Annotated in this window: 47 protein-coding genes (1 of these 47 running past the window's edge); 28 read left to right on the top strand and 19 right to left on the bottom strand. The window is 69.4% G+C overall.

Annotated features, from left to right (window positions below):
- Both HC028_RS16390 and frdA read right to left on the bottom strand, forming a co-directional pair.
- Positions 1–418, bottom strand: partial view of a succinate dehydrogenase/fumarate reductase iron-sulfur subunit gene (locus tag HC028_RS16390; protein ID WP_168078205.1) — the 5' portion only. Its footprint begins 326 nt before the window's first position; only the first 418 of its 744 coding nucleotides appear in the window; it begins with the start codon at positions 416–418; its stop codon lies beyond the left edge, outside the window.
- A gap of 5 nt (positions 419–423) precedes the next feature.
- The gene (gene frdA, locus HC028_RS16385) at positions 424–2,163 is read right to left on the bottom strand and encodes a fumarate reductase (quinol) flavoprotein subunit (RefSeq protein ID WP_168078204.1); all 1,740 of its coding nucleotides are present in this window, start codon (positions 2,161–2,163) and stop codon (positions 424–426) included.
- Between the two features lie 429 nt (positions 2,164–2,592).
- Between frdA and HC028_RS16380 the strand changes: the two genes are divergently transcribed.
- From HC028_RS16380 to HC028_RS16350, 7 genes are all read left to right on the top strand, one after another.
- On the top strand, positions 2,593–3,150 hold the full coding sequence (locus HC028_RS16380; protein WP_168078203.1) for a helix-turn-helix domain-containing protein: 558 nt from the start codon (positions 2,593–2,595) through the stop codon (positions 3,148–3,150).
- Between the two features lie 27 nt (positions 3,151–3,177).
- Positions 3,178–4,284 (top strand): extracellular solute-binding protein, encoded by a 1,107-nt coding sequence (locus HC028_RS16375; protein WP_168078202.1) that lies wholly within the window; start codon positions 3,178–3,180, stop codon positions 4,282–4,284.
- A 133-nt stretch (positions 4,285–4,417) separates the two neighbouring features.
- Positions 4,418–5,224, top strand: a complete 807-nt coding sequence (locus HC028_RS16370) for an ABC transporter permease (protein WP_168078201.1) — start codon at positions 4,418–4,420, stop codon at positions 5,222–5,224.
- Positions 5,221–6,024, top strand: a complete 804-nt coding sequence (locus HC028_RS16365; protein ID WP_168078200.1) for an ABC transporter permease — start codon at positions 5,221–5,223, stop codon at positions 6,022–6,024. Before HC028_RS16370 ends, HC028_RS16365 begins: the two co-directional genes overlap by 4 nt.
- Positions 6,021–7,115 (top strand): ABC transporter ATP-binding protein, encoded by a 1,095-nt coding sequence (locus HC028_RS16360; protein WP_168078199.1) that lies wholly within the window; start codon positions 6,021–6,023, stop codon positions 7,113–7,115. Before HC028_RS16365 ends, HC028_RS16360 begins: the two co-directional genes overlap by 4 nt.
- A gap of 44 nt (positions 7,116–7,159) precedes the next feature.
- Positions 7,160–8,302, top strand: a complete 1,143-nt coding sequence (locus HC028_RS16355; protein WP_168078198.1) for an FAD-dependent oxidoreductase — start codon at positions 7,160–7,162, stop codon at positions 8,300–8,302.
- A complete protein-coding gene (locus HC028_RS16350) occupies positions 8,302–9,903 on the top strand; it encodes an amidohydrolase (protein ID WP_168078197.1) in 1,602 nt (533 codons plus the stop codon). The genes HC028_RS16355 and HC028_RS16350 overlap by 1 nt, the downstream gene beginning before the upstream one ends.
- 182 nt (positions 9,904–10,085) lie before the next feature.
- Here the strand turns inward: HC028_RS16350 and HC028_RS16345 are convergent, their stop codons facing one another.
- Positions 10,086–12,002 carry a CocE/NonD family hydrolase gene (locus HC028_RS16345; RefSeq protein ID WP_203981431.1) on the bottom strand — a complete coding sequence of 639 codons (1,917 nt, stop codon included), beginning with the start codon at positions 12,000–12,002 and terminating at the stop codon, positions 10,086–10,088.
- Positions 12,003–12,484: 482 nt separating this feature from the next.
- On the opposite strand from HC028_RS16345, the gene HC028_RS16340 reads away from it, so the two are divergent.
- Both HC028_RS16340 and HC028_RS16335 read left to right on the top strand, forming a co-directional pair.
- The gene (locus tag HC028_RS16340) at positions 12,485–17,704 is read left to right on the top strand and encodes a diguanylate cyclase (protein ID WP_239075581.1); all 5,220 of its coding nucleotides are present in this window, start codon (positions 12,485–12,487) and stop codon (positions 17,702–17,704) included.
- Between the two features lie 58 nt (positions 17,705–17,762).
- Positions 17,763–18,581 (top strand): GntR family transcriptional regulator, encoded by an 819-nt coding sequence (locus HC028_RS16335; RefSeq protein WP_168078196.1) that lies wholly within the window; start codon positions 17,763–17,765, stop codon positions 18,579–18,581.
- Positions 18,582–18,607: 26 nt separating this feature from the next.
- Here HC028_RS16335 and HC028_RS16330 read toward each other — a convergent pair whose 3' ends face one another.
- The 7 genes from HC028_RS16330 to HC028_RS16300 all read right to left on the bottom strand — a co-directional run bounded on the left by HC028_RS16330 (position 18,608) and on the right by HC028_RS16300 (position 25,486).
- On the bottom strand, positions 18,608–19,570 hold the full coding sequence (locus HC028_RS16330; protein WP_168078195.1) for an electron transfer flavoprotein subunit alpha/FixB family protein: 963 nt from the start codon (positions 19,568–19,570) through the stop codon (positions 18,608–18,610).
- Between the two features lie 36 nt (positions 19,571–19,606).
- Complete coding sequence (locus tag HC028_RS16325) at positions 19,607–20,389, bottom strand: electron transfer flavoprotein subunit beta/FixA family protein (protein WP_168078194.1); 783 nt, start codon at positions 20,387–20,389, stop codon at positions 19,607–19,609.
- 87 nt (positions 20,390–20,476) lie between these two features.
- A complete protein-coding gene (locus tag HC028_RS16320) occupies positions 20,477–21,217 on the bottom strand; it encodes an HAD family hydrolase (RefSeq protein ID WP_168078193.1) in 741 nt (246 codons plus the stop codon).
- Positions 21,218–21,252: 35 nt separating this feature from the next.
- Positions 21,253–22,020: a 3-oxoacyl-ACP reductase gene (locus HC028_RS16315; protein WP_168078192.1), complete on the bottom strand. Its 768-nt coding sequence runs from the start codon at positions 22,018–22,020 to the stop codon at positions 21,253–21,255.
- A gap of 8 nt (positions 22,021–22,028) precedes the next feature.
- Complete coding sequence (locus tag HC028_RS16310) at positions 22,029–23,387, bottom strand: aldehyde dehydrogenase family protein (protein ID WP_168078191.1); 1,359 nt, start codon at positions 23,385–23,387, stop codon at positions 22,029–22,031.
- Positions 23,388–23,403: 16 nt separating this feature from the next.
- The gene (locus HC028_RS16305) at positions 23,404–24,141 is read right to left on the bottom strand and encodes a gamma-glutamyl-gamma-aminobutyrate hydrolase family protein (protein ID WP_168078190.1); all 738 of its coding nucleotides are present in this window, start codon (positions 24,139–24,141) and stop codon (positions 23,404–23,406) included.
- Positions 24,122–25,486, bottom strand: coding sequence for a glutamine synthetase family protein (locus HC028_RS16300; RefSeq protein WP_239075580.1), 1,365 nt, complete (start codon positions 25,484–25,486; stop codon positions 24,122–24,124). Before HC028_RS16300 ends, HC028_RS16305 begins: the two co-directional genes overlap by 20 nt.
- A 229-nt stretch (positions 25,487–25,715) precedes the next feature.
- Between HC028_RS16300 and HC028_RS16295 the strand changes: the two genes are divergently transcribed.
- The 6 genes from HC028_RS16295 to purU all read left to right on the top strand — a co-directional run bounded on the left by HC028_RS16295 (position 25,716) and on the right by purU (position 35,642).
- Positions 25,716–28,130: a GcvT family protein gene (locus tag HC028_RS16295; RefSeq protein WP_168078189.1), complete on the top strand. Its 2,415-nt coding sequence runs from the start codon at positions 25,716–25,718 to the stop codon at positions 28,128–28,130.
- A gap of 54 nt (positions 28,131–28,184) precedes the next feature.
- A complete protein-coding gene (locus tag HC028_RS16290) occupies positions 28,185–29,129 on the top strand; it encodes a phosphotransferase (RefSeq protein ID WP_168078188.1) in 945 nt (314 codons plus the stop codon).
- Between the two features lie 165 nt (positions 29,130–29,294).
- Positions 29,295–30,881, top strand: a complete 1,587-nt coding sequence (locus HC028_RS16285) for an APC family permease (protein WP_168078187.1) — start codon at positions 29,295–29,297, stop codon at positions 30,879–30,881.
- A gap of 62 nt (positions 30,882–30,943) precedes the next feature.
- Positions 30,944–33,400 carry a GcvT family protein gene (locus tag HC028_RS16280; protein WP_168078186.1) on the top strand — a complete coding sequence of 819 codons (2,457 nt, stop codon included), beginning with the start codon at positions 30,944–30,946 and terminating at the stop codon, positions 33,398–33,400.
- Positions 33,401–33,403: 3 nt separating this feature from the next.
- On the top strand, positions 33,404–34,771 hold the full coding sequence (locus HC028_RS16275; protein WP_168078185.1) for an L-serine ammonia-lyase: 1,368 nt from the start codon (positions 33,404–33,406) through the stop codon (positions 34,769–34,771).
- A 16-nt stretch (positions 34,772–34,787) separates the two neighbouring features.
- Positions 34,788–35,642 (top strand): formyltetrahydrofolate deformylase, encoded by an 855-nt coding sequence (gene purU, locus HC028_RS16270; RefSeq protein ID WP_168078184.1) that lies wholly within the window; start codon positions 34,788–34,790, stop codon positions 35,640–35,642.
- Positions 35,643–35,683: 41 nt separating this feature from the next.
- On the opposite strand, the gene HC028_RS16265 is transcribed toward purU, so the two are convergent.
- The gene (locus HC028_RS16265) at positions 35,684–35,977 is read right to left on the bottom strand and encodes a ScyD/ScyE family protein (protein ID WP_168078312.1); all 294 of its coding nucleotides are present in this window, start codon (positions 35,975–35,977) and stop codon (positions 35,684–35,686) included.
- A 101-nt stretch (positions 35,978–36,078) separates the two neighbouring features.
- Here HC028_RS16265 and HC028_RS16260 point away from each other — a divergent pair, with 101 nt between their 5' ends.
- Entirely contained in the window at positions 36,079–36,315 is a 237-nt protein-coding gene (locus tag HC028_RS16260; protein ID WP_203981430.1) for a hypothetical protein, read from the top strand.
- Positions 36,316–36,509: 194 nt separating this feature from the next.
- On the opposite strand, the gene HC028_RS16255 is transcribed toward HC028_RS16260, so the two are convergent.
- Complete coding sequence (locus HC028_RS16255; protein ID WP_168078183.1) at positions 36,510–37,004, bottom strand: metal-dependent phosphohydrolase; 495 nt, start codon at positions 37,002–37,004, stop codon at positions 36,510–36,512.
- A gap of 123 nt (positions 37,005–37,127) precedes the next feature.
- Here HC028_RS16255 and HC028_RS16250 point away from each other — a divergent pair, with 123 nt between their 5' ends.
- On the top strand, positions 37,128–37,589 hold the full coding sequence (locus HC028_RS16250; protein ID WP_239075579.1) for a hypothetical protein: 462 nt from the start codon (positions 37,128–37,130) through the stop codon (positions 37,587–37,589).
- Here the strand turns inward: HC028_RS16250 and HC028_RS16245 are convergent.
- Positions 37,575–38,174 (bottom strand): hypothetical protein, encoded by a 600-nt coding sequence (locus tag HC028_RS16245; protein ID WP_168078182.1) that lies wholly within the window; start codon positions 38,172–38,174, stop codon positions 37,575–37,577. The genes HC028_RS16250 and HC028_RS16245 overlap by 15 nt on opposite strands.
- Before the next feature lie 106 nt (positions 38,175–38,280).
- A complete protein-coding gene (locus HC028_RS16240) occupies positions 38,281–38,532 on the bottom strand; it encodes a hypothetical protein (protein ID WP_168078181.1) in 252 nt (83 codons plus the stop codon).
- A gap of 441 nt (positions 38,533–38,973) precedes the next feature.
- Between HC028_RS16240 and HC028_RS16235 the strand changes: the two genes are divergently transcribed.
- Entirely contained in the window at positions 38,974–40,467 is a 1,494-nt protein-coding gene (locus tag HC028_RS16235; RefSeq protein WP_168078180.1) for a helix-turn-helix domain-containing protein, read from the top strand.
- 15 nt (positions 40,468–40,482) lie between these two features.
- The gene (locus HC028_RS16230) at positions 40,483–41,115 is read left to right on the top strand and encodes a 2'-5' RNA ligase family protein (protein ID WP_168078179.1); all 633 of its coding nucleotides are present in this window, start codon (positions 40,483–40,485) and stop codon (positions 41,113–41,115) included.
- Between the two features lie 79 nt (positions 41,116–41,194).
- Here the strand turns inward: HC028_RS16230 and HC028_RS16225 are convergent, their stop codons facing one another.
- Both HC028_RS16225 and HC028_RS16220 read right to left on the bottom strand, forming a co-directional pair.
- The gene (locus tag HC028_RS16225; RefSeq protein WP_168078178.1) at positions 41,195–42,565 is read right to left on the bottom strand and encodes an aspartate aminotransferase family protein; all 1,371 of its coding nucleotides are present in this window, start codon (positions 42,563–42,565) and stop codon (positions 41,195–41,197) included.
- Between the two features lie 12 nt (positions 42,566–42,577).
- Positions 42,578–44,068: a CoA-acylating methylmalonate-semialdehyde dehydrogenase gene (locus HC028_RS16220; RefSeq protein ID WP_168078177.1), complete on the bottom strand. Its 1,491-nt coding sequence runs from the start codon at positions 44,066–44,068 to the stop codon at positions 42,578–42,580.
- A 58-nt stretch (positions 44,069–44,126) separates the two neighbouring features.
- Here HC028_RS16220 and HC028_RS16215 point away from each other — a divergent pair, with 58 nt between their 5' ends.
- Positions 44,127–45,479: an aminotransferase-like domain-containing protein gene (locus HC028_RS16215; RefSeq protein ID WP_168078176.1), complete on the top strand. Its 1,353-nt coding sequence runs from the start codon at positions 44,127–44,129 to the stop codon at positions 45,477–45,479.
- A gap of 39 nt (positions 45,480–45,518) precedes the next feature.
- On the opposite strand, the gene HC028_RS16210 is transcribed toward HC028_RS16215, so the two are convergent.
- Positions 45,519–46,277 carry a FadR/GntR family transcriptional regulator gene (locus HC028_RS16210; RefSeq protein ID WP_239075578.1) on the bottom strand — a complete coding sequence of 253 codons (759 nt, stop codon included), beginning with the start codon at positions 46,275–46,277 and terminating at the stop codon, positions 45,519–45,521.
- A 211-nt stretch (positions 46,278–46,488) separates the two neighbouring features.
- On the opposite strand from HC028_RS16210, the gene HC028_RS16205 reads away from it, so the two are divergent.
- From HC028_RS16205 to HC028_RS16170, 8 genes are read left to right on the top strand one after another with little or no spacing between them, the layout of a single operon-like run.
- The gene (locus HC028_RS16205; RefSeq protein WP_168078175.1) at positions 46,489–48,021 is read left to right on the top strand and encodes an ABC transporter substrate-binding protein; all 1,533 of its coding nucleotides are present in this window, start codon (positions 46,489–46,491) and stop codon (positions 48,019–48,021) included.
- A gap of 8 nt (positions 48,022–48,029) precedes the next feature.
- The gene (locus HC028_RS16200; RefSeq protein ID WP_168078174.1) at positions 48,030–48,992 is read left to right on the top strand and encodes an ABC transporter permease; all 963 of its coding nucleotides are present in this window, start codon (positions 48,030–48,032) and stop codon (positions 48,990–48,992) included.
- Complete coding sequence (locus HC028_RS16195) at positions 48,989–49,837, top strand: ABC transporter permease (RefSeq protein WP_239075577.1); 849 nt, start codon at positions 48,989–48,991, stop codon at positions 49,835–49,837. Before HC028_RS16200 ends, HC028_RS16195 begins: the two co-directional genes overlap by 4 nt.
- Positions 49,834–50,811, top strand: a complete 978-nt coding sequence (locus tag HC028_RS16190; RefSeq protein WP_239075576.1) for an ABC transporter ATP-binding protein — start codon at positions 49,834–49,836, stop codon at positions 50,809–50,811. The genes HC028_RS16195 and HC028_RS16190 overlap by 4 nt, the downstream gene beginning before the upstream one ends.
- Positions 50,808–51,677 (top strand): ATP-binding cassette domain-containing protein, encoded by an 870-nt coding sequence (locus tag HC028_RS16185; protein ID WP_239075575.1) that lies wholly within the window; start codon positions 50,808–50,810, stop codon positions 51,675–51,677. Before HC028_RS16190 ends, HC028_RS16185 begins: the two co-directional genes overlap by 4 nt.
- Positions 51,674–52,897, top strand: a complete 1,224-nt coding sequence (locus HC028_RS16180) for a M20 family metallopeptidase (RefSeq protein ID WP_168078173.1) — start codon at positions 51,674–51,676, stop codon at positions 52,895–52,897. Before HC028_RS16185 ends, HC028_RS16180 begins: the two co-directional genes overlap by 4 nt.
- Positions 52,894–53,946 (top strand): P1 family peptidase, encoded by a 1,053-nt coding sequence (locus HC028_RS16175; RefSeq protein ID WP_168078172.1) that lies wholly within the window; start codon positions 52,894–52,896, stop codon positions 53,944–53,946. Before HC028_RS16180 ends, HC028_RS16175 begins: the two co-directional genes overlap by 4 nt.
- Positions 53,943–55,394 carry an aldehyde dehydrogenase family protein gene (locus HC028_RS16170; RefSeq protein WP_203981429.1) on the top strand — a complete coding sequence of 484 codons (1,452 nt, stop codon included), beginning with the start codon at positions 53,943–53,945 and terminating at the stop codon, positions 55,392–55,394. The genes HC028_RS16175 and HC028_RS16170 overlap by 4 nt, the downstream gene beginning before the upstream one ends.
- A gap of 23 nt (positions 55,395–55,417) precedes the next feature.
- On the opposite strand, the gene HC028_RS16165 is transcribed toward HC028_RS16170, so the two are convergent.
- Complete coding sequence (locus HC028_RS16165) at positions 55,418–56,185, bottom strand: SDR family NAD(P)-dependent oxidoreductase (RefSeq protein WP_168078171.1); 768 nt, start codon at positions 56,183–56,185, stop codon at positions 55,418–55,420.
- Between the two features lie 34 nt (positions 56,186–56,219).
- On the bottom strand, positions 56,220–57,446 hold the full coding sequence (locus tag HC028_RS16160) for a cytochrome P450 (protein ID WP_239075574.1): 1,227 nt from the start codon (positions 57,444–57,446) through the stop codon (positions 56,220–56,222).
- Between the last annotated feature and the right edge of the window lie 225 nt (positions 57,447–57,671).

Below are 57,671 nucleotides of genomic sequence, written 5' to 3'. Positions count from 1 at the left end.
TCTCGGCCGGGGTCTGCCGGTACTCGGCATCGGGCGGCGGCTTGTCGGAGTCGGTGACGAGCCACGGCTTGGCGCGCGGCAGCTTGGCCATGAAGTCGGTCAACTCGACGACGAGGTCCCGGATGACGGGGAAGTTGTGCAGCGGCTCCACCCGTACCGGGCCGGGCCGGTGGTCGGTCAGGAACGTCTCGCAGGCGAGCTTCGGGTCGCCGTCGATCGTCATGCCGCAGCTGCCGCAGATGCCCATCCGGCAGGACCAGCGGTAGGAGAGCGTGCCGTCGACGCGGTCCTTGACGTAGTTCAACCCGTCGAGAACGGTCCACTCCTTGCGCAGCGGGATCTCGTACCGCTGGGTGGTCGGCCGGTCGTCACGGTCCGGTCGATACCGGGTGACGTCCACTGCGATGGTGTCCGGCATGACTGCTACCTCCCGTACACCCGTTCGGCGGGCGGCCAACGGGTGATCGTGACCGGCCGGTACCTGACCTCCGGTTCCCCGTCCTCCGCGAGGTGGATCAGCGAGTGGGCGAGGTACCGCTCGTCGTCGCGGGTGGGGAAGTCGATGCGCTGGTGCGCGCCGCGGGACTCCTGGCGCAGCCAGGCGCAGCGCACGACGGACTGCGCCACGTCGAGCATGAACGACAGTTCGAGCGCGGCGGTCAGTTCGGTGTTGAACACGCGGCTGTGGTCGTCGATGGCGACCGAGCCGCACCGCTCCTGTAGCTCGTGCAGTTTGTCGGCGGCCTTGGTGAGCGAGTCACCGGAGCGGTAGATGCCCGCGCCCTGCTCCACCGTCTGCTGCATCTCCTCGCGGACGGCGGCGATGCGCTCCCGGCCCCGGTCGCGCTGGAGCAGGTCGCGCTCGAGGTGGCGGCGCTCGTCCTGCCCTTGAGCGAGGACCGCCGGACCGGGCGCGCGGCGGCCCTCGGCCGCCTCGGCGACGGCGGCGCCGGCGCGGGCGCCGAAGACCAGCAACTCCGGCAGCGAGTTGGAGCCGAGCCGGTTCGCGCCGTTGATGCTCACGCACGCCGTCTCGCCCGCGGCGTAGAGCCCGTCGAGGGGAGTGGCGCCATGCAGGTCGGTGTCGACGCCGCCCATCATGTAGTGCACGACCGGCCGTACCGGGATCAGCTCCCGTACCGGGTCGATGTGCTCGTAGTCCAGGCAGAGCTCCCGGACGAAGGGCAGCCTGGCCTCGATGACCTCTTCGCCGAGGTGGCGCAGGTCGAGGTGCACGACCGGCCCCCACGGGGTGTCGATCGCCCGGCCCTTCTCGACCTCCTTGACGAAGGCCTGCGACAGGCGGTCGCGGGGGCCGAGTTCCATGCTGCGCAGCACCGGGCCCGGGGCGGGCCGGCCGAGGTTGTAGTCCTGTAGGTAGCGGTAGCCGTCCCGGTTGACCAGCCAGCCACCTTCCGCCCTAGCCGCCTCGCTGATGAGGATTCCGGTGAACGGCAGGCCGGTCGGGTGGTACTGGACGAACTCCATGTCCTTCAGCGGTGCCCCGGCGCGGAAGGCCAGAGCCATCCCGTCGCCGGTGGAGGTGTTGGCGTTGGTCGTGAACGGGTAGACCCGCCCGCACCCGCCCGTACAGACGATGACCGCGCCGGCGGTGATGGTCTCGATCCGGCCGGACATCAGCTCGATCGCCACGACCCCACCGACCCGGCCGTCGTCGACGAGCACCCGGGTGATGAACCATTCGTCGTAGCGGACGATCGACGGGTACTTCAGCGAGGTCTGGAACAGCGTGTGCAGCAGGTGGAAGCCGGTCTTGTCCGCGGCGAACCAGGTCCGCCGCTGCCGCATTCCGCCGAACGCCCGGACGGCGACCTGGCCGTCGGGTTCGCGACTCCACGGGCAGCCCCAGTGTTCGAGCCGGAGCAACTCCTCGGGTGCCTCGGCGACGAACGCCTCGACGGCGTCCTGGTCGCACAGCCAGTCGCCGCCGGAGATGGTGTCGTGGGCGTGCTCGTCGAGGCTGTCGGCGGGCAGTTTGACCGCAGCGGCGCCGCCCTCGGCGGAGACCGTGTGGCTGCGCATGGGGTAGACCTTGGAGATCGTCGCGATGCTGAGGTCCGGGCGAGCCTCCGCGATGGCGATGGCGGCGCGCAGCCCAGCTCCACCTCCGCCCGCGATGACGACGTCGTGGCGAATGGTCATAAGGCCCTCGACAGGCGATAACCAACAATTTCCGTTGTATGCGCCGACACCTGGCTCGGGTGTAATGTCTTATATCTGCCTTATATGCCGAATATGTAGCCGCTGCTGACCGGCCGGTGCGGTTATCGCCGGCTTCGGCTGCCCGTCAGCTCGCGCTGGCTGTCCGGTATGGACGTCCATCGCGACCGTCGTCATCGGACGGCCGTCCGGGTCCGTGATCAGGTGTATGTCCACTGAAGTGAACTTCAGTGGCGCTGATGGTTCGTCTCTTCGGCTTGCCGAGGCAGCCGAGTGGCGGACGCCGTCCACCTTCTTGTAACCACGTTTTCTTGATTTTTGAAGAAGTTGTTGACCATGGGTCACTGCAGCCATACAGTCCTCTTCGTTGATCTGACTGAAGGGATCTTCAGTGACACTATGGAAGCTGGGATGAGCGCCGACCAGGACGAGTTGGGCGTAAACGTCCGGAAGTGGCGCGTGCGTCGACGGTGGACGCTACGGCAACTCTCCGAGGCCACCGGGCTGTCCGAGAGCTTCCTCAGTCAGTTCGAGCGCGGGCTCACCCAGGCGAGCATCGCGTCACTGCGCAGCATCACCGACGCCCTTGGCATCACCTTCGGCGAGCTCTTCGAGACGGACGCGGCGTCCGGGGCCCGGGTGCTCCGCCAGCAGGCGCGCCCGAGCCTGCCGTTCGGCGACGACGCGATGAAGTACCTGATCACGCCGAAGTCGCTCGACCACCTCGAGGTGTTCAGCGTCAAGTTCGAGAAGGGGGGATCGACCGGGCCGGAGCAGTACACCCACGGCGACTCGGAAGAACTTCTGGTCGTCCAGGAGGGCGCGGTCAAGTTGGAACTGCTGTCGGACGTCTTCCTGCTCGAACAGCAGGACACGATCGTGTTCCGCAGCAGCGTCCCGCACCGCGTCGTGAACGTGCACCCCGGTTCCAGCGAAGTCCTCTGGATCATCAGCCCACCTAGCCACTAAAGAACAGAGAGTTGGAGGTACGTCCGAGTGGGATCGAATCTCTTACGCCGAGGGACTCCTTGGCTGCGCACCACGGCCGTCGCCGCCGCAACGGCGATGCTCGTCGCGGCATGTGGCGGCGGCAGCAAGCAGAACTCGGCCGCTGAGGCTGAGGACAAGGGCCCGCTCGTCATCGCGAGCTGGGGCGCCTACTTCAGCGCCGCCACCAAGAAGAACCTGGTCGAGCCGTTCACCAAGGAGACCGGCATCCAGGTCCAGATCGTCGACGCCCCCGGCAAGTACGTTGCGAACCTGCAGTCGCAGCAGAAGGCCGGCAAGATGCAGTGGGACCTGCTCGACTCCACCTCTGGGCCGGACGCCTACATCCTCGCCGACCAGAAGCTGGTCGAGCCGCTGCCGGCCGACCTCAAGAAGCAGTTCGAGAGCGTGCTGAGCAAGGGCTCGGTCGTCGACTTCGGGTTCACGTTCTCCAACCTGGGCTACGTCATCGCCTGCCGTACCGACAAGGTCAAGGAGTGCCCGCCGGACGCCAAGTCGTTCTTCGACAAGAGCATCCCGGGCCGCCGGCAGTCCGTGGCGACCTCCCCGCTGATCAACCTGAGCATGGCGGAGATGGCGTCCGGCGTCTCGCCGAAGGACCTCAAGACCCACGAGATCAACCTTGACCGCGCGTTCGCGAAGCTCAAGGAGATCAAGCCGGAGATGAAGGTCTGGTGGCAGTCCGGCGACCAGATGGAGCAGGCCTACCGCAACGGAGAGGTCGAGATGGGCATCGCCTACAGCGGTCGCGCGTTCTCGCTCAACGACAAGGGTACGCCGATGAAGGTCGTCTGGACCGACGGCATCTACAACCCGGGCTTCTGGCAGGTCGTCAAGGGCTCGCAGCACACCAAGGCGGCCTTCAAGTTCCTGGAGTGGGTTGCCAACCACCCGGAGGCGCAGGCCGGCTGGGCCAAGGACACCGGCTACTCGGTGCCGAACCCGAAGGCGTTCGACTACATGGCGGACGACCTCAAGACCAAGCAGGTCGACTGGCCGGCGAACCGCGAGCAGCTCGCGTCGTTGAACTACGAGTGGTACGTGAAGAACCAGGCCGAGGTCAACAAGCGCTGGCAGGAATTCCTGCGCGGCTGACATCTGCCGGCTGAAGTTTTGCTGAGGACGAGAGAGAGCGGTTGTGGCAACGACAGAAAGCGCCGTACGCCCTGTTGCGCGGGGGAAGGCGAAGGCTTGGAGCGCAACACTGTCACGGCGAGTGGCGGTGCTGATGGCCGCTCCTCTCGTCCTCGCGATCCTGTTCCTGGTCATCTATCCACTGTTCAAGCTCGTGTACGACTCCCTGACGCAGGGGGACGGGCCGGGCAACTATGTCGAGGCGTTCAAGTCGAGCGCCATCCGTAAGGCGATCCTGATGACGCTGGCCCAGTCGGCCGCCGTCACCGTCCTGTCGGTCACGCTCGGTTCGAGTCTGGCGTGGACGCTGCGCCGCGCGACGCGCCGGTCCGTGACCGCGGTGCTATGGGCGGCGGTCCTGCTGCCCTTCTGGATGGGCCTGGTCGTCAAGAACTACGCGTTCGCCCTGTTGCTGGCGCGCGAGGGCGCGGTGAACCACTTCCTGCAGAAGCTCGGCCTCATCGACCAGCCGGTGCAGTTGCTGTACACGGCGTTCGCGGTCGTGCTCGGTATGACCTACACGATGATCCCGTACGCGGTCCTCGCGGCGTACCCGACCATGACGATGGTCGACGTCGAGTTGCTCAACGCGGCCCAGGGCATGGGCGCTTCGAAGCGCAAGACCTTCAGCACCGTACTGATGCCGCTCATCCGGCCCGGGATCGTCGCCTCCACCGCGATCGTCTTCGCTATCTCGATCGGCTTCTACGTGACGCCGGTCCTGCTCGGCGGCGCGCAGACCCCCTTCATCGCCACCGTGATCAGCGACGACATCTTCACGTTCTTCAACTACCCCCGGGCCGCGGCGTCGTCGGTGATCCTGCTGGTCATCGCGATCTCGGTGCTCGGGCTTGCGATGAAGGCCGTCGGACTGAAGGCCATTCGAGGAGGACTGGGATGACGACCCGTACCGACCGGATCCTCGACGGACTGTTCACCTGGGTGGGCCGGCTCATCGTCGGGATCGGCGCGCTGTTCATGGCCGTGCCCGCGCTGTTCATCGCGATGCTGTCGTTCTCCAACGACCAGCACATCGCATTCCCGCCCAAGACGTGGGGCGTCAACCGGTACGTCGATCTGTTCACCTCGGACACCTGGGCGGCGCCGATCGGCCTGTCGCTGCGGCTCGCCGCCGTCACCGCCGTGGTGGCCCTCCTGCTGGTGCTGCCGGCGATCATCGGCCTGAAGCGCAGTAACCTGCGCGGCGGCGGGTTCATCGAGGGGGCCTCGGTCGCGCCGATGCTCTTCCCGGTCGCCGCGTACGCCGTCGGCCTGTACGCAGTGTTCGCCGAGGTCGGCCTGCTCGCCTCGTTCCAGGGCATCGTCATCTCGCACGTGATCCACGCCGTGCCGATGGTCGTCATCATCCTGAGCACCGCGATGGACCAGATCCGCCCCGAACTCGAACTGGCCGCCATGACGATGGGCGCGTCGCGGGGCCGGGCCTGGCTCGGCGTGACCCTGCGCCTGCTGACGCCGGCCGTCGCCGGTGCTGCGATCTTCGCCTTCGTCAGCTCCTTCGACGAGGCCGTGTTCATCACGTTCCTGGGCGGCCCCGGACTGGTGACCCTGCCGAAGCTCATCTTCGACTCGGTGCAGTTCGGTGTCGACCCCGCGATCACCGCGGTGGCGACCGTCCTCATGATCGTCACCTCCGCTCTGCTGTTCTTCGCCACGCGGCTTCGAAAGGACGTCCGATGACCCAGGTAACTGCCACCTCGCACGGGGCTGACAAGACCGGCGGCGCGCAGGACTCTGTCACGCTGCGCGTCCGGGACCTTCGTAAGTCGTTCGGCGGGAACGAGGTTCTCCGCGGCATCGACCTGGACGTGCGGACCGGGGAGTTCCTGACCCTGCTCGGGCCGAGTGGTTCCGGCAAGACCACCCTCCTGCGGATCATCGCCGGTTTCGAGAGCCACACGAGCGGCGAGATGCTGCTGCGCGGCCGTGACATCGCCGGCCTCAGCCCGTCCGAGCGCGGCCTGGGCATGGTCTTCCAGCAGTACGCCCTGTTCCCGCACATGACCGTCGCCGACAACGTGGCCTACGGCCTTCGGATGCGCGGCTGGGACCGCGGAAAGATCGGCAAGCGGGTCTCGGAGATGCTGGAGATCGTCGGTCTGCCCCACCTGTCCGGCCGCAAGCCGCGCCAGCTCTCCGGCGGCCAGCAGCAGCGGGTGGCGTTCGCCCGGGCGCTGGCGTACGCGCCGCAGCTTCTCCTCATGGACGAGCCCCTCGGCGCGCTCGACCGCAGCCTGCGCCTGCAACTGGAGGAGGAGATCAAGCGGGTCCACCGGCAGATGGGCACGACGGTCATCTACGTGACGCACGACCAGGAGGAGGCGCTCGTCCTCTCCGACCGCATCGCCATCATGGAGGAGGGCCGCTTCGCCGGCCTGGACACGCCGACGGCGCTGTACCAGCGGCCCCCGTCGACGTTCGTGGCGAAGTTCTTCGCCAACGCGAACCTCATCCCGGCGACCGCGTCCGCGGACGGCTCGATCGAGTGCCGCGGGTCGGCGTTCTCCACCCAGACCGACCTGCGCGGGCCGGTGAGCCTCGCGGTGCGGCCGCGCAGCCTGCGCCTCGAACCGGTCACGAACGGGCTGCGCCTGTCGGGCGCCGTCGTCGAGACGCTGCTGCTGGGCGACGACCGCCAGGTGAAGTTCGACGTTCCCGGCGTCGGGCCGATGGTCGCCCTGGTCGACGCCCGCCAACAGTCCGAGCTGGAGCCGGGCGCGGCCGTGACGCTGCACGCCCCGGCCGAGGAGATCACGGTCCTCGAGGCCTGACCGAAGCTTTCGATACCCCGCTAGTCAATGGAGATGGGCAAACAATGAGCAGGAAGACGGTTGCCATAGCCGGTGCCGGTATCGCAGGCTTCGCGGCTGCGGCGGCGCTCACCCGGCACGGATTCGACGTCCGTATCTACGAAAGGTCCGAGGACCCGCGTGAGTTCGGGGCGGGCATCTACCTGAAGGAGAACAGCCTCCCCGTCTTCGACGCGCTGGGTCTGGGGGAGCGGATCGCGAACAGCGGCGTGCGGATCAAGTCGGCCCGGATCGTCGACGAGACGGGCAAGATCATCGTCGGCCGTCCGCTCGACAAGGAGCGGCTCATCGTCGTCCTCCGCGAAGAGGTGCACGGCTCGCTGCGCGACGCCGCCCTCGCCGGCGGCGCGGAGCTGATCACCGGGAAGAAGGTCATCGGGGCGTCCCGCGACGGTGCGCTGTTCCTGGAGGGCGGCGAGGCGGTCACCGCCGACCTCGTCATCGGTGCCGACGGTGTCCACTCCAAGGTCCGGGAGTCGCTGGGGCTCACCAAGACCAACCGGCTGCTCGGCGACGGCGCCACCCGCGTCGTGATCCCCCGCGAGGAGGAGCCCTACAGCACCGAGTACTGGTCGGGGCAGCACCGGATCGGCGTCGTGCCCTGCAGCAAGGACCTGACGTACTGCTTCATCATCGGCCCCGAGCGCGAGCCCCGCGTCAAGGCGCTGCCGCTGGACAAGGAGTACTGGACGCAGCAGTTCCCGCACCTCAAGCACGTCTTCGACCGGGTGACCGACGGCGTCCACCACGCCCACCCCGTCATCACCTGCAAGAGCTGGGTCGCCGGCCGGACCGCGATCATCGGCGACGCGGCGCACGCGCAGCCGCCGAACTTCGGCCAGGGCGCGGGTGTCGCCATCGTGTCGGCGTGGCAGATGGCTGAGGTCCTGTCCCAGACCAGCGACATCGCGCAGGGCCTGCAGGAGTGGGAGCGGATCGCCCGGCCGCGCATCAACATGGTGCAGCGGCTCACGACCGCCTACGACATCGCCGGGTACAAGTGGCCGACCGCGCTCGCGCCGGTCCGCTCGCGCCTGTTCAACAAGCTGTCGAAGGTCCCCCTCACCGCCCGCAAGTGGGAGTTCTACTGGCGGGGCGGCACCGAGGCGCCGCTGCCGGGCAACCTGATGGACAAGGCCGACGCCTGATGCCCGACGTTCGTACCCGCGGGGCGGACCTCGTCCTGACCGGCGGGCGGGTGATCACCATGTCCCCGTCCCGGGACACCGCGACGGCGCTCGCCGTCCGCGACGGGCGGGTGCTCCTGGTGGGCACCGACTCCGAGGTTCTCGCCGCCCGGCACGACGGCACGCAGGTCGTGGACCTGCGTGGCCGTACGGTCGTCCCGGGCTTCATCGACGGGCACACCCACGTCGAGCTGACCAGCTACTCGCGCCACATCTGGACCGACGTGCGTGGCCGGTCGGTCGAGGAGGTCCTGCAGACCATCAAGGAACTCGCGGCGCAGACGGCGCCGGGGGAGTGGATCGTCCTGCAGGGCACGTTCGGCCAGGTGCTGCCCGACCGGCAGGCGCTCGACGCGGCCACGTCCGCGCACCCGGTCGCGGTCCGCTGGTCGATGCACAAGTGCCAGCTCAACTCGCTCGCGTTGGCGGTCAGCGGTATCACCCGGAGCACCATCGCGCCGCCCGGATCCCGGATCCAGCGCGACTCGTCGGGCGAGCCGACCGGCCTCATCGAAGAGGGCTGGGACCTGCTCAACTGGCGGCCGGCGCTGCGCGACGCGGTGAAGCCGGCCATCGTCGAGACGCTCACCTCGCTGTTCCTCGCCAACGGCGTCACGACGGTCAACGAGATCGTTGCCAGCCCGACCGGCCTGAGCATCTACCAGGAACTGGCGGAGACCGGCACCATCCCGCGGATGGGGCTCGCCCTGACCGCGGCGCCGGGGCACCAGCCGCTGATCAACGCGACCGAGTTCGCGGCGCTGGGCTTTCAGAGCGGGTTCGGCGACGACCGGCTCCGGCTGGCGGCGATCAAGATCTTCGTCGACGGCGGCCGCGACGGCGCGCTGCGCTCGTCGCTGATGTCGTCGCCCGCGCTGGAGTGGGGCCTGCTCACCCGTACGCCCCAGCGGCTGGCCGAGGAGGTGTCCGAGGCGGCGGCCAACGGCCTGCAGATGTGGGTCCACGCGATCGGCGACCTCGCCCAGGAGGTCGCGGTGAGCGCCATCGAACAGGCCGCGCTCGCCAACCCGGGGGTCGACCACCGCTCGCGCATCGAGCACTTCGCCAACGAGATGTACGAGATGAGCCGGCTGCGACGGCTCGTCGACGCGGGCGGCATCGCGGCCCCGAACATCGGGTTCATCATGTCCGAGCCCGACGACCCGGCCAAGCGGCTCCCGCCCGGCGTCACCAAGTACGCCGCGCGGACCCTCAAGGAGGTGACCGGCCGCATCCCCGGCAACTCGGACACCGCCGGCGCCCAGCCCTTCACGTGCAACCCCTGGTTCGTGATGAAGTGCATGCTGGTCCGGGAGAACAAGAACGGTGTGCTCATCTCGCCGGAGGAAGCGGTCAGCCTCGACGACGCCCTCGCCTCGTTCACGATCGACTCCGCGTACGCGACGAAGCAGGAGCACGAGAAGGGGTCGCTGGAGGCCGGCAAGTTCGCCGACTTCGCGGTCCTGGCGGAAGACCCGTACGCGATGCCGGCCGAGCGGCTGGACGAGATGGTCACCGAGGCGACGGTCATCGGTGGGAAGGTCGTGTACGGCGCCTTCTGAGTTTGTGGGGCGGGCATCCTGAGTTTGTGGGGCGGGCATCGAGGCCCGCCCCACCGGCGTTCCGCGCCGGCCATCACCGGGGATGAGCTGCGGTGATGGCCGGCGCGATCGTTTATTCGCCGGTTTTGCCCGTCGACAGGTCGAGGTGGCCGCGGCAGGCCAGGCTACCTGAGTACGCGGGCTCAATCAGTCGACATGCGGTCCCACGTGATTGCCCCTGCCGGTAGGACCGGCAGCCGCAGCGCGGACGGGTGCTGCGGGTCGTGGTAGATGACCTGGTCGGCGACCTTGGTGTTCGCCGACGTGCCGAAAGCCTCGCCGGTGTTGGGGTTCCGGTCGTAGGCGGGGAAGCTGGAGGACGAGATTTCCAGCCGGATCTGGTGCCCTGCCTTGAACATGTTCGCCGTCGGCCAGACCTCGATGTCGTACTGGTAGATCTTGCCGGGGGTGATCGGAGACGGGTTGGTCAGCGAGTCGCGGTAGCTGGCTCGGACGATGCCGTCGTTGAGGATCATCGTACGGCCGTCGGGCTGGACGTCGACCAGTTTCGCGGTGAAGTCGGTATCCACTGCCGACGACGAGGCGAACAGTCGGACCGAGACCGGTCCAGCGACCACCAGGTCGCGCTGCAGTTTCTCGGTGGTGTAGACCAGCACGTCGTTACGTGCTTCGACGGCGCTCTGCTCAGCCGGCCCCATGGGGGTGGTCGGCGGCCCGCAGCAGGCGTGTCCGCCAGCGCTCGGTACGGGATTTTTGGGGTCGTAACGGTACGAGTCGGTGGCAGCGCCCTTCCCGCTGGAGGCGGCACGTTCGAGTCGACCGTTTCCGCTGGCGGAGTTCGCCTGGCCTTGGGAGGCGAGGTAGTAGTCGCGGTACTCGGTGCCGGGTACCGGCCAGTTGCCGGCCCGTAGCCACCGGTTGGCGCCCATCACGAACAGCCGCACGGCGGGGTCCTGGCTGACCTGGTTGCGCTTGCCCTTGAGCCAGTGGTCGAACCAGCCGAGCTGGAGCTCGTCGACGGGGTTGTCGGCCGCCGGTCCGTAATCCATCAGCGGGTTGATGACGTTCGGCTGGTACCGGGTCCAGTTGGAGTGGATCCAGGGCCCGATCACCAGTTGCTGGTTGGCGCGAGCCAGCTGGGAACCGCCGCGCGCCTTCATCCCGGTGAAGTTCTCGATCCCGCCGGTGAGGAACGAGTCGTACCAGCCGGCGATGTTCAGCACCGGCACCTTGACCTTGTCGTACCGCTCCTTCGGCGCCCACTGCTGCCAGTACGCGTCGTAGGTGGGGTGGTTGAGCCAGTCGAAGAAGTACGGCGCGACCTCCGGGTCGCCCGGGTGCAGCGGTGGGAAGGTCTTCAACGGCAGGTGGCTGTACCACGTGTCGTTCAGCTGGCCGAGGTTGCGCTCCATCTCCGCCGACAACTGCCAGTCGCCGCGCTGTTCGGCGTACGACTTGCCGATCGAACTCAACGGCCAGGATTCGGCGAACGCGAGGGAGAGCGCACCATTCTGGTAGGTCCAGCCGTCGTAGTAGTCGGATCCGGTGTGTGTGGGGATGATCGTGACCAGGTGCGGCGGTGTCTGGGTGGCAGCCAGCCACTGGGTCGCGCCGACGTAGGAGTACCCGTACATGCCGACCTTGCCGTTCGAGCCGGGCAGGGCGGCCGCCCATTCGACGCTGTCGTAGCCGTCCGTCATCTCGTGCTTGAACGGATACCACTCACCGGGCGACTTGTACTGGCCGCGGACATCCTGAATCACCACCAGATAGCAGTGTTGAGCGTAGAACTCCGGGCGTTCGTAGGTCTCCGCCCGTTGCTCGGCGCCGTCCTTGTCGTAGGGCAGCCGCATCAGGATGACCGGCACTTTGGCGTCGGTCAGTGGCCTGTACACGTCGGCCCGCAGCGTCGTACCGTCCCGCATCGGCGCCGCGCTGCTCTGCCGGGTGTAGCGACATTTCTCGGACTGTGACTGGCGTCCGCCCGCATCCGTGGCGGCCGCGGGATCGGCGCTCGACGCGAGCGCGTAACCCCCGCCCAGAACGCACAGGACCGCAACGGTCGCGGCCCGAAGCCGGTGCCAATTTCGCTGTCTCATTCCGCATCCCTCCTGTGGGAATGCTCTACGGCCATCGATCAGTGGATGGGCTGCGCGGATCCGCGCTCCTGCCTCCGGCCGGCCGCCTGTAACGACTCGCTGCCGCGGGATCACTGTCAGTTTGTGATCTGGCACATTGCTAACAGTTCACCTGCCGGGCAATCAATTGCCGATCATCGAACTGGCGGCGTGCGGACCGTGCCGAGCGGTGAACGGTCGATGCACTTCGATCAGCGGTTCAGGGCGCCGGCTGTCCGCCAGCCCCAGCCGCCATCCAGCAGCGCGCGCCGGCGAGAGTGGCGGTAGCCGCAGCGCGGCCGGCGGTTCCGGCGTCTTCCAGGGCGCTGGTACCGATGCCGGCGTGGAGCCTGGTCATGGCGTCCGCATCGGCGGGTCCGCATCCAAGCTGAGCGAAGCCCTCAAAAGCTTGCACGAAGTGTCGATATATCAGATGTACCAGTTCTAGACGACGGGTGGTCGAGGTGGACAGAGGCACGCACCCGCTGGGCCGTGGCTCGGACCCGGCGGAGTTGACCGACTTCGCGGTTGAGGCGGAGATCGGGCGTAGCGTCTATACGACGGTGCACCGGGCCCGCCGCGGTGACCGTACCTACGCGCTCAAGCGGCTGCGTACCGTAACAGCCAATGACACGGACGTTTTGACGTCCTTCTGCCGCGAGGCCGGCCTGCTCGCCTGCGTCGACCACCCGGGAGTGGTGCGCGCCCACGCCGCCGGACGCTACGAGGACGGTCCCGCCCTGGTCACCGAGCTGATCGACGGCGGTTCGCTCGCCGCTGAGCTGGTCAAGGGCGGGCTGCCGCTCGACCGGGTGAAGACGCTCGCCGGTGAGCTGGCCGAGGCCCTCGTAGCCGCGCACCGTACCGGACTGGTGCACCGGGACATCAAGCCCCAGAACATCATGGTGCCGCCCGGTCGGCCGGCGGTGCTCATCGACTTCGGTCTGGCGGCCATCGGGCGGAGCCCGGTCGCCGAAGACACCGCGGTCGGCACCTTCGCGTACGGCGCGCCCGAGCAGACCGGCATGCTCAAGCGCCCGGTCGACGCCCGGTCGGACCTGTACTCGCTGGGCGCCGTCCTGTTCGAGTGCCTCACCGGAAACCCACCGTACGTCGCCGAGGACGTGGGCGAGCTGCTGCGGATGCACGCCGTGGCCCCGGTGCCGGATCCGCGGGCGTCACGGCCCGACGTCGACCCGGCCTTCGCCGCCGTGGTCATGCGGCTGCTCGCCAAGGACCCGGACGACCGGTACCCGAGCGCGACGGCGCTGCTGGCGGCGCTGGGACGGGCCGACGGTGCGGGCAGCGAGTGGCCACTGTGCGGGCGGCCCGCTGAGCGGGAGGCGCTGCTGGCTCGCTGGGAACGGGCGCGGAACGGCCACGGTGGCGTCGCGGTGGTTCGTGGCCCGGCCGGCGGTGGCCGCAGCCGGCTCGCCGCCGAGGTCGCGGTCGCCGCAGCCACCGACGAAACCAGCCTCGTCCTGCGTACCCGAGCGGTGAAGGACGAGGAACTGCCGCTGGCCGCGGTACGCGCGGCGGTTGACGCGCACCTCGCGCGGGTAGCCGACCTGCCCGACGAGCGGCGCACCGAGGCGTACGCGCGATTACGCCGCGCCGCGGACGTCGCCGGCACCGGCCTGATCGGCAATCTCTCGCCGGCGGTGGCGGCGATCCTCGCCGACCGGCCCGGTCCGCCGGCCGACGGCCGGGACGACCGGCTCTTCACCGCCGTGGCCGTGTTCCTGGCGGAGTTGGCCGGCCAGTACGGCAGCGGGGTGCTGGAGGTCGACGACGCCCAGTGGCTCGACGCGTCGTCCCGCCGGGTGCTCGAACTGCTGGCGCCGGAGCTGTCCGACGCGCCGCTGCTGGTCGTAGTGACCTATCTGGACGGAGCCGAGGAGACCCACCTGGGCGACGCGGTCGATACCGAGATTGTCGCCGGGCCGCTGGACCAGGCCGGTACGAGCGCCCTGGTTGCGTCCCGGCTGCCGGGCGCCACCGTGCCGCCGGATCTCGTGTCACACGTGGCCGCCCGTACGGGTGGACTGCCGCTGGCGAGCGTCGAGTACCTGCGACAGTTGGTCGACGCCGGGCTGCTGGTTCCGGTGTGGGGTACCTGGCGCCTCGACGAGGCCGGGCTCGACGGCCTGCATCTTTCGCGGGACCTCGGCGAACTGGTCGTCTCGCGGCTCGACGGCCTGCCGGCCCCCGCCCGCGACCTGCTCGTGACCGCAGCCGTGGTCGGTAACCGTTTCCGGCTGGAGGTCGCCACCGCTGCCTGCGATCTGACCACCGACGAGTTCGCCGCCGCTCTCGACGTGGCGGTCACCCGCCGGCTGGTCGAGCCCCGGGAGGACGGCCGGTACGGCTTCATCCACCCGAGCATCCGGGACGCGCTGCTGGACGGCGTGCCCGAGACGGCGCTGCGGCGGTTGCACGCGGCCGTCGCCGCCGGCCTCGACGACCTGCCGGCGGACGGGCGCGACGCCGGCCACGTCTACGCGGTCGCCCGCCACTACGCCCAGGCCGGTGCCGACGCCGACCCGGCGGCGGGCTGCGCCAGCGCGCTGGCCGCCGGTCGGCAGGCGCTCGTCGACGACGTGCCCGAGGACGCGGTGGCGTTCCTGGAGCAGGCGCGGACCGCGGCCGAAGCCAGTGGTCACGCCGTCACCGCCGAGTTGTTGCACCCGCTCGCCACGGCGTACCTTCGCGCCGGCCGGTGGGGCGAGGCCCTGTCCGCATTGGAGGCGGCGCTGGCGGGGGAGCGGGATCCGCACCGGCGCGCCGAGCTCTACCGAACGATGGTCGAACTGCACCACACCACCTGGTCGGACGATCGGGCGGTCGCTGCTGCGCGACAGGGGCTCGCGGAGCTGGGCCACGGGCTGCCGCGCAACAAGCTTGCCCTCATCGTGACGACCCTCGCCCTCGCGCTGGCGGGCACGCTGGTCGCCCGGTTGCGCATCGGCTTCGGTACCGCCCGTGGCCGTCGGCGCGAAGACCTTGCCAACACCGCTGCCCTGCTCGGCTCGGCCGCCTACGCCGCCGCGGTCGGCCTGCGCGTGAAGGAGATGGCGATCTTCGCGCTGCGGGGCCTGTACGGGGTGAACCGGCTCGGCCCCTGCCCGCAGTACGTCCAGGTGCACGCCCTGCTCGGCTACCTCGCGGCCCTGTTGAAGCAGCGCCGCCGCGCCGAGCGCGCGTTCGCGCGTGCCGACCGGGCGGCGCAGGCGATCGGCGACCCGGCGATGGTCGCGTACGCCGAATGGCTGCGGAGTATCGCGATGCTGTTCGGCGGCTTCGACGACGGGATCGGCTGGGACAAGGCGATCTCCCAGCACACCCGGTGGCTGGAGCCGGCCCAGTTCATCACCGGGTTGGCCGTCGCCGGCCTCCGGCTGGTGCTGCGCGGCTACACCCGCGAGGCGCAGACGGCGTACGAGCAGGGACTACGCCACCTGCCGGAGCCGACCCAGGCCAGCGGCACCACGTTCGCGATGCTCGGCGTCATGGTCCCCGCCCAGCAGGGTCGGCATGCCGCGGCCGCGGCCGCGCTCGCATCGCTGCGCGCGGCGTTCCCGGACGGGGCGGGCACGCCGGCGCAGTGGGCCAACATCCTGACGGCGGCCGCGTCGGCAGCCGTCGAGCAGGGCGAGTTCGGTACGCCGTTCGACGATCTCGTCGCCGAGTTCGAAGGGCTGGGACTGCGCCGTTCGGACCTCATGCCGCAGCACGAATGGTTCTACGTCTACCGGGCACACGGCCGTCTGGCGCAGCTACGGGTGGCGCCGGACGGCGAGCGGGCGGCCCGGCTCGCGGTCGCCGAGCGCGCGGTACGCGATCTCGGCCGCGTCACCACCACCCCGCTGCTCAAAGTGGCCCACCAGCTCGCCGCTGCCGCGCTGGAGCAGCAGCGCGGCAACGCGGAGAAGGCGATCGACCTGATCGACCGGGTCGACCGGGCGGCGCGGACGCTGGACGCCCCGCTGGTGTCGTTCGAGGTGGCCCGGATCCGGGCCCGCGCCTTCCGGCAGTTCGGGCTCGCCGCGGAGGCCGAGCGGCAGGCGCGCAACGCGTACGTGCTGGCCGTCAGGTACGGCTGGGAGCACCGCCGCCGCCAGGTACGGGTGGAGTTCGGCGTGGACGACGCCCCGTCGGTCGCGCGCTTCACGCAGGTGGCCGACCGGAGTTCCAGTAGTGACCGCAACCGCCGGCTGGAGGCGCTGCAGGAGGTCAGCGTGGCCGCCGCGAGCGTGCTCGATCCGCAGCTGCTGGCCGAGGTGGCACTGGACGAGACGCTACGGATCCTCGGCGCTGAGCGGGCGCTGATGTTCCTCGTCGACGACGAGGGCGACCCGGTGCCGTTCGCGGGGCGCACGGCGGCCGGCAACGACGTCGACGCGGCGAGCGGGTACGGCTCGACCCTGGTCCGCCGGGTGCTCGAGACCCGCGAGGCGCTGGTCGTGACCGGCACCGACGAGGGCGCCGCGCTGGGTTCGCAGAGCGTGGTGGCGCACGGGCTGCGCAGCATCATGGTGGCCCCGGTCCAGCTCAAGGGCGTTCTGCACGGCGTGGTGTACCTCGACAGCCGGGTGGCGCGGGGCGTGTTCACCGAGGACGACGTGGAGGTGCTGAGCGCGATCACCCACCACGTCGCCGTGTCGCTGGAGACGGCCCGGGCGGCGCAGCTCGATGTCGAGGTCCGTACCACGCGCCGGCAGCAGGAGCTCGCCGAGACGCTGCGCGCGAGCCTGGCCGAACTCAGTGCGATTCTCGACCCGGCGCAGCTGCTCAACCAGCTTTTCACCACCCTGTACGGCCAGGCCGGGGCGTGGGCCGGCTGCCTGCTGCACGGCAGCGGGCAGAAGCTGACCAGCGTCGCGGTCGCCGGAACGGTCGACGCGACGGCGCTCGGCCCGGAGGTCGACGCAGCCGCCGATGCCGCGTTCGCGGCGCTGTGCACCGCGGACACCCCGACCGTCATCGCCGGCGACGACGTGCCGACGGCGGTACGCGCGCTGTTGGGGGAGCACCCGGCGGCGCTCGTCGTGCCGCTGATCGCCCGCGACGGGCCGGTCGGCGTGGTCATCCTCGGCGGGGAGACGTTCGACGACAGCGCCCCGGTGATCTGCGCCGGCCTCGCCGGCCAGGGCATGAGCGCGTACGACAACGCGGTGCTGTTCAGCCGGGTGCAGGAACTGGCCACCACCGACGAGCTGACCGGCGTCCCCAACCGTCGCCACTTCTACGCCCTCGCCGGCACCCTGGTCGCCGCGGCGCGGCGCAGCGGGCGGGCGCTGGGCGCGGTGATGCTCGACATCGACAAGTTCAAGGGCATCAACGACACGTACGGGCACGCGACCGGTGACGACGTCATCCGTGAGGTCGCGAACCGGGTCGCCGCCAGTGTCCGGGACTCCGACGTCCTCGGCCGGTACGGCGGTGAGGAGTTCGTCGCCGTACTGCCGGATCTCGACGGCGGCGTGGACCTGGCCGAGCGCATCCGCGCTGCGGTGGCGGCGTCGCCGGTACCCACCCGCAGCGGCCCCGTACCGGTGACCGTCAGCGTCGGCCTGGCCCGGCTCGGCCCGGTCGACGACGACCTCGACCAGCTGGTCGCCCGGGCCGACCATGCGCTGTACCGGGCGAAGGATGCCGGCCGGAACCGGGTCGAGGAGGCCTGACGATCTTCGACGGCCAATGGTCCCATCGAGCTCGTCCGGTCGGCTACAGTCGGTTGTCGTGACGGCCATCGAGCGCCAGCCGGAGTGGCTGCGGAGCCTGCCGCCCTTGTCTGCCAAGAGCGGTGTTCCGGCGCATGTGCAGATCGAGCGATGGCTCACCGATGTCATCGGTCGCGGTGATCTGGTGCCCGGTGATCGTCTGCCGCGGGAGGACGAGCTCGCCGCGCTGATCGGCGTCAGCCGGATGACGCTGCGCCAGGCCCTCGCGACGTTGGAGTCGCTCGGAACGGTCGTGCGAAAGACCGGACGGTCAGGGGGCACGTTCGTCAGCGAGCCGAGGATCGAGTGCGACCTGACCGGTTTGGCGGGCTTCACCGAGCAGATGCGGCGCGCCAATGTCCGGGCAGGTGCCCGCATGGTGTCGGCGAGGACGGTTCCGGCGGGCGCGGCAGTCGCCGACGCGCTGTCCGTGAACCGCGGATCGCCGGTGTACGAGGTCGTCCGGGTGCGTACCGCGCGACGTGAACCGCTGGCCCTGGAACGGGCGTACTTCCCGTCCGAGCCGTTTCCTGACCTACTGAGCCATCGGCTTACCGGATCCATCTACGAGCTGTTCACGCGACGCTATGGGCAGGAACCGCATACCGCCAGTGAGATTCTCGAACCTGTCATTGCCCGGCCTGAGGAGGCGGAGCTGCTCGCGGTCGCACCGAACAGCCCGCTGATGTTGATCACGCGGACGGCGTTCACGTCGGCGGGCCTGGCGGTCGAGTTCGCACGCGATCTGTTCAGGCCGGACCGCGTGCGTATCTCGCTGCAGACCGGGATCGGCGCTGCCGCGCGCGCTGCGCGGATGACCACGCCCGACGCGTTCTAGACAACGCGCGATCCCGTTGCCGCCGCTTACCCGGCGGATTTGCGCGCGCGGATGCGCTCGGTGACCGCCGGGACCACGTCGAACAGGTTGCCGACGACGCCGAAGTCGGCCAGGTCGAAGATCGGCGCCTCCTTGTCGGTGTTGATGGCGACGATGGTCTTCGAGGTCTGCATACCGGCGCGGTGCTGGATGGCTCCGGAGATGCCGCAGGCGATGTACAGCATCGGCGACACGGTCTTGCCGGTCTGACCCACCTGCTGCGAGTGTGGGTACCAGCCGGCGTCGACCGCGGCGCGCGAGGCGCCGACACCGGCTTCGAGGGCGTCGGCAAGAGCCTCGACGGGCGAGAAGTCACCGCCGGTACCGCGGCCCCCAGAGACAATGATCTTTGCCTCGCTGAGGTCCGGGCGCCCCGTGGCTCCCCGCACTGCCCGGTCCGTGATACGAACCGCGGTAGCGTGCGGGCTGAACTCCGGATCGACGCTCACCTCGGCGGGTTCGGCCGGTGCCGGGGTGGCCTCAACGGCGCTGGCCTTCACGGTGATGATGGGAACGCCGGCCGCAACGGTGGAGACGACGGTGAAGTTGCCCGCCAGCACGGACTGCGTCGCCTCCACGCGACCCTCGGCGATCCGTACGTCGATCGCGTCGGTGATCAGTCCCCACTCGTTGCGCGCGGAGAGCCGCCCGGCGATCTCCTTACCCTCGGCCGTGGCCGGAATCAGCACCGCGACCGGCTGTACAGCGCCGGCGACCGCAGCGAGCGCATCCACCTTCGGGACGACCGCGTACTGCTCGTACTCGGCGCGGTCGTCGCGGTAAATCGTGGTCGCACCGTACTCGGCCAGCGCCTCGCGAGCGTTCGAGTAGCCGTTGCCGAGAAAGACGGCGACCGGTTCGCCCAGCCCGCGGGCGAGGGTGAGCAGCTCCAATGATGACCGGCGCGGGACGCCGTCAACATGATCGATCAGGACGAGGACCTCAGGCATGACAACTCCGCATCAGGGTTGGTGGCGGCTGGGCGGTCAGACGAAACGGTTCCCGACAAGGAACTGGACAAGCTGCTCAGCCGCGTCGCCGTTGTCGATCACGATTTCGCCCTTCGTGCGTGGCGGACGTTGCGTCACCGCGACCACGCTGCTGAGGGCCGCGACCAAGCCGACCGATTCGGCGGCGATGCCGAGGTCAGCGAGGTTCCAGGTGTCGATCGGCTTCTTCTTGGCAGCCGTGATGTTCTTGAAGTTCGGGTAGCGCGGCTCTCCGCTCCGATCGGTCACCGCCACGATGGCCGGCAACTGCGCGGCCACCGTCTCGGTGGCCGCATCGATGTCCCGGCGGGCGGTGATCGCACCGGCATCGGCGAGGGAGAACTCCACGGTCGAACCGAGCAGCGGAAGCCCGAGGCGCTCGGCGACCATCGCCGGAACCACGCTCATGCCCGCGTCCGTCGAGGCGATGCCGGTGACGACCAGACCGACCTCCCCGATCCGCGCGATCGCCGCGGCGAGGATGCGTGACGTGGCCGGGGCGTCGGAGCCGTGCACCGCGTCGTCGACCACGTGTACGCCCCGGTGGGCCCCCATCTGCAGCGCCTTGGTCACCGCTTCGGTCGCCGCCCCCGGACCCACCGTCAGCGCGACCACCTCGCCGCCGCCGGCCTCCGCCACCCGGAGCGCCTGCTCGACGGCGTACTCGTCCAGTTCGGACAGCAGGCCGGACACGGTGCGGTCGAGCGTGTGGTCAGACTCGGAGAAGACCCGGTTGCCGCTGGCCTCCGGGACATGCTTGACGAGGACGACGATCTTCATGCGGGAGCTCCTGCGGGCTCGGGGGTGCGGTCGTAGGCGCCGCGGCGACGGCCGGGTCGACGTGGGCGAGGGACTCGTTGAACAACGTCAGTCGCCGCCCTTCTGGAGGATCGCGAACAACTCGGGGGTAAGGGCGGACACGACGCCGTCGGCGTCGCCTTCGAGCTCCGCGCGGGTCCGGGTGCCCTCGACCGCGATGCAGCGCATGCCAGCGCCCCGCGCGGCCCGGACGCCGTGAGTGGAGTCCTCGAAGGCGAGTACCGCGGCCGGGTCGACTCCCATCCGCCGTGCGCCGAGTTCGAAGCCCTCCGGGTCCGGTTTGCCGCGCGTCACGTCCTCCTCGGTCACGATCACCGTGAAGACGTGGGCGAGCGGGCTTCGCGCGAGAACGAACTCGACGTCGATGCGCTGCGCGCCGGTCACGATGCCCACCGGCACGCCGTGGTCGACGAGCCGGCGCACGGTGTCCACCGTGGCCGGCAGGATCGGTGACTGCTGCTCCACCAGGTCGCAGTACCGGGTACGCCGCTCGGCGAGGAGCTCCCGGGCCAGCTTCTCGTCACCGCCGGCTAGCTCCTCGACCACGATGTCGATGATCTCCCGGTCGCTGAGCCCCGCCAGCCGGTTGTAGTACTGCCGTTCCGAGAGCGTCCATTGCAGACGTTCGCGAAACATCTCCGTGTAGAGCCGGAGCAGGATCGGCTCGTCATCGGAGAGCGTGCCGTTGAAGTCGAAGATGACGGCGCGCCCGGGCGTGGCCGCCCAGGCCGCTACGGTGCTCACCGCGCGCGAGTCGAGACCCGGGCCGGTTCCGGTTGATGTGCTCATGGCCGGCGCAACTCCAGTCGTTAGGAATCCGATGGCTACAGCGGTGTCACGTACGCGCCGGAGATGCCGCCGTCCACGAGGAACGTCGACGCGGTGATGAACGACGAGTCGTCGCTGGCGAGGAAGGCGACCGCCGCGGCGATCTCCTCCGGTTCGGCGAACCGACCGAGCGGCACGTGTACGAGGCGGCGGGCCGCGCGCTCCGGGTCCTTTGCGAACAGCTCCTGAAGCAGGGGAGTGTTCACCGGCCCCGGGCACAGGGCGTTGACCCGAATACCCTGCCGGGCGAACTCGACGCCGAGCTCGCGCGACATCGCCAGGACGCCGCCCTTGGACGCGCTGTAAGAGATCTGTGAGGTGGCGGCGCCCATCACCGCGACGAACGAGGCGGTGTTGATGATCGAACCGCGCCCCTGCAGCTGCATGTACGGCAGGGCCGCCTTGCAGCAGAGGTAGACGCTGGTCAGGTTGACCTCCTGGACCCGTCGCCACGCGTCCAGGCCGGTGACCAGGATCGAGTCGTCGTCGGGAGGGGAGATGCCCGCGTTGTTGAAGGCGATGTCCACCGACCCGTAGGTGCTGTTCGCCGCCTCGAACAGGGCGTTCACCTGGTCGGGGTTGGTGACGTCGACGCTGACGAAAAGGCCGCCGACCTCCTCGGCCGCGGCCTTGCCGGCGGCTTCGTCGAGGTCGCCGATCACCACCTTGGCGCCCTCCTGCGCCAGACGCCTGGCCGAGGCCAGGCCGATACCGCTGGCGCCGCCGGTGATGACGGCGACCCGGCCCTGCAGTCGTGCGGTCATGTCACTCCTTACGTTGCGATGAAAACGTTCTTGACTTCAGTGAAAGCGTCGACGGCGTCGGGGCCCAGCTCGCGGCCGAGCCCCGACTGTTTGAACCCGCCGAACGGGGTCCAGTAGCGGACGGACGAGTGCGAGTTGACGGAGAGGTTTCCGCTCTGCACGCCTCGGCTCACCCGGATCGCCCGACCGAGGTCACGGGTCCAGATGCTCCCGGAAAGGCCGTACTCGGTGTCGTTCGCGAGGCGAATCGCGTCCGCTTCGTCGTCGAACGGGACGACCGCGACGACGGGCCCGAAGATCTCGTCCCGCCACTGCCGCGCCGCGGTCTCGATCGGCGCGAGCACGGTGGGCGGCACCCAGTACCCGGCGCCGCTCGGCGCGGAGCCGGCGAACGCGATGGGCACGTCGTCCAGGTAGGAAACCACCTTGTCGCGGTGGCCGGCCGAGACCAGCGGCCCCATCTGGGTGTCGGGGTCGGCCGGTGCGCCGACGCGGTAGGCCTGCACCGCGGGCTCGAGCAGCTCCATGAACCGGTCGTAGACGCTTCGTTGGACGAGGATGCGCGACCGCGAGCAGCAGTCCTGGCCGGAGTTGTCGAACACCCCGTCCGGGGCGGTCGCGGCCGCCCGTTCGAGGTCCGCGTCCGCGAAGACGATGTTCGCGTTCTTACCGCCGAGCTCCAGGGTCACCCGCTTGACCTGCTCGGCGCACCCTCGAAGGATGGTTTTTCCGACGGCGGTCGAGCCGGTGAACACGATCTTGCGTACGTCCGGGTGCGACACCAGGCGCGCGCCGGTCACCGGCCCGGCGCCGGGCACCACCTGGAACACGCCCTCCGGGATCCCCGCCTGCAACGCCAGTTCGCCAAGGCGCAGCGCGGTCAGCGGCGTCAACTCCGCGGGTTTCAGCACCACCGTGTTCCCCGCGGCCAGGGCCGGCGCGACGCCCCACCCGGCGATCGGCATCGGGAAGTTCCACGGAGCGATCACGCCCACGACACCGAGCGGTTCCTTGAAGGTGACGTCGATGCCGCCGGGTACCGGGATCTGCCGGCCGGACAGGCGCTCCGGCGCCGCCGAGTAGTAGTTCAGGACGTCCCGTACGTTGCCGGCCTCCCAGCGGGCGTTGCCGATGGTGTGCCCGGCGTTGCGAACTTCCAGGTCCGCCAGGTAGTCGATATCCGCGTCGACGGCGTCGGCGAACCGGCGCAGCAGGCGGGCCCGGTCGCCGGGGGCGACGGCTGCCCAGGACGGCGCTGCCGCCTTGGCCCGGGCGATCGCTTCGTCGGTCTCCTCGACCGAGGCCAGATGCACGGAGCCGATCGGCTTTTCGGTGGACGGGTCGATCAGGTCGAACTCGCCGGTCATATGACTGCTCCTTGTTTTACGCGTCGGTCATTCGACGCCGCGCCGCGTCGACCAGGCCCTGAAACAGACGGCGGTCGTTGGGGTCCTGCTCCGGGTGCCACTGCACCGCGAAAAGGAATGGTTCCTCCGGCGACTCGACGGCCTCGATCGTTCCGTCGTCGGCGATGCCGACGGCGCGCAAGGCCGGGGCCAGCACGGCGACCGACTGGTGGTGGTAGCAGTGGACGGTCACCTGCTCGCCGACCAGCGCGGCGAGCCTGCTCGACGCTTTGATACGGACGTCCGTACGGCCGAACTGGCCGGGAGCGGGCTGATGGCCGGCGTGTCCGACGCGGTCGGGCACGTGCTGCTCCAGGGTGCCACCGAGAGCCACGTTCACCATCTGCAGGCCGCGGCACACGCCGAGCACCGGCAGTTTGAGGTCGAGGGCGGCGTGCGCCAGCGCCAGCTCCCACTCGTCACGGTCGCGACGGGGAGCACCGGTACGAGGTCCCGAGGCCTGACCGTACCGGGACGGCTCGATGTCCGCTCCGCCGGTGAGCACGAGGCCGTCGAGCCGTTGCAGGACATGGGGCGCTGACGCCGGTTGCGGCGGTAGGAGCACCGCCGTGCCACCCGCGGCGACGACGAGGTCGACGTACGCCTGGTGCAGCAGGGCGAAGTCGGTGTCCCAGACCAGGCTCTGGGCGCGCTCGCGGTACGTGGTCAGGCCGATGAGCGGACCGGTGCCACCTTCAGAGACGCTCGAATCCACGGACCCTCTCCCAGTCGGTCACGGCGGCGTTGAACGCGGTCAGTTCGACATCGGCGCAGTTGACGTAGTGCGCGACGACCTCTTCGCCGAAGGCCGCCTTGGCGACACCGCTCGCGGCGAACAGGGCCCGCGCCTCGGCGAGCGTGGTCGGTACCCGCGGCTTGGCGGAGCGGTAGGCATTGCCGGTGAAGGCGTCCTCGAGCGGTAGCTCGTGGTCGATGCCGTGCAGGCCGGCGGCGATGAGGGCGGCGACGGCCAGGTACGGGTTGACGTCGCCGCCGGGGACCCGGTTCTCGAACCGGAGCGAGTGGCCCGACCCGACGACGCGCAGCGCGCACGTCCGGTTGTCGAGGCCCCACGCCACCGCGGTCGGGGCGAAACTTCCGGGCACGTACCGCTTGTACGAGTTGATGTTCGGTGCGAGCAGGAGCGTCAGCTCCCGCAGGGCCGCGAGCTGGCCGGCGAGGAAGTGCTCCATCAGCGTGGAGAAGCCGTGCGGGCGGTCACCGGCGAGGACGGCCTCCCCGTCGGTGGAGCGAAGGCTGAGGTGGATGTGGCACGAGTTGCCCTCACGCTCGTCGAACTTGGACATGAACGTGAGGCTGTGTCCGTGCGCGTGAGCGATCTCCTTGGCGCCGGTCTTGTACAGCACGTGGCCGTCGCAGGTGCGAACCGCTTCGTCGTAGCGGAACGCGATCTCGTGCTGGCCCAGGTTGCACTCGCCCTTCACATTCTCGACGTACAGTCCGGCGCCCTCCATGCCCCGGCGGATCGCGCCGAGGACGGGCTCGACCTCCGCACCGCCGAACAGCGAGTAATCGACGTTGTAGCGGTTGGCGGGGCGCAGGTCGCGGTAGGTCTGGCGCCACGCCTCGGCGTACGGGGTGTCGAAGAGCAGGAACTCCAGCTCGGTGCCGGCGAAGGCGACCAGGCCGCGTTCGGCCAGGCGCTCCACCTGCCGCTTGAGTACCTGCCTCGGCGCGGGCGCGACGGGGGAGCCGTCGGGCCACCGCACGTCGCAGTGGACGAAGGCGGACCGGTCCTGCCAGGGCAGAACGGTGAGCGTGTCGAGGTCGGGAACGAGGACGAAGTCGCCGTAGCCCCGTTCCCACGACGTGAGCTCGTAGCCGTCGACGGTGTTCATGTCGACGTCGACGGCGAGCAGGTAGTTGCAGGCCTCGCCGCCGTGGGGGAGGACCTCGTCGAGGAACCAGCGTGCGGAGCAGCGCTTGCCCTGGAGTCGACCTTGCATGTCGGTCAGGGCGATGGACACATTGTCGATGGCTCCCGATTCGACGAGGCTGCGCAACTCGTCGACGGTGATGCGGCCAGACGCGGCGGTCACGCTGTCTCGCTTTCATCGGAAGTGGTGGTGGAGGCCACAAAGTACCGCCCGTACGAGCAAACTGTCTAGACCGAATCACCCTCAGGGATTTCTTTCCGTATAGACCTTTTCCGTGGCCACTTCCGCTGGTAACGTCCGCCGCCAACACGGAAATGTGGTCTGGACTACACGGTGCGGAGTCCCGCATGCGCAGCCCGGGCGGTATGCACTCGCGGACGAGAGGGTTTTGATGTCCCTGCCTGAACGCAGCCGGATTGTCATCATCGGTGGCGGGGTCGTGGGCTGCAGCATCGCCTACCACCTGGCCCAGCGCGGCGTCACCGACGTGACGCTCGTCGAGCGCCGGAAGTTGACGGACGGCAGCACCTGGCACGCGGCTGGGCTGGTCGGACAGTTGCGCAGTTCAAGCAGCCTCACCCAGCTGATGCAGAAGAGCGTGGAGACGTACCAGACCCTGGAGGAGAAGACCGGGTACGCCACCGGCTGGCGTGGCGTCGGCAGCATCCGCGTCGCCTCCAGTCCGGACCGGTGGGAGGAGATCAGGCGCCTCGCCACGACCGGCAAGAGCTTCGGCTTCGACGTCCACCTCGTCTCGCCGAAAGAGGCGCTCGACCTCTTCCCGCTCCTCAACACCGACGGCGTGTACGGGGCGACGTGGATCCCCAGCGACGGGTACGTCGACCCCAGCCAGCTCACCCACTCCTTCGCCACCGGGGCCCGCGCGGCCGGCGTCAAGATCATTCAGGACTGCCGCGTCGAGTCCATCGAGCGGGTCGGGCGCCGCATCACCGCCGTCGTCACCAGCCAGGGCCGCATTGAATGCGACACGCTCGTCAACGCGACCGGCATGTGGGGTACGGAGACGGCGCGGCTGGCCGGCGTGGACCTCGCGGTCAACGCCGTCGAGCACCAGTACGTCGTGACCGAGAAGGCCGACGGCATTCCGTGGGACCTGCCGACGATGCGCGACCCCGATGCGCGCTTCTACCTCAAGCCCGAGGCCGGTGGCCTGGTCATCGGTGGCTGGGAAGAGGGGACGCGGGCGCCGTGGCGCCGTATCCCGGTCGACCTCGGCCCGGACCTGTTCCCGCCGAACTACGAGCGGTTCGAGGGGCTGGCCGACGGCGCCGCTCACCGCATCCCGCGCTTCGGCGAGCTGGGCATCCAGACGTGGGTCAACGGCCCCATCCCCTTCTCGCCCGACGCCGAGCCGCTCATGGGCATCACCGAAGACCTCGACAACATGTTCCACTGCTGCGGCTTCTCGGCCGGCGTCGCCGCCGGCGGAGGCGCCGGCTGGGCGATGGCGAACTGGATCGTCGACGGCGACCCGGGGCTGGACCTGTGGCCGTTCGACGTCCGGCGCTTCGGCCGCCCACACAACGTGCCGGCCTACCTCGAGAAGCGTTCGATCGAGGCCTACGGCACCTACTACCAGATCTCCTACCCCAACCGGGAACTGGAGAAGCCCCGCGGGCAGCGCACCAGCGCCCTGTATGGCGCCCTGCGCGAGCGCGGTGCGGTCTTCGGAACCAAGTTCGGCTGGGAGCGGGCCAACTGGTTCGCGCCGGAGGGCCAGGAGCGCGTCGAGACCCCGACGTTCGGGCGCAGCAACGCCTTCCCGTACATCGCGGCCGAGCACGAGGCCGTCCGGACGGCTGTCGGCGTCGTCGACCAGAGCAGCTTCTCAAAATACGAGATCTTCGGTCCCGGCGCGCTGGCGCTGCTGCAGAAGGTCGCCGGCGCCAACATGGACGTGAAGATCGGCAAGATCGTCTACACCCAGCTGCTCAACCCGAACGGTGGCATCGAAGCCGACGTCACCATCACGCGCCTGGCCGAGGACGAGTTCTACTTCGTCACCGGCAGCGGGTTCGGCCGGCACGACCTGACCTTCCTGCTCCAGCACGCGCCCGACGACGGCTCGGTCTACATCCGTGACGTCACGTCCGCCTACGGCGTGCTGAACGTCTGTGGGCCGCGGGCGCGTGACGTCGCCGCGAAGCTCACCTGGGCTTCCTTGAGCAACGAGGCGTTCCCGTACATGACCGCGCAGCACATCGACCTCGGTCACGCGCCGGTACGCGCCCTGCGCGCCACCTACGTCGGCGAACTCGGCTGGGAGTTCCACGTCCCGACCGAGTACATGCTCGACCTGTACGAGCGCATTCTCTCCGCCGGTGCCGAGTTCGGCATCCGCAACGTCGGCTACAAGGCGGTCGAGTCGCTCCGCCTGGAGAAGCAGTACCTCGCGTGGGCGACCGACATCAAGTCGGACACGAACCCATACGAGGCCGGCCTCGGCTTCGCCGTCAAGCCGGACAAGCCGGAGCTGCTGGCCGGTCCGGTCCTCCGCCAGGTCCGCGAGGACGGCATCACCCAGCAGCTCTGCTGGTTCTCCGCCGACCCCGAGGCCGTCATGCACGGCGGCGAACTCCTCACGCACGCCAACCGCCCGCTCGCGGCGACCGTCAAGAGCGCCGGTTACGGGCACACGGTCGGTCGAACCATCTTCTCTGCGTACGTGCCGATCGAACTCGCCGACGAAACGGACTTCATCGTCGACGTCGCCACCGAGCGGTTCCCGGCGCGCCGCGAGAACGGTCCGATGTACGACCCGAAGGGCACCCGGATCCGCGCCTGAACCATCGCCGCACGCATCGGCGACCCGACCTTCCAGACCAGGAGTTATGTCCGAATGAGTAGCGAAGCGGTGACAGCAGAAGCGCCGGGCGCGCCCGCCCTGACCGACGCCATCATGGATGAGATAGCGGTCCTCCGCGGCCGGTCGAGGCGGGTCGAAGAGCTGTCGGGTGGGCTGACGAACCGCAACTACAAGGTCACGACCGACGAAGGTAGCTACGTCGTCCGCGTGTCGTCGGAGGAGACGGGCGCGCTCGCGATCAACCGGGACTACGAGTACCGCAACTCGGTCATCGCCGCCCAGGCCGGCGTCGGCGCCCCCGTCATCGCGCACCTGCCGGACAGGCACGTCATGGTCGTCGGTTTCATCAACGGGCACACGTTCGCCGACCACGACTTCGCCGTGCCCGGCAACATCGAGCGGGTCGCGCAGGCATGCCGGACGCTCCACGCCGGACCGGCCTTCGTCAACGACTTCAACATGTTCGACATCCAGCGTGGCTACCTCACCGTGGTGCGGGAGAACGGGTACCGGTTGCCGGACGGCTACTCCGACTTCGAGCCCCAGGTCGCGGCCATCCGGCGGGCGCTCGCCGTCCGGGACGAAGGCACGGTGCCGTGCAACAACGACCTGCTGGCCGCGAACTTCGTCGACGACGGCGACAAGATCTGGCTCATCGACTACGAGTACTCCGGCAACAACGACGCCTGCTTCGAACTGGGCAACATCTGGAGCGAGTGCCACCTGGACCTCGATCAGCTCGAGGCGCTGGTCACCGCGTACTACGGCCGCTTCCTTCGCAACAAGCTCGCGCGGGCGCAGTTGCAGGGTCTGATGTCTAAGTACGGGTGGACCCTGTGGGCCTCCATCCAGCAGGCGACCAGCCCGATCGACTTCGACTTCTGGGGCTGGGGCATGGAGAAGTACGAGTCGGCCACGGCGATCTTCCGCAGTGCCCGGTTCGACCAGTTGCTCGAGGAAGTGCAGCGCGCCGCCTGACCAGCGCGCCGACTGACCAACGCGCCGCCTGACCAACGCTCCGCCTGACCAACGCTCCGCCTGACCAACGCTCCGATGCCGGCGACCGGCGCCCGCATCTTCCATCACCGTACGTGCGCATCCCCTAATCACCTCGGCTTGCATCTCCATAGTGGAGGAACCGAAATGACTGAGCGAATTCACGTTGTATCCGGGGGCGCCCAGACCGCCGATAGCGACGACCTTGCGAGTCACGGGTACAGACAGAGACTCAACCGCAGCCTCGGCAGCTTCTCGTCGTTCGCCGCCGGCTTCAGCTACATCTCGATCCTCACCGGGATGTTCCAGCTGTTCGGCTTCGGCTACGGCTTCGGCGGCCCGCTGCTGTTCTGGGCGTGGCTGCTCGTGCTGGGTGGCCAGTTCTGCGTGGCGCTCGTGTTCGGTGAGCTCGGCGCCCGGTACCCGATCGCGGGGTCGGTCTACCAGTGGTCCAAGCAGGTGTCGAGTCGCGCCGGAGCCTGGTTCGCGGGCTGGATGATGCTGGTCGGCTCGATCGTCTCGGTCGCGGCCGTGGCGATGGCGGAGCAGATCGTCCTGCCGGCCATCTGGAGCGGGTTCGAGGTCTTCGACAACCCGGCCGTCAACGCCGTCCTCCTCGCGAGCGTCACGATCGCTATTACGACCATCATCAACGTCCTCGGCGTGAAGGTGATGGCGAAGATCAACAATGTCGGCGTCATCGCCGAACTCGTCGGCGTCATCCTCATCCTCGTCCTGCTGGCCGTCCATATTCGCCGCGGACCGCAGGTGGTCCTGGAGACCCAGGGCGCCGGCCCCGGCCTGCCCGGCTGGGGCACGCTCGGGCTGCTTGCGCCCATCCTGTTAGCGGCGATCATGCCCGCGTACGTCATGTACGGGTTCGACACCGCCTCCTCGCTCGCCGAGGAGACCAAGGACCCGCGACGGCGGACGCCGATCGCGATCCTGCAGGCGCTGGCCGCCTCGGGCGCCGCGGGCGCGCTGCTGCTGATCCTCGCGCTGATGTCCACCAAGACACTGTCGATCGAGGACCTGAGCGCCGGCGGGCTACCGATGATCCTGCAGGACGTCCTGGGTAGCACCCTCGGCAAGCTGCTGCTCGTCGACGTGGCGTTCGCGATCTTCGTCTGCACGCTCGCGATCCAGACCGCGGCCATCCGCGTGGCGTTCTCGATGGCCCGCGACCACCGGCTGCCCTTCGGCGAGCGGCTCGCCCACGTCACCGAGGAGCGGCACTCGCCGGCGGCGCCGTCCATCGTCTCGGGCGTGATCGCGATCGGCATCCTGCTGGTGAACCTCGGCAACGCCAAGATCTTCACCCTCGTCACCAGCGTCGCCATCATCATCGTCTACATCGCGTACCTCATGGTCACCCTGCCGGTGTTCCGGCGCCGGCTGGGCGGCTGGCCGGCCGACCGGGGTCGCACCGGGCTCTTCACCCTGGGACGAGGCCGGGGCCTCGTGATCAACGGCGTCGCGGTCGCGTACGGCCTGTTCATGACGATCAACCTGATCTGGCCGCGTGAGCTCATCTACGGGGAGGGCGTCTACGCCTGGGGTGGCGTCATCGTCATCGCCGTGATCTTCGCCGTCGGAGCCCTCTACTACTTCACCGCGCAGCACCGCAAGGACCACGTCATCGCGTCCGAGCACCGGGTGGCCGCCGCGCCAGCGACCGCGGCGCCAGCGCCCATCGCCGACGGCGACGCCGCACCCGCACCCGCGCTCGACTGACGCCTACCGGTCACCTGACGGCCTACCGGGTCACCGAGCCACACCGTTTGAGGAGCACCTCCATGAGTCAAACCCTGCCCACCCGCGCGCGCGTCGTCGTGATCGGCGGCGGCGTCATCGGCACCAGCGTCGCGTACCACCTCACGAAGCTCGGCTGGACCGACCTGGTCCTCCTGGAGCAGGGTCGGCTATCGAGTGGCACCACCTGGCACGCGGCCGGTCTCGTCGGCCAGTTGCGGTCGAGCGAGAGCGGCACCAGGCTCGTCCAGTACTCGGCGCAGCTGTACAGCGAACTGGAGTCCGAGACCGGCCTCAGTACCGGGTTCAAGCGGTGTGGCGGGGTGACGGTGGCCCGCACGCAGGACCGGATGGTCCAGTTGGAGCGGACGGCTGCCGCGGCGGAAGCGTACGACCTCGAGTGCGAGCTGATCAGCCCGAGCCGGGCGAAGGAGCTGTACCCGGTGCTCGAGACCGAGGACCTGGTCGGCGCGATCTGGCTGCCCGGCGACGGCACGGCGAACCCGACCGACGTGACCAACTCGCTGGCCAAGGGCGCCCGGGACCGGGGCGCGCGGATCCTGCAGGGCGTGCGGGTCATCGGGGTCGACCACCGCAACGGCGTGGTGACCGGCGTCCGTACCGATCACGGTGACATCGAGGCCGAGATCGTCGTCAACTGCGCCGGCCAGTGGGCCAAGGCGGTCGGGGCGCTCGCCGGCGTGAACGTGCCGCTGCACTCGGCAGAGCACTTCTACGTGGTGACCGAGCGCATCGAGGGCGTGCACCCGATGATGCCGATCCTGCGGGACCCGGACGGTTACACCTACTTCAAGGAGGAGGTCGGTGGGCTCGTCGTCGGCGGGTTCGAGCCCGAGGCGAAGCCGTGGGTAGCGCCGGACCAGCTGCCCTACCCGTTCGAGTTCCAGCTCCTCGAAGAGGACTGGGACCACTTCTCGATCCTGATGGACAGCGCGCTGCACCGGATTCCGGCGCTGCACCACACCGGGATCAAGAAGTTCTACAACGGACCCGAGAGCTTCACTCCGGACAACCAGTTCATCCTCGGGGAGGCGCCCGAACTGAAGAACTTCTTCGTCGGCGCGGGCTTCAACTCGGTCGGCATCGCCTCGGCTGGCGGAGCGGGGCGCGCCCTCGCGGAGTGGATCGTGGGCGGCGAGCCCCAGACGGATCTGTCCGGTGTGGACATCCGGCGCTTCGCCCCGTTCAACGGCAACAACCAGTGGCTGCACGACCGGGTCGCCGAGATCCTCGGGCTGCACTACGAGGTGCCGTGGCCCAACCGCGAGCTCACGTCCGCGCGGCCGTTCCGCCGGTCCCCGGCCTACCACCTGCAGGCGACGGCAGGCGCGTCGTTCGGGTCGAAGATGGGGTGGGAGCGGGTCAACGTGTTCGCGCCGGCCGGCGTCACGCCTTCGCTGGAGTACACGTGGGGCAAGCCGAACTGGCTGCCGTGGTCGGCGGCGGAGCAGCGCGCCACCCGCGAGAGCGTGGCGCTCTACGACCAGACGTCGTTCGGCAAGCTGCTGATCAGCGGCCGCGACGCGGAACAGCTGCTGCAGTGGCTGTGCACCGCGGATGTCGCGGTGGCGCCTGGCCGCGCCGTCTACACGGGCATGCTCAACGAGCGCGGCGGCTACGAGGCGGACGTCACGGTCACCCGGCTCAGCCACGACGAGTACATGCTCGTCACCGGCTCCGGGTCGGTGCAGCGCGACCTCGACTGGATCCGCCGGCACATCCGGGAAGACCAGCACGTCAGCGTCACCGACCTCACGTCCTCCTATGCGGTGTACGGGGTCATGGGCCCCCGGTCGCGCGACCTGCTGCAGAAGCTGACCCGCGTCGACCTGTCCAACGACAGCTTCCCCTTCTCGACCAGCCAGCAGATCGGTCTCGGGTACGCGACCGTCCGGGCGACCCGCATCACCTACGTCGGCGAGCTCGGCTGGGAGCTGTACGTGCCGACCGAGTTCGCGGTCGGGGTGTACGAGCTGCTGCTGGCAGCGGGCGCCGAGTTCGGCCTCGTCCAGGCGGGGTACTACACGATCAACTCCTTGCGGCTGGAGAAGGGGTACCGCGCGTGGGGCTCCGACCTCACGCCGGACTACAACCCGGTCGAGGCGGGCCTGCTGTTCACCTGCAAGCTCAAGTCCGAGATCGCGTTCATCGGTCGGGAGAGCGTCGAGAAGGCCAGGGCCGAGGGGCCCCGGCGCAAGCTGGTGTCCTTCGTCCTCGACCACCCCGAGGTGATGATGTGGGGCGGTGAGCTGGTGCTCCGCGACGGGCACGCCGTCGGGCAGGTCAGCTCGGCCGCGTGGGGCGAGACGGTCAACGGGTGCGTCGCGCTGGCCTACGTCCGGTGCCGCGACGGCGAACCGGTCACCAAGGACTACCTGGAGAACGGCTCGTACCAGATCAACGTCGGCGGCACGCTGTGCTCGGCCACTCTGCACGTCCGTCCGCCGTACGACCCGGCCGGCGACAAGATCAAGCGCTGATCGATGGTCAGCGTCTTCGACCTGTTCAAGGTGGGCATCGGACCGTCGAGTTCGCACACCGTCGGTCCGATGCGGGCAGCCCTGATGTTCCTGGACGCCATCAAGAGCGACACCGACCTCGGCCACGTCGCGGGGGTGACCGTCGAGCTGTTCGGCTCTCTCGGGGCCACCGGGCACGGGCACGGCAGCGTGAACGCGGTCCTGCTCGGGCTCGAGGGCCACGCGCCGGAGACGGTCGACCCGGCCGTCACCGGCCCGACCCGGGCGCGGGTGGAGAGCACGGGGCGGCTGATGCTGGCCGGGTCGCATCCGATCCAGTTCGACGTCGACGACGACATCGTGCTGCACCGGCGTAAGCGGCTGGAGCTGCACTCCAACGGCATGCAGTTCCGGGCCCGGGACGCGGCGGGCCAGGACGTCGTGAACCGCACGTACTACTCGATCGGCGGCGGGTTCGTCCTCGACCCGGCGGACGGCCAGCCGCGGATCGTCGAGGACCCGACTCCGGTCCCGTACCCGTTCACAACCGGCGACGCGCTCCTCGCGGTAACCCGCGAGACGGGTCTGTCCATCAGCGACGTGATGCTGGAGAACGAGAAGGCGTGGCGGAGCGAGGCCGAGATCCGCCACGGCCTGCTCGCCATCTGGGACGTCATGCGGCAGTGCGTACGGGCCGGCTGCGAGCGCGACGGGGTGCTTCCGGGCGGATTGAAGGTGCCGCGCCGCGCACCGGGCCTGCTGGCGAAACTGCACGCCCGGGGCGACGCCGACGACCCGCTGTACGCGCTGGACTGGGTGACCCTGTTCGCGCTCGCGGTCAACGAGGAGAACGCCGCCGGAGGCCGGGTCGTCACGGCGCCCACGAACGGCGCGGCCGGGATCGTGCCGGCGGTGCTGCACTACTACATCCGGTTCGTCGACGGCGCCAACGACGACGGCGTGATCCGGTTCCTGCTGACCGCCGCCGCGATCGGGTCGTTGTTCAAGCGCAACGCGTCGATCTCCGGGGCGGAGGTGGGCTGCCAGGGCGAGGTGGGCTCGGCGTGCTCGATGGCGGCCGCCGGCCTGGCCGAGGTCCTCGGTGGCTCCCCGGACCAGGTGGAGAACGCCGCCGAGATCGGTATCGAACACAACCTGGGGCTGACGTGCGACCCGGTCGGCGGCCTGGTGCAGATCCCGTGCATCGAGCGCAACGCCGTCGCGTCGGTGAAGGCGATCACCGCCGCGCGCATGGCGGTGCGCGGAGACGGCCGCCACCACGTGTCGCTCGACAAAGCGATCAAGACGATGCGGGAGACCGGTGCGGACATGAAGGACAAGTACAAGGAGACGGCTCGTGGCGGCCTGGCCCTGAACGTCGTGGAATGCTGAAAGGACTGACAACCACATGCAACGCCGATTTGTGCTGACGCTCAGCTGCTCCGACCGCCCCGGCATCGTCCACGCCGTCACCTCGTACCTGGTGAAGCTCGGTCTCGACATCACCGAGCACCAGCAGTTCGACGACGGCATGCGGGGCCGCCTGTTCATGCGGACCAGCTTCGTCAGCGAGTCCTCCGACCTGACGGTCGCTCACCTCTCGCGGGAGTTCGAACCGGTCGCGGCGGCCTTCGGGATGACGTGGGACCTGTACGACGTATCCGCGCAGCCGCGCGTGCTGGTCATGGTGTCCAAGTTCGACCACTGCCTGAACGACCTGATCTACCGGTGGCGCACGAACTCCCTGTCGGGCGACCTGGTCCTGGTCGTCTCCAACCACGAGGACCTGCGCCCGATGGTCGAAGCGGCCGGGCTGCCGTTCACGCACCTCCCGGTGACCCCGGAGACGAAGCCGGCGGCAGAGGCCGAGCTGCTGTCGCTGGTCAGCGAGTACGACGTCGACCTGGTCGTCCTCGCGCGCTACATGCAGATCCTGTCGAACGAGCTGTGCAAGGAGCTCGAGGGGCGCGCCATCAACATCCACCACTCGTTCCTGCCGAGCTTCGCCGGCGCCAAGCCCTACCACCAGGCGTACGAACGGGGCGTGAAGCTGGTCGGCGCCACGGCGCACTACGTGACGTCCGACCTGGACGAGGGCCCGATCATCGAGCAGGAGGTCATCCGGGTCGACCACCGCCCGTCCCCGGACGACCTGGTACGGGTCGGCCGCGACGCCGAGCGGCTCGCCCTGGCCCGCGCGGTCGAGTGGCACTGCCAACGCCGGGTGCTGCTCAACGGCAACCGAACCATCATCTTCAGCTGACCGGCGGGGCCGTCCGGATGTCCGGACGGCCCCGATCCAATTCAGCCCTTGATCCGCAGCAGTTCGCCACCGCCGGCCGAGGTCGACCTGTTCGACACGTACACCGTGCCGTGCTCGTCGACCGCGACGCCGCCCGGCATGGTCAGCTGGCCGGCGGCCAGTTCCGTACGCTTACCGTCCCGGTCGATCCGGTACAGCGCGCCCGTCGGGTCACCCCACAGCAGGCTGTTCTTGGCGAGTTCCAGTACGTAGATCCGGCCGCGCCGGTCCACCGCGATGTCGACGATGTTGGTGAACCCGGACGCCACCGCGACCGGCGCGTTGCCCGGCGTCACCCGGAAGACCGAAGCGCCGCCGGCCGGGAACGGGAAGCCGGTCCAAGGACGCGCCGTCGGTCGCGTACCACTACCCGTTCGTCGAGACGCCGGAGTTCTGGGTGCCGGTCGGCCTGTCCGACCCGGACGGTTCGCGGGGTGGCGCGCAGATCAACGACCTGGACGTCGCGATGCGCCGGGCCGTGGTCAACGCGCTCGACTTCCTCGAGCACGACCTCGGCATGGACCGTGCGATCGCGTACGCGTACCTGTCGGCTGCCGCCAACTTCGAGGTCTCGCAGGTCGTCGACCGTACCGTCGGCGTCCACGGCGTGATCCGCAAGGCAGACTTCGCCTGAGCCCTCGGGCGCTGACGAACAAGCGGCCCGCCGGCAGGTTCTGTCGGCGGGCCGCCGCTTTTATCGGAAGTGTTACAACAGAGCGTGGCCTCGGATATCTTGCGTTGATCTATCCGTACCGGAGGTCACGATGTCGGGAAGCGGCGAACTGCCGCCCATGGATCGTGGACCGCGCCACGATAGGTGAACCACCCTCATGCTCGACCGGTCGTCCGTTCAGCTCTCGTGACGAGCCGTTCCAGTTCTTCGCTCATGCGTGCCGGCAAATGTGGGGCTGTCCGGGTGTGGAAAGCGCGGAAGTACGGTACGCGGGCCACGAATGCCGTACGGGTGCGCCAGTAGGCGGCTTGGTCGGCGGATCGGGCCGCCCGGCGCAGGATCGATCGAAGGCTGACGAGCTTGTCGGCAGCGCTGGCCCACGTGACCCACAGATCTCCGGTGCCGACATCCGGCACTGCTCGCTCGGCCATGACGATGTGTTCACGCTCCATCGCCCGTACGACGCGGGTAACCTCCGCCCCGAGGCGGGTGGTCAGGGTGGTGTCGAGGCCGATGTCAGACGGCGCGAATTCGGGGGAGTCGTGCAGCAGGACGGCGGCGACAAGCTCGGGCGCGGCATCAGGCACGTGCCGGCCGAGGGCTAGGGCGACATCCACTGCGTGCGCGAGCGCGGGTGCACCGTCAATCATGTGCCCGGAACACCAGACGCGTGCTAATTCAAGGGCTTCGGCGACGATCGGATGTCGTGGCCGGGATAAGACCGTCATTGGTTGGTATCCCCCTGTCCGGGAGGCGGCGGTACCTTCTAGCGCGTGGGTACCACCGGACAGCGACTGGACTGTTGGCAGGAAAGCACCTGCGTCGTCTGCCCCGCCCAGGTGCTCGGCTTGGGGGAGTTCGACGTTTCCGACCGGCCCGGCCCGGACAGCCGCTACGAGCCCGAGATCGGTTACCGCGTCAACGTGCACACCTTGACGCCCGTGTGCGTGCACCCGTACCGGGTCGGGCTGCCGGTGGGCCCCTACGCCAGCGCCGGGAAACCAGTGCCGCCGATCACGCAACAGCCGCCCGCGCCGAGCTCGGCCCACCTCGAACTACCCGAGGACGCGACCGATCTGGAGGGCTGGTTGATCGCCACGCTGCGGACCGCTGACGCCGACGCGATGGCCTCCGCCTTGCGCCGTGCGGAGGCCATCGCAGCCCGACGGTTTCCGGCTCGCGATGTTGTCGCGGCGATGCGCCGGGTGCTCTCCGTGGAGTTAACCCACGACTAGCGCGAGGTCACCCCTGTTGAAGTCGATGTCGTGACGCCGGCCCTCGTTGTGAATGCCGATGCTGGCGTACCGGTTGTTGAGGATCTTCAGACGCCGCCTCGTCTCGTCGGCGTCGATCCAGTACCGCTCGGTGGGCTCGCCCCAACCGGCCGCCAGGTAGCACTCGTGGGTGTAATCGCCTCGGTGCCAGCCGAAGCGTTCCCGGTCGGTCATGTGCACGAACTGGATGCCGAGGCGGCGAGTCATCGACGCGCACAGTGTGTACTGCGCGAGCACGGCGTGGACCATCTCGTCCACTGGCGCGGACACGACCAGCTCGGCCGCCTCCTCGTCGCCGCCGGTTAGTTCGTATACGGCTGACTTCAGGCACAACACCCGTAGTGCCTCGCGGAACAGGGGTTCCGCGTCCATTTCAAGATCGAAGCGGGCGATGATCGGATAGCCCGTGAACGTCGCCCAGCAGTCGGGGTATTTCCGGGTGGAGTCCACCAAGCGGGCGTGCTCGTCACTGCTCTCGATGAGGTCGAGGATCTGGGTCGCGCGGCGGCCGACTGCCGCCGCGTCGGGGTGGGGGTGTGTGGTCATGGTGACCGTTCTCCTTCGCTACCGTCGTCACAGTGGTATGGCGTGGCCTGTGATTGACTGGCTCTCGATCACCTCCTCTCGATCCATTGGCAGCCATGGCGCACTCTCAGGTGCCGGCCGTGAGTGTCTCGGGAGCCTGGACGCGTCGCGCGCCCACCAGCTCAGGGCGGGTCGCACCCGGTATCCGCCGGGGTAGGCGCAGATAACGCGAGAAGATCACCACCGCGGTTTCCCGCCGGTAGCAAGGGCCCGGCACGCCGCATTCGATGCACAGACCATCCGCACTCGACGTGGCGTGCCGGTCGAGCACTTCTTGGGCGATGGCTAGCTGGTCCCGCTCGCCGCCATACGTTGTCATCGTCGCTTCATCTCCTGCGTATTGGTTCCCGCCTTCCTGATCTCGAACGGGGCCGGTCGGTTGGGACAAGACACGCACCGCAGGATCGACCCGCACGCCGGACACCACCGTGACGAACGCTTGAAGGTCGTTAGGCCGACAACGAAGCCGACGATCAGTGCGATGACGGCGGTCGTTACGACGTAGCCCATGGCGCCTTCCTTTGAGCCATCTGCGCGAATTCGATCCATCTGTAGTGAGCAGACTGCCGCAGACCTCATCACGCATGGACTACCTGAGGTGGCGAGAATTCTCCCCACCGCCGCGGTGGCGCTGACCTGGGCAAATGGTGATCCGTCGAGAGCGGTAATACCCACCGCGCGCCTGGCTGACAAACCGCGACCTGCCGTTCGTGCTTCGATGGCGATACGGTGCCGAGGAGAGGTCGGCTGTGGACCGGAGGTGGCGGCAGAGGTGCCTCGGACGACTGGCACTAAGTCTGAACGCGACCAGATTCGTCAGACTCTGGCCGGTTACGGCGCAACCCCGGCAGCCATCGCGGCCGAGCTGCAGCGCCGGTTCGGGTTACGCCCCAGGGAGGCGTTCCGGCAGGCGCACGGCTGGACCCAAGAGGCCGTCGCAGCCCACCTCAATGCCGTCGGTAGCGGATCAGCTGCGTTCACCGGCACGCGGATCAGTGACTACGAACGTTGGCCATTCGGCGGCCGTCGTCCCACCCTGGCCGTGCTCACCGCACTCGGTGAAGTGTTCGGCACCCCCGCACCATTCCTGGTCGACCTCGACGACCTAGCCGCGATGCCCGTAGCCGACCGAACCGTGCTTTGCGCAGTGTCAGCTACAGGATCGGTGCCTGCCGGACGAATAACCGCACGGTCCGCTCCTGCCGACGATGTCGCAAGTGGCGTGCGATGGGCGCCCGGGAGCTTGTTTGACGAGACAGAGTTGGTGATCGCGGTGACCGAGCGCACGGCAGGATTCGGCGCGTGGATGGAGTCCTCCAATGTCGGCCATATGACCCTGGACGATATTGTCAACTCGACCCGTCGGGTCGCGACCGACTACCTCACCCTGCCACCAATAGAGGTCTACGCCCGCGCTGGACTGTTGGCCGACCGGGTGTTCCGGCTGTTGCAGACTGGCCACCAGCGCCCTGACCAGGAGAGAGAACTCTACGTCTGGGCCGGGTACCTGTGCGCACTGCTGGCATGGATGGCTGGCGACCTCGGGCATCCGGCGGCAGCTGGGTCACACGCTCGTACCGCATGGATTTGCGCCGAGAGGGTCAGTAGCGACAACACGCTTCGCGCGTGGGTGCTATCGACGATGAGTAAGACCTACCTGTGGGATCAGCGCTACGAAGACGCCGCTTCCACCGCCGCTCGTGGCCTCTCCTACAGTCCAGGTGGGACCGCGGCCGTCATGCTGGCCAGCCAAGAAGCCGACGCCTGGGCCGAGTTCGGCGTGGCCGAACGTGCCCTCGCTGCCCTGGAGCGAGCTGAACGTGCCCGGCAGACCGCAGGCGAAGATGGGGTTGGCGGACTGATGACCTGCAGCACCGTCCGCCAGCACAACTACGCAGGGTCGGTGCTGCTGCGTACCGGCGACCCGGTTGGTGCCATCGATCACGCGGAACGAGCGTTGGCCGAAGCGGTCGAGGATCCGGCCGTCGCCTACGGCACAATCGCCCAGATTCGGATTTGGGCCGCCACTGCACACATCCGTAATCGCAGCCTTGACGGCGCTATCGACGTTCTTGCCCCCGTCTTGAAGCTGCCGAATGAACAGCGGCTGGACACCCTCGTTCGTCGAATGCGTGATGTTGGTCGGCTCATCGCCAACAGCCCGCAGCTTCGTTTCAGCGCCGAGGCTCGTGCCCTGCATGCCGGCATCACGGAGTTCTGTGCCATCGACGTCGCTCGTCGCTTTCCTAAGTAGACTCGGAGGGGGTCCATGGCCGTCCCGCACGCCACAGAAATCCGTCGTCACTGGTACTGGCGCCCCGGTTGGGGGATCGGTACCCGCTTCTACACCTGGCACATCACCTTCGATGGTCAGCCGGAGGTCACCAAGCTCGCGGAGCAGTACCGCGCGGTGCTGACCGGACAGCCGATGTTGGATATCATCCCCACCCAGTGGCTGCACCTCACTATGCAAGGCATTGGGTTTGTCGATCAGGTCGACCGCGACCAGGTCGACGCTATTGTCGCCGCTGCACAGGAGCGCTGCGCGGTACTGGCCCCAATGGAGCTGACTCTTGGCGCGCCACACGTCGACCCTGAATCCATCCAGATCGCTGTGGAACCTGCCGAGCCCGTCCGTCAACTGCGAGCCGCTATCCGGGCCGCGATCGCCGATGTATGGGGGCCTGTGCGGGTACCCGAGCCGGCCGAGCCCTACACCCCTCACATGAGCTTGGCCTACACGAACGCCGACGGACCTGCCGCCCCGCTAGTGGAGGCACTCGCTGCCGTACCGACTCTCAGCGCCACAGCGACAATTGACTCCTGCCAACTCATCGTTCTCAACCGCGACGAGGGCATGTACATGTGGGAAACGTTCGCCACCGTGCCCCTTGGCCGCTGACTCCATCTGGCAGGGACCCGTACACGATTGCGGCGGCTCCCCGGAACGTACCGGGGAGCCGCCGCACACTAGGGAGCCGTCAGGAGCCCGTGTAGTACTTGTCCGCCACCTCGAGCGCCTGGTCGAGGATCGCGATGCCCTCGCGGGCCTCGTCCGCGGAGATCGTGCACGGCGGCACGACGTGCACCCGGTTGAAGTGGGTGAACGGCCACAGGCCGGCCGCCTTGCACGCCGTCGCGACCTCGGTCATCGGCTTGGTGTCGCTACCTGCCGCGTTGTACGGCACGAGCGGCTGGCGGGTGGCCCGGTCCCGGACCAGTTCGATGCCCCAGAACATGCCGAGACCGCGTACCTCGCCGACGGACGGGTGCTTGTCGGCGAGTGCCCGCAGGCCCGGTCCGATCACGTCCTCGCCGATCGTACGGGCGTTCTCGACGATGCCCTCTTCCTTGAAGATGTTGATCGACGCCACCGCGGACGCGCACGCGAGCGGGTGACCGGAGTAGGTCAGACCACCCGGGAACGGGCTGTGGGCGAACGTCTCGGCGATGGCCCGGGAGATGATGACCCCGCCGAGCGGCACGTAACCCGAGTTGACGCCCTTCGCGAAGGTGATCAGGTCGGGCGTGACGTTCCAGTGGTCGATGGCGAACCACTCGCCGCACCGGCCGAAGCCGGCCATGACCTCGTCGGCGATCATCACGATGCCGTACTCGTCGCAGATCTGGCGGACGCCGGCCAGGTACCCGTCCGGCGGGACCAGGATGCCGTTGGTGCCGACCACGGTCTCCAGCACGATGGCCGCGATGGTCTTCGGGCCTTCGACCATGATGAGGTCGCGCAGGTGCTGCAGCGCCCGCTCGCACTCCTCGGCCTCGGTGGTGGCGTGGAACGCCGACCGGTACAGGTACGGACCCCAGTAGCGGACGACGCCCGGCGAGCCGGGCTCCGACGCCCACCGGCGCGGGTCACCGGTGAGCGCGATCGCGCCGGCGGTCGCGCCGTGGTAGCTGCGGTACGCGGCGAGGACCTTGTGCCGTCCGGTGTGGATCCGTGCCATGCGGACCGCGTTCTCGTTGGCCTCGGCGCCGCCGTTGGTGAAGAACACGTGGTTGAGCTCGCCCGGGGCAAGCTCGGCGATGAGGCGGGCGGCCTCGCTGCGCGCGTCGTTGGCGTACCCGGGGGCGATCGTGCAGAGCTTGGCGGCCTGCTCCTGGATCGCGGCGACCAGCTTGGGGTGCTGGTAGCCGATGTTGACGTTCACCAGCTGCGAGGAGAAGTCCAGGTAGCGGGTGCCGGAGTAGTCCCAGAAGTACGAGCCGGACGCGCCCGCGATCGGCAGCGGGTCGATGAGCGCCTGCGCCGACCACGAGTGGAAGACGTGCGCCCGGTCGCTGGCGCGTACCTGCGCCTCGTCGGTGTACGTCGGAGCGTTCAGAAGTTCCGTCATGGCAGGCGTCTCCTAGCGGGTCTGCGGGAAGCCGAGGTCGATCGAGGACGTCGCCGGGTCGGGCCAGCGGGACGTCACGACCTTGCCGCGGGTGTAGAAGTGGATGCCGTCCGGGCCGTACATGTGGGTGTCGCCGAACAGCGACGCCTTCCAGCCACCGAACGAGTAGTACGCGACCGGCACCGGAATCGGGACGTTGACGCCGACCATGCCGGCCTCGACCTCGAACTGGAACTCGCGGGCCGCGCCGCCGTCGCGGGTGTAGATGGCGACGCCGTTGCCGAACTCGTGCTTGTTGACCAGCTCGACCGCCTCGGCGTAGGTCTCCGCGCGGACGACGCACAGCACCGGGCCGAAGATCTCGTCGGTGTAGACGCTCATGTCCGGGGTCACGTGGTCGAGCAGCGTGACGCCCAGGAAGTAGCCGTCCTTGGGCAGGTCGTTGTCGCGGCCGTCGACCACGACGGTGGCGCCGGCCTCGGCACCCTGGCGGATGTAGTCGGCGACCTTGTCGCGGTGCACGCGGGAGATCAGTGGGCCCATCTCGGAGTTCGGGTCGGCGCCGTCGCCGATGCGCAGCTTCGGCAGCCGCGCCGCGATCGCCTCGACGAGCTTGTCGCCGGCGTCGCCGACGGCCACCGCGACGGAGATGGACATGCAGCGCTCGCCGGCCGCGCCGTACGCGGCCGACACGGCGGCGTCGGCGGCCATGTCGATGTCGGCGTCGGGCAGGACGACCATGTGGTTCTTCGCGCCGCCGAGCGCCTGGACGCGCTTGCCGTGCGCGGTGCCGGTCTCGTAGATGTAGCGCGCGATCGGGGTGGAGCCGACGAAGCTGACGGCGGCGATGTCGGGGCTGGTCAGCAGGCCGTCGACGGCCTCCTTGTCGCCCTGCAGCACGGTGAACACGCCGTCGGGCAGGCCGGCTTCCTTCCACAGCTGGGCCAGGAACAGCGCCGCCGAGGGGTCCTTCTCGCTCGGCTTGAGGATGAACGCGTTACCGCACGCGATGGCGTTGGCGCACATCCACAGCGGAACCATCGCGGGGAAGTTGAACGGGGTGATGCCGGCGACCACGCCGAGCGGCTGGCGGATCGAGTACACGTCCACGCCGCTCGCGGCCTGCTCGGAGAAGCCACCCTTGAGCAGCTGCGGCACGCCGCAGGCGAACTCGGCGTTCTCCAGACCTCGCGCGATCTCGCCGGCGGCGTCCGACAGCACCTTGCCGTGCTCGGCGGTGATGATGGCGGCCAGCTCGGGCGTGCGCGCGTGCAGCAGCTCGCGGAACTTGAACAGCACCGCGGTGCGCTTCGACAGCGAGGTGCGGCGCCACCCGGCGGCGGCGGCCTTGGCCGAGCTGATCGCCTTGGCGATGTCGGCGGCGCCGGCGAGTTCGACCTCGGCGGTCTGAACGCCGGTGGCCGGGTTGAAAACAGGGGAGGTGCGGCCGGACGTACCCGGGCTCAGGCGCCCGTCGATCCAGTGCGAGATGTGCGAGGTCATGTGCACACGGTACGTGTCAGGGGGCACCGTACAAAGTAGCGTTTGTTATGTTACAACAATGCTTGATCCACTGTTGGTGAGCCTCGAAGAGCGCCTCGAAGAGCCGTCCGCCCGTGGCATCGCCAACGCGGTGACCCGCGCGATGCGCGACGGCGTGTTGACGCCGGGGACGAAGCTGCCCCCGATCCGCACCGTGGCGGCGCAGCTGCAGCTGTCACCGACCACGGTGAGCGCCGGCTGGGCTCTGCTCGCCCGGTCCGGGGCCATCCACACCGACGGCCGGCGCGGCACGACCATCGCCGACCTCAGCGCAACCGGGCCCGCGCGGTACCGCCGCGCCCTGCAACGGCAGATGGCGTTCGGCCTCGACCTGTCGACCGGGGTGCCCGACTCGGCGCTGCTTCCCGACCTGGCCAACGCGCTGCAGCAGCTGCAGACCGCCGGCGTACCCGGCAGCTACCTCGACGATCCGGTGCTGCCCGAACTGGTCCACCGCCTGCGCGCTGAGTGGCCATACCGGACCGACGTGGTGACCGTCGTGGACGGCGCGATGGACGCGCTCGACCTCGCCGCGCGGTCCCTGCTGCGCTTCGGCGACCAGGTGGTCGTCGAACACCCGTGCTTCGCGCCGCTGATCGACCTGCTCGAAGCGATCGGGGTCCAGGTCGTCGGGGTACCCGTCGACGACGAGGGGATGTCCGCCGTGGCGCTCGCCGAGGCGGTGGCAGCGGCCCCGGTGGCCGCCGTCTTCCTGCAGCCCCGGGCGCAGAACCCCACCGGCGCGTCGCTCACCCGTACCCGGGCCGAGGCGCTGGCGGCGATCCTCGCGAAAGCGGACACCTGGGTGATCGAGGACGATTCGGCCGGGGCGGTGGCCGCCACCCCCGACATCAGCCTCGGCCAGTGGATCCCGGACCAGACCTTGCACGTACGCAGCTACTCCAAGTCCCACGGCCCGGACCTTCGGCTGGCGGCGATGGGTGGGCCGGCGAACCTGATGGAGATCCTCGTCGGGCGCCGGCAACTCGGCCAGGGCTGGAGCAGCCGGCTGCTGCAGCGGGTCCTCCTCAGCCTGCTCGACGACGCCGAGGCGGTCCGGACCGTGGCGTACGCCCGCGACGAGTACGCGCGCCGCCGCGCCGCCCTGGTCGACGCGCTCGCCACCCATGGCATCGAGGTCGGTGGGAACGACGGCATCAACGTGTGGGTGCCGGTACTCGACGAGTCGGCGGCCCTGCTACGGCTGGCCAGCCAGGGGATCGGCGTGGCGCCCGGATCGCCGTTCGCCGTGCTGCCCGGGCCGGTGAACCACATCCGGGTCACCGCCGGCCTGCTGACCGAAGGCCATGCCGAGGTCGCCGCGGAGATCGCCGCCGCGACCCAGGCCGGGGCGTGGGCCGGGGTGCGGTGACGCCGGTTAGGCAGCTCCTCGACCTGGTGGGACGCTGACCTAGTCGGTGTCGATGAGCGTACGCAGGAACTCCCGCTCCTGCTCGGTCACGTACCCGGCGTAGTAGTCGTACAGCGTCTGGCGGGCGAGGCGGGCGGCCGCCGGACCGTCGCTGATCCGGACCGCGTCGAGCACCTCGGCATGGTGCGCGATGCTCTCCGCCATCTGCGCGGTCCGGTCGGCGGCGCGTGCGATCTTGTCTTCGATGAGCGTCAGCACCACCGAGCGCACCACCTGGTTGCAGACCTGTACGAGGCGGTTTCCGCTCGCTCGCGCGACCGCGTCGTGGAAGGCGACATCAGCGCGGCTGAACTCCTCGTAGTCGTCGGTGGCCGCGCGCATCACCGCCATCGCCGCGTCCATCTCGGCGAGTTGTTCCTCGGTGCGCAGCCGGGCGGCGAGCAGGTTGGCGCTGCTGTCGAGCAGCATCCGGAACTGGATGAGCTCGGCCAGGCTGAGCTCGGACACGCGTGCGAGGGTGGTCATCGACTTCTGCAGCGTGGCGGGGGAGAAGGGCAGCACCTCGGGACCCGCGGGGTCGCCGGCCCGGGACCGGACCATGCCGTTGCTCTGCAGGACCCGCAGCGCTTCCCGGACGCTCGACCGGCTCACCGAGAACTGCTGCACCAGGTCGCGCTCGGAGGGCAGCCGTTGACCGGGGCGCAGGTCGCCGCGCAGGATCGCGTCCTCGATCTGCTGCACGATCCGTTCGTACGCGCGTACCGGCTGGACCGGCTGGAACTGCAGGCGTCGTGCCACGGGGGCTGCCCTCGCCTTCGGTGTCAGTGGAGTGCTGGCCGCCGTTTCCAGACGGTTACCTTGCGCTCTTGACCTTCACCCATCTCGATGAGAGCGTGAGCGCACTGAGGCTACTGGTCAGACCAGTATCGGTAAACCCTGATTGCACGACCCGTCGAACCCGAATCCCCGGACCGGCGCCGCCCGGCCCCCTTGCATCAGGAGAATCGCCGTGACACGACCGCTCCTCCGGCTCGTCGCGGGTCGCGCGACCGCTGTGCTCGCAACAGCCGTGCTCGCGACCGCCGCCGCCGGTTGCTCATCGGGGTCCGGAGGCTCGTCCGGGGGCTCCAGCGTCAAGAGCCTCTCCGTCGGCTTCGTCGCCGAGCCGTCCAACCTCGACTTCACCACCACCGACGGCGTCGCCATCCCGCAGGCGATGCTGGTCAACGTGTACGAGGGGCTGGTCAAGCTCGACCAGGACGGCAAGATCGTTCCGCTCCTGGCCAAGTCCTGGGACATCAGCGACGACCGCAAGACCTACACGTTCCACCTGCAGGACAACGCGACCTTCACCAACGGCAAGAAGTTCACCGCCGACGACGTCGTGTTCAGCCTGAACCGGGTGAAGACCGACTGGAAGGTGTCGCTGAAGTCCGCGATGGACGTCGTCTCCAGCGTGGAGAAGAAGGACGACACCACCGCGGTCGTGACCCTCGCAAAGCCGAGCAACTCCTGGCTGTACAAGATGGCGACCCGCGTCGGGGCGATGTTCAGCCGCGACGGCATCGCCGACCTCGCCAACACGCCGGTCGGCACCGGCCCGTACAAGCTGGAGTCGTGGAAGCGCGGCGACGCCATCACCTTGGCGGCCAGCCCGAACTACTGGGGCACCAAGCCGAAGCTGGAGAAGGTCGTCCTGAAGTACTTCAAGGACGCCACCGCGATGAACAACGCGCTGCTGACCGGCGGCATCGACGTCATCTCCACCGTGCAGGCACCGGAGTCGCTCCAGCAGTTCACGAACAACTCCAAGTACGAGGTCATCGAAGGCACCACGACCGGCGAGGTGGTGCTGTCGTTCAACAACAGCAAGGCGCCGCTCAACGACAAGCGGGTACGCCAGGCGATCCGGCATGCGATCAACCACAAGACGCTGGTCGAGACCGCGTGGGCCGGCCGCGGCCAGGTCATCGGCGGCATGGTTCCGCCGAGTGACCCCTGGTACGAGGACCTGACCGGCGTCACCCCGTACGATCCCGCCAAGGCCAAGGCGCTGCTGGCCGAGGCCGGCCAGAGCAACCTCAAGCTGCGGCTGCGTATCGCGAACCTGCCGTACGCCGTCGCCGCGGGCCAGGTCGTCAAGTCGCAGCTCGCCGAGGTAGGCATCACCGCGGACATCGAGCCGCTGGAGTTCCCGGCCCGCTGGCTGGACGTTGTCTTCAAGCAGGCCGACTACGACATGTCGATCATCAACCACGTCGAGCCCCGCGACCTCGGTGCCCTGTTCGGCAACCCGAACTACTACCTGCGCTACAACAACCCCAAGGTGCAGGAGCTGCTCGCGAAGGCGGACGCCGGCCCCGAGTCCGACCAGATCGCGGCCATGAAGGAGGCCGCGCGTCTGGTCTCCGAGGACGCGGCGGCCGACTTCCTGTTCCTGTTCCCGAACCTCATCGTCGCGGAGACGGGCGTGACGGGGTTGCCGAAGAACCTGGTCTCGGAGTCGTTCGACCTGACCGTGCTCGCGAAGGCGAAGGGCTGAGATAGCGCGTGGCCCTGTACCTGCTCCGGCGCGTGGCGGTGTTCATCGTGAGCACCGCCGTCGCCGCGGTCGCGGTGTTCGCCTTCATGGCGGTGCTCCCCGGCGACCCGGCCGCGATCGCCCTGGGCGTCAACGCCACCCCGGAGGCGGTCGCGGCCAAGCGCGCCGAGTTCGGTACCGACCGGCCGCTGGCCGTCCAGTTCCTCGCCTGGGTGTCGGGCCTGCCGACCGGCGACTTCGGCCTGTCGTACGTCAGCGGCGACCGCATCGGCCCGCAGATCGCCGACCGGCTCGGCGTGACGCTGTGGCTGGTGCTGTTCGGCATGCTGATCGCGACCGTCGTGGCGGTGCCGCTGGGCGCTGCCGCGGCGGTACGCCACCGTAGCGTCACCGGGCTCATCCTGTCCGGGCTGAGCCAGGTCGGGGTCGCGATTCCGGCGTTCCTCGCCGGCATTCTGCTGGTCTTTCTGTTCGCCGTAACCTGGCAGGTCCTGCCCTCCGGCGGGTACACGCCGCTCGCCGAGGATCCGGTCGCCTGGTTCCAGCAACTGCTCCTCCCGGCCCTGTCGCTCGGCCTGGTGCAGGGCGCGGTGCTCAGCCGGTACGTTCGCTCCGCGGTCCTCGACGTGCTGCGCGAGGACTTCATCCGTACCGCGCGGGCGAAGGGAATGGGGCTCTACCGCGCGCTGTGGCGGCACGGCTCCCGCAACGCCGCGATCCCGGTAGTGACGGTGCTCGGCCTGCAGTTGGCCACGCTGCTGGTCGGTGCGGTCGTGGTGGAGCGGGTCTTCACCCTGCCCGGCCTGGGCAGCCTGCTGCTCGACGGCGTCGCCAACCGGGACCTGCTGCTCGTACAGGACACCGTCATGGTGCTCGTCGTCGCCGTACTGGCGATCAACTTCCTGGTCGACGCCCTGTACGTGGTGCTCGACCCGAGGCTGCGAGACCTGAGCCCGCGAGGTGCCCGGTGAGCGCGCCGGCTGCCCGGCGCCGGGTCCGGCGGCTCAACGCCAGCATGGTCGTCGGGGGCGCCCTGGTCGGGCTGGTCGTACTGGCGGCGCTGGTGTCGTTCGTATGGACGCCGCACGACCCCGTACACGTCGATCCGGCGCACCGGCTGGCGCCGGCGTTCGGTGGTGACTACCTGCTGGGTACCGACAAGTTCGGTCGGGACGTGCTGAGCCGGTTGATGGTCGGCGCCCGCACCACGCTCTACGTCGGCATCGTCGCGGTCGGCATCGCCGCCGTGCTCGGTACCCCGCTCGGCATGCTCGCCGGCATGGTCGGCGGCTGGTCTGGCGAACTCGTGATGCGTGCGAACGACCTGCTCTTCGCGTTCCCCGCACTGCTGCTGGCCATCATGCTCGGCGCGGTCTTCGGCGCTAGCGCGCTCACCGCCATGGTCGCCATCGGCGTCGCCACGATCCCAGCGTTCGCCCGGGTCGCGCGGGGCCAGACGCTGTCGGTCATGCACACCGACTACGTGCTCGCGGCCCGCTCCGCGGGGCGCTCCCGGCTGGCGATCGCGCTGCGCCACGTCCTGCCGAACATCGCGAGCATCCTCATCGTGCAGGCGTCGGTGTCGTTCGCGATCGCGATCCTCGCCGAGGCGGCGCTGTCGTTCCTCGGCTTCGGCACCCGGCCACCGACCCCGTCGTGGGGCCGGATGCTGCAGGAGTCCCAGGAGTTGCTGTTCTCCACGCCCCGGCTCGCGTTCTGGCCCGGACTCGCCATCGCGCTCGCCGTCCTCGGCTTCAACCTGCTCGGCGACGGGCTGCGCGACTGGCTCGACCCCAAGCTCCGGGAGGGCCGGTGAGCGTGCTGACCGGGAGTGTGCTGACCGTTGATGCCCTGCGCATCGATGCGGGCGCGATACCGCTTGTCCGCGACGTGTCCTTCGCTATCGGCCCCGGCGAGCGGGTGGGCCTGATCGGCGAGTCCGGCTCCGGCAAGTCGCTGACCGCGCTGTCGCTGCTGGGGCTGCTCCCCGAGGGCGTACGGGCGAGCGGCTCGGCCCGCCTCGACGGGGTGCCCGGTGACCTCGTCGGCGCCGACGAGCGGGAGCTTTCGAAAGTACGCGGCAAGCGCGTCTCGATGGTGTTCCAGGAGCCGATGACGGCGCTCAACCCGGTGATGCGCGTCGGTGACCAGGTCGCCGAGGTGATGCTGCTGCACCGCACCCAACCCAGCCGGGCGAGGGCGCTGGCGGCCGCCGTCGACCTGCTGGACCGCGTGCGCCTGCCGGAGCCGAAGGCGACCGCGCGGGCGTACCCGCACCAGCTCTCCGGCGGTCAGCGGCAGCGGGTGATGCTCGCGATCGCGCTCGCCAACGATCCGGCGTTGCTGATCTGCGACGAGCCCACCACGGCCCTCGACGTCACGGTCCAGGCGCAGATGCTCGAGCTCATCGTGGAGCTCACCGCCGAACGCGACAGCGCGCTGCTGTTCATCACCCACGACCTCGCCGTCGTGGCGACTGTCTGCGAGCGCGTCCTGGTCATGTACGGCGGGCGCGTGGTCGAGAGTGGCGACGTGTACGAGGTGTTCACCGCGCCGCGGCACCCGTACACCGATGGTCTGCTCGCGGCCTCCGATCTGTCCGCAGTGGACGAGCGGGGCCGGCTGCGCACCATCCCCGGAGTCGTGCCGGGTGGCGGGGAGTTCCCCGATGGGTGCGTGTTCCGTAACCGCTGCCCGCGTGCGACTGACCAATGTGTACAGACACCTGGTTGGACGGGAACGCCTGAACGCGGTTTCGCTTGCTGGCATCCGGTGGGAGGCGGCCAGTGACGGACAACATCAGCACCGACAATGTCAGCACCGACAATGTCAGCACCGACAATGTCATCTCCGCCCGGGACGTGGTGCGCCGCTACCGCCGGCCGCGCCGCTCGCTGACCCGCCCCGCCCCGGCAGTGGAGGCGCTGCGCGGCGTCGACCTCGGCATCGCGTACGGCGAGCGGTTCGGCATCGTCGGCGAGTCCGGCTCCGGCAAGTCCACGCTCATCCGCCTGCTGGCCGGGCTGGACCGGCCGACCTCGGGCTCGATCCGGTTCGCCGGCAAGGAGATCAGCCGCGCGTCCGAACGGTCGCTGCAGTTCCTGCGCCGCGACCTGCAGATGGTGTTCCAGGACCCGATGGGATCGCTCGACCCGCGGATGAAGGTCGGCGACATCATCCGGGAGCCCCTCGTCGCGCTCGGCCACCCCGACGCCCGCGGCCGGGTCGCCGAACTCCTCGACGCCGTCGGGCTGCCGGCCGCGGCCGCCGACCGGTACCCACACCAGTTCTCCGGCGGACAGCGGCAGCGCATCTCCATCGCGCGGGCGCTGTCGCCGCGGCCGAAGGTCCTCGTCGCCGACGAGCCCGTCAGCGCCCTCGATGTGTCGGTACGCGCCCAGATCCTCAACCTGCTGATGGACCTCGTCGACGAGTTCTCCCTCACGCTGGTGTTCGTCTCCCACGACCTGTCGGTCGTCCGGCACGTCTGCGACACCGTCGCGGTCATGCGCGGCGGCGAGATCGTCGAGCGGGGCTCCTGCGAGCGCGTGTACGGAGCCCCGCAGCACCCGTACACCAAGGCGCTGCTCGCCGCCGCGCCGACGCTGGAGAAGGCGTTGGCCGCGCACCGTCCCGCTAAGGAGTCCCCACGGTGACCATCCCGGTCGATGAAGCTGGCGTCGTCGCCTTCACCCAGGCGTTGGTACGGATCCCGAGCGTCAACGATGCCCCGAACGGCCGGTCCGAGCAGGCCGCGGCCGACCTGGTCGCGGCGAAGATGCGTGAGTTCGGCTGGGAGCCGCTGGTTTCGCTCGCCGCGCCCGGCCGCCCCAACGTGGTGGCGGTCGTCGAAGGCGGCGGTGGGGACGGCCCGACGCTGATGTTCGAAGGCCACACCGACGTGGTGACCGAAGGGGCCCTCGACACCTGGACGGTCGACCCGTACGGCGGCGAGGTACGCGACGGCCGGCTCTACGGCCGGGGCGCCGCCGACATGAAGTCCGGCGTGGCCGCGATGCTGTACGCGGTCCGCGCGCTGCAGCGGTCCGGGCCGTTCCCGGGCCGGATCAAGGTGTGCGCGCTCGCTGACGAGGAAGGCCTGATGCTCGGCGTGCACCACTTCGTGGACTCCGGGCTGGCCGCGGACGTGGACGCGGCGATCGTCTGCGAGCCCGAGGGTGGCGAGATCTGCCCGGTGTCCAAGGGGGCGATCCGGCTCCGGGTGGACTTCCACGGCCGGATGGCGCACGGAGCGATGCCGCAGCACGCCCGCAACCCGATCCGCACCGCCGCGGCATTCGTCTCCGCCCTCGCCGAACTGGAGGCCGAACTGCACATCAACCACGACGAACACGAGCACCTCGGCTGGCCGTACATCACGCCCACCGTTGCCCGCGCCGGCGACCTCGACCAGATCAACGTGATCCCGCCGACCGCGACCGTCGCGGTCGACGTGCGTACCGTGCCCGGCATCGACCACGCCGACCTGGTGGACCGGGTCAACGTCCTGGCGTCGGCGCTCGGCGCGACCGACGGGGTATTCGCCGAGGTGACCGTGCTGGTCGACCGCCCGCCGGTCGACACCCCGATCGACGCCCCGGTCGTCGCGGCCCTCGCCGCCGCGCACACCGCCGTCACCGGGTCCGGACCCACCTATGGGGGAGTGCCGGGCAGCACCGACGGCACCATCCTCACGGCGCGCGCCGGCGTGCCGAGCGTCGTGTACGGGCCGGGTGGCAAGTGGATCGCCCACCAGGCGGACGAGTACGTCGAGGTCGACGAGATCGTGCTGTACACGAAGGTGTACGCCGAGGCGGCGCGCCAGTTTTTGAACGGGCACGGGCTCGGTGGTGTCCGGCTCGGTGGTGTGCGGTGAGTGCGCTCAGACCCGGCCCCACAAACACCCTGACCGACGTCGCCGGGTTACGCGTCGGGCACTACCAACGCATCGGCGACGGCTGGCTCACCGGTACGACCGTCGTGCTCACCCCGCCGGAAGGAGCCGTCGCGGGCGTGGACGTACGCGGCGGCGGGCCGGGTACCCGGGAGACCGACGTGCTCGACCCGCGCAACCTCGTCGAGCGGGTACACGCCGTCGTCCTCGGGGGCGGCAGCGCGTACGGGCTGGCCGCCGCGACCGGGGTCATGGAGCGGTTGGCGGACGACAAGGTCGGCTTCCCGGTCGGCACGGTGGAGGGCCAGGTGGTGCCGATCGTGCCCGCCGCCGTCCTGTTCGACCTGGGCCGGGGCGGCGACTTTCGGGCGACGCCGGACGCACCGTTCGGGGCGGCGGCCTACGACGCGGCGAGCTCCGGGCCGGTCGAACTCGGCACGGTCGGCGCGGGCACCGGCGCTGTGGCGGGCGACGTCAAGGGCGGAGTCGGCTCGGCGAGTGTGGTCCTCCCAGTCGGAGTTACCGGCACCGCAATTACCGTCGCGGCGCTCGTCGTCGTCAACGCGGTCGGGTCCACTGTGGATCCTGTGACCGGGGAGCTGTACGGCGCCCGGTTCGGGCTGCCCGGTGAGTTCGACGGTTTGCGGGTGCCCGACGAGAGCTCGCGGGCGGCTCCTGCCGAGGTCGCAACGAGCGTCGCCCAGGCCTTCCACACCACCATCGGCGTGGTCGCCACCGACGCCACCCTGACCAAGGCGCAGTGCCAGAAGCTCGCCGGGATCGCCCACGACGGCATGGCGCGCGCCATCCGGCCGGTGCACTCCATGTTCGACGGTGACACCGTCTTCGCCCTGGCAACCGGTGCGGGTGCGGCGCCCGATCCGGTGGTCTTCAACGCTGTGCTCGCGGCGGCGGCCGACGCGTTCAGCCGGGCGGTCGTGCACGCCATGCTCGCCGCGACGAGCGCCGGTGGCTTCCGGGCGTACGCCGACATCTATCCCAGCGCGGTTCGCGGTTGGAGGCAGGGATGAGCCTGTTCGAGATCCCGTTCCCAGCGGGCCTGCCGGTCGGGGCCGGCTGGGTGGAGCCGGGCACGACAGTCACGGTGCGGTTCCCGTACGACGGAGCCGAGGTGGCCCAGGTGCCTGTTGGCGACGCCGCGCTCGCGCGGGCGGCGCTGGACGAGGCGGTCGCCGTCGCCGACCGGATGGCGGCGCTGCCGTCGCACGCCCGCCGGGCGGCCCTCCTCGGCGCCCGCGACGCCCTCGCGGCCCGGCGCGCGGAGTTCGAACGGCTGCTCGTCCTCGAGACCGGAAAGCCGCTCGTCGACTGCCGGGTCGAGGTAGCCCGTACCCTCGTGACGCTGGAAACGGCGGCCGAGGAGGTGGTGCGCCTGCACGGCGAGACCGTGCCGCTGGACCTGCTGCCGTCCGGCGAGGGGCTGATCGGGTTCTGGACCCGGCGGCCGATCGGCGTGGTGGTGGGGATCGCCGGCTTCAACTACCCGCTGCTGCTCGCCACCCACAAGATAGCGCCGTCGATCGCCGCCGGCTGTCCGGTGGTGTGCAAGCCGGCGCCGCAGACGCCACTGGCCACGCTCTGGCTGGTACACCTGCTGCGCGAGGCCGGCGCGGGGGCCGGCCTGCCGGCCGAGGCTGTGCAGGTGGTCACCGGTGGCGTCGAGGTGGGCGAGACGCTCGTCGGCGACCGGCGCCTCGGCGCGGTGTCGTTCACCGGATCCGCCGCGGTCGGGCACACGATCGCCCGCGCCGCGGCCCCGACGAAGGTACTGCTGGAGCTCGGCTCCAACGCCGCGCTCGTGGTGGCCGCGGACGCCGACCTGGACGCCGCGGCCGACGCCGTGGTGCGCGGGGGCTACTACGCCTCCGGCCAGGCCTGCATCTCCGTCCAGCGGGTACTCGTCGAGGAGCCCGTGGCCGAGCGGTTCCTGGCGCTGCTGGCCGACAGGGTACCGAAGATCGAGGTCGGTGACCCACGGTCGGAGAGCACCCGGGTCGCGGCGCTGATCGACACCCGCTCGACGGAACGGGTCCGCGGTTGGGTCGCGGACGCGCTCGAGACGGGCGCGCGTCTCGTCGCCGGCGGTTCGTGCGAGGGCGGCGTGCTGCGCCCGACCGTCCTCGCCGACGTACGCGACGGCCTGGCGGTGTGGGACGAGGAGATCTTCGGCCCGGTGGTGTGCGTACGCACCGTCCCGGACGTCGACAGCGCACTCGACCTGGTCAACCGGTCCCGGTACGGGCTGCACGCCAGCGTCTACACGAGTTCTTTGAAGACGGCCTTCGCGGCGATCGAGCGCCTGAACGTCGGCGGTGTGGTTGTCAACGAGGTGCCGGGCTTCCGGGCCGACAACATGCCCTACGGCGGGGTGAAGGACTCCGGGATCGGCCGGGAGGGCCCCCGGTTCGCGGTGGAGGAGCTGACCGTCACCAGAATGGCGATCATCCGCCCGGTCTAGTTGGGCGGCTCGTACCGCCCGGTCTAGTTGGGCGGCTCGTACCGCCCGTCGACCGCGGTCCAGCCGCCGTCGACGAGCAGGCAGGTGCCGGTGACGAAGCTCGCCGCGTCGCTGGCCAGGTACACCACCGCGCCCGCCATCTCCTCGGGCTGCGCCCAGCGGCCGAGCGCGCTCTTCGCGGCGTACGCGTCGTACCACTCGGGGTTGGCCTTGATCTGCGCGGTGAGGGGAGTCTCCACGACGCCCGGGGCCACGGCGTTGACCCGCACGCCCTTGGGGCCGAGCTCGGCGGCCGCGGTGCGCAGCAGCTGGATCAGGCCCGACTTGGTGGCGGCGTAGACGCCCTGACCTGGTTCGACCGTGAACGCGCGGATCGAGGCGAAGCCGATGATGCTGCCCCGGCCACGGTCGGCCATGCCCGCGCCGAATGCGCGGACCAGCCCGAACGAGGCGGTCAGGTTGAGCCCCACCACCCGGTCGAACTCCTCTTGCGTGTAGTCGAGCAGCCGCTTGCGCACGTTGGTCGCGGCGGTGAAGACCAGCACGTCGACGTCGCCGAGTTCGCCCGCGGCGCGGGTCACCGCCGCGCCGTCGAGGACATCCAGTTGGTACGCAGAACCGCCGCCCAGCCGCGCGGTCTCCGCCGCCGAATCGGCATCCCGGTCGGCGCAGACGACGTCGGCGCCGTGCGCTGCAAGTGCCTGGGCGCATTCGCGGCCGATTCCGCTGCCGGCACCCACCACCACGGCGCGCCGGCCATCGAGTCGAAACAAGCTGTCGTACCGGGACATGCACGCTAGTAGATCATGCTTATCGGTTCCGGCTTCACTTTTCACGCACGGTAAAACGCAGTGGGAGCCGCTCCGGGCCGTACAGTCCGGTCGGTGCGCGCCAGGCCACCGGACCGGCGTGCGACGGCGGGTCGAACCGGGAGGTGAGCACGCTGAGGGCTGCCGCGATCTCGGTGCGCGCGGTCGCCGCGCCCAGGCAGTAGTGCGGGCCGCCGCCGAACGTCAGGTGCGCGGCTTCGAGTTGCCGGGTGATGTCGAGCCGGCTGCCGCCCGGGAACACGCGCGGGTCACGGTTGGCAGCCTGCGCGCAGACCAGCACGAATGAGCCGGCCGGCAGATCAACCCCATTGAGCTGTACGTCTTCGAGCGCGAACCGGAAGGTCGTCGGTACGGTCGGCGCCCAGCGCATGACCTCCTCAACCGCCTGCGTCGCCAACTCGGGACGCTTGCCCAGCAGGTGCCACTGGTCCGGGTGTGCGGCGAAAGCCACCATCGCATGGCCGAGTTGGTTGCGTGTGGTGTCGTGCGCGGCGAACACGAGAGCCACGGCAAGGTTGCGTAGTTCGTCGGTGCTGAGGCGGTCTCCGGTCTCCTCGGCGGCGATGAGGGCGGAGAGGAGGTCATCGCGCGGCTCGGCCCGGCGCAGCGCGATCAGCCGGTCGAGGTACTCGTACAGTCCGATCACGGCCGCCTCGGCCCGGGTGTGCACGTCGGCGAGGTTGAAGCTGAAGACGAGTCCGACATCGGTCGACCATCGACGGAAAAGGTGATAGTCCTCCGCGGGTACGCCGAGCAGTTCGCACATGACCGCCACCGGCAACGGATCGGCGAACTCGTCCATGAACTCGCACTCGCCTGTGGTGGACGTGCGCGCCGCGATCCGTTCGGCCAACTGGGACGCGCGGTCACGCATGAACGGGCGGAACCCTTCCATCATGCGCGGGGTGAACGCCTTGGTCACCAGTCGCCGCAGCCGGAGATGATCGTCGCCGGTCCGGTGCAGGATGATGGAGACGAACCAGTCGTACAGCGGACCCTCGGAGATGCCCTGCAACGCGAGGTAGCGCTCGCCGCTCGGCGCGAACCGCAGGTCACGCAGTACGCCCTGCGCCTCCGCGTACCGCAGAACGAGTAACCCCAGTGGGGTTTTGGCGTACCAGCTCAGTTCACGGGCCTCCGCGACAGCGGGGGAGTCGAACCGGAACTTGGGATCGGTGACGTCCAGAAACGGCGCATCCAGCGAAGCTGTGGTGGTACGCACGGTGCCTCCTTCGGTCTGTACAGGCCTCGGTCTACACAGGACGTATCGACGTATGTGCGCATGGTTACCGTAGCGGCGACCGGGCGTGCCCGATAGCTCGCGCGGCGTCGGCGGTCGCGATTGCCTATGCGCGCAACCGCTTTTCGCGGAGTCGCGACAGTGCATCGGCGTCGCACGGGTGTTCGAAAACTGTCGTACCGAGTCGGTAGTTTGTCGTTCATGGAC

Origin of the sequence: Planosporangium flavigriseum, assembly GCF_011947225.1 — a bacterium.
Taxonomy (GTDB): Bacteria; Actinomycetota; Actinomycetes; order Mycobacteriales; family Micromonosporaceae; genus Planosporangium; species Planosporangium flavigriseum.
This window is presented reverse-complemented; position numbering and strand designations above follow the sequence as displayed.

Excerpts from the sequence above, each read along its gene's own strand:
- frdA (WP_168078204.1), bottom strand. The coding sequence starts at position 2,163 with ATGACCATTCGCCACGACGTCGTCATCGCGGGCGGAGGTGGAGCTGGG.
- HC028_RS16380 (WP_168078203.1), top strand. The coding sequence starts at position 2,593 with ATGAGCGCCGACCAGGACGAGTTGGGCGTAAACGTCCGGAAGTGGCGC.
- HC028_RS16370 (WP_168078201.1), top strand. The coding sequence starts at position 4,418 with ATGGCCGCTCCTCTCGTCCTCGCGATCCTGTTCCTGGTCATCTATCCA.
- HC028_RS16365 (WP_168078200.1), top strand. The coding sequence starts at position 5,221 with ATGACGACCCGTACCGACCGGATCCTCGACGGACTGTTCACCTGGGTG.
- HC028_RS16360 (WP_168078199.1), top strand. The coding sequence starts at position 6,021 with ATGACCCAGGTAACTGCCACCTCGCACGGGGCTGACAAGACCGGCGGC.
- HC028_RS16355 (WP_168078198.1), top strand. The coding sequence starts at position 7,160 with ATGAGCAGGAAGACGGTTGCCATAGCCGGTGCCGGTATCGCAGGCTTC.
- HC028_RS16350 (WP_168078197.1), top strand. The coding sequence starts at position 8,302 with ATGCCCGACGTTCGTACCCGCGGGGCGGACCTCGTCCTGACCGGCGGG.
- HC028_RS16345 (WP_203981431.1), bottom strand. The coding sequence starts at position 12,002 with ATGAGACAGCGAAATTGGCACCGGCTTCGGGCCGCGACCGTTGCGGTC.
- HC028_RS16330 (WP_168078195.1), bottom strand. The coding sequence starts at position 19,570 with ATGCCTGAGGTCCTCGTCCTGATCGATCATGTTGACGGCGTCCCGCGC.
- HC028_RS16325 (WP_168078194.1), bottom strand. The coding sequence starts at position 20,389 with ATGAAGATCGTCGTCCTCGTCAAGCATGTCCCGGAGGCCAGCGGCAAC.
- HC028_RS16320 (WP_168078193.1), bottom strand. The coding sequence starts at position 21,217 with ATGAGCACATCAACCGGAACCGGCCCGGGTCTCGACTCGCGCGCGGTG.
- HC028_RS16315 (WP_168078192.1), bottom strand. The coding sequence starts at position 22,020 with ATGACCGCACGACTGCAGGGCCGGGTCGCCGTCATCACCGGCGGCGCC.
- HC028_RS16310 (WP_168078191.1), bottom strand. The coding sequence starts at position 23,387 with ATGACCGGCGAGTTCGACCTGATCGACCCGTCCACCGAAAAGCCGATC.
- HC028_RS16295 (WP_168078189.1), top strand. The coding sequence starts at position 25,716 with ATGTCCCTGCCTGAACGCAGCCGGATTGTCATCATCGGTGGCGGGGTC.
- HC028_RS16290 (WP_168078188.1), top strand. The coding sequence starts at position 28,185 with ATGAGTAGCGAAGCGGTGACAGCAGAAGCGCCGGGCGCGCCCGCCCTG.
- HC028_RS16285 (WP_168078187.1), top strand. The coding sequence starts at position 29,295 with ATGACTGAGCGAATTCACGTTGTATCCGGGGGCGCCCAGACCGCCGAT.
- HC028_RS16280 (WP_168078186.1), top strand. The coding sequence starts at position 30,944 with ATGAGTCAAACCCTGCCCACCCGCGCGCGCGTCGTCGTGATCGGCGGC.
- HC028_RS16275 (WP_168078185.1), top strand. The coding sequence starts at position 33,404 with ATGGTCAGCGTCTTCGACCTGTTCAAGGTGGGCATCGGACCGTCGAGT.
- purU (WP_168078184.1), top strand. The coding sequence starts at position 34,788 with ATGCAACGCCGATTTGTGCTGACGCTCAGCTGCTCCGACCGCCCCGGC.
- HC028_RS16255 (WP_168078183.1), bottom strand. The coding sequence starts at position 37,004 with ATGATTGACGGTGCACCCGCGCTCGCGCACGCAGTGGATGTCGCCCTA.
- HC028_RS16245 (WP_168078182.1), bottom strand. The coding sequence starts at position 38,174 with ATGACCACACACCCCCACCCCGACGCGGCGGCAGTCGGCCGCCGCGCG.
- HC028_RS16240 (WP_168078181.1), bottom strand. The coding sequence starts at position 38,532 with ATGACAACGTATGGCGGCGAGCGGGACCAGCTAGCCATCGCCCAAGAA.
- HC028_RS16230 (WP_168078179.1), top strand. The coding sequence starts at position 40,483 with ATGGCCGTCCCGCACGCCACAGAAATCCGTCGTCACTGGTACTGGCGC.
- HC028_RS16225 (WP_168078178.1), bottom strand. The coding sequence starts at position 42,565 with ATGACGGAACTTCTGAACGCTCCGACGTACACCGACGAGGCGCAGGTA.
- HC028_RS16220 (WP_168078177.1), bottom strand. The coding sequence starts at position 44,068 with ATGACCTCGCACATCTCGCACTGGATCGACGGGCGCCTGAGCCCGGGT.
- HC028_RS16215 (WP_168078176.1), top strand. The coding sequence starts at position 44,127 with ATGCTTGATCCACTGTTGGTGAGCCTCGAAGAGCGCCTCGAAGAGCCG.
- HC028_RS16170 (WP_203981429.1), top strand. The coding sequence starts at position 53,943 with ATGAGCCTGTTCGAGATCCCGTTCCCAGCGGGCCTGCCGGTCGGGGCC.
- HC028_RS16165 (WP_168078171.1), bottom strand. The coding sequence starts at position 56,185 with ATGTCCCGGTACGACAGCTTGTTTCGACTCGATGGCCGGCGCGCCGTG.